The sequence below is a fragment of the Ralstonia soli genome (assembly GCF_023955655.1).
Taxonomy (GTDB): domain Bacteria; phylum Pseudomonadota; class Gammaproteobacteria; order Burkholderiales; family Burkholderiaceae; genus Ralstonia; species Ralstonia soli.
The window spans coordinates 343,628-398,754 of sequence record NZ_JAMXHT010000002.1; the positions used below are offsets into that span (position 1 = coordinate 343,628).

The 55,127-nt window shown below is 64.3% G+C and carries 59 protein-coding genes (1 of these 59 cut by a window edge); 27 read left to right on the plus strand and 32 right to left on the minus strand.

Translation table 11 applies throughout. The features are described 5' to 3' along the window. The 4 genes in view from NG900_RS05340 to NG900_RS05355 are tightly spaced (at most 34 nt apart) and all read right to left on the minus strand, a layout consistent with a single transcriptional unit that may run on beyond the window. On the minus strand, positions 1–831 hold the 5' portion of the coding sequence (locus NG900_RS05340) for an amidase (protein WP_252677567.1). The gene continues 324 nt to the left of window position 1, outside the view; the window shows 831 of its 1,155 coding nt (coding positions 1–831); it begins with the start codon at positions 829–831; the stop codon falls past the left edge of the window. Continuing rightward, entirely contained in the window at positions 828–1,349 is a 522-nt protein-coding gene (locus tag NG900_RS05345; protein WP_252677569.1) for a nuclear transport factor 2 family protein, read from the minus strand. The genes NG900_RS05340 and NG900_RS05345 overlap by 4 nt, the downstream gene beginning before the upstream one ends. Positions 1,350–1,353: 4 nt before the next feature. Beyond that, positions 1,354–1,722, minus strand: a complete 369-nt coding sequence (locus NG900_RS05350) for a hypothetical protein (protein WP_252677577.1) — start codon at positions 1,720–1,722, stop codon at positions 1,354–1,356. A gap of 34 nt (positions 1,723–1,756) precedes the next feature. Next, positions 1,757–2,947 carry an acyl-CoA dehydrogenase family protein gene (locus NG900_RS05355; protein WP_252677579.1) on the minus strand — a complete coding sequence of 397 codons (1,191 nt, stop codon included), beginning with the start codon at positions 2,945–2,947 and terminating at the stop codon, positions 1,757–1,759. Between the two features lie 251 nt (positions 2,948–3,198). Between NG900_RS05355 and NG900_RS05360 the strand changes: the two genes are divergently transcribed. Then, positions 3,199–4,701, plus strand: a complete 1,503-nt coding sequence (locus NG900_RS05360) for a sensor histidine kinase (RefSeq protein ID WP_252677581.1) — start codon at positions 3,199–3,201, stop codon at positions 4,699–4,701. A 63-nt stretch (positions 4,702–4,764) separates the two neighbouring features. On the opposite strand, the gene NG900_RS05365 is transcribed toward NG900_RS05360, so the two are convergent. Then, positions 4,765–5,400 carry a response regulator transcription factor gene (locus NG900_RS05365; protein ID WP_252677583.1) on the minus strand — a complete coding sequence of 212 codons (636 nt, stop codon included), beginning with the start codon at positions 5,398–5,400 and terminating at the stop codon, positions 4,765–4,767. Between the two features lie 242 nt (positions 5,401–5,642). Here NG900_RS05365 and hpaC point away from each other — a divergent pair, with 242 nt between their 5' ends. Further along, the gene (gene hpaC, locus NG900_RS05370) at positions 5,643–6,140 is read left to right on the plus strand and encodes a 4-hydroxyphenylacetate 3-monooxygenase, reductase component (RefSeq protein ID WP_252677585.1); all 498 of its coding nucleotides are present in this window, start codon (positions 5,643–5,645) and stop codon (positions 6,138–6,140) included. A gap of 109 nt (positions 6,141–6,249) precedes the next feature. Here hpaC and NG900_RS05375 read toward each other — a convergent pair whose 3' ends face one another. Further along, positions 6,250–7,371: a sensor histidine kinase gene (locus NG900_RS05375; protein WP_252677586.1), complete on the minus strand. Its 1,122-nt coding sequence runs from the start codon at positions 7,369–7,371 to the stop codon at positions 6,250–6,252. Between the two features lie 112 nt (positions 7,372–7,483). Next, positions 7,484–8,053: a YdeI/OmpD-associated family protein gene (locus tag NG900_RS05380; RefSeq protein WP_252677588.1), complete on the minus strand. Its 570-nt coding sequence runs from the start codon at positions 8,051–8,053 to the stop codon at positions 7,484–7,486. Positions 8,054–8,360: 307 nt separating this feature from the next. Between NG900_RS05380 and NG900_RS05385 the strand changes: the two genes are divergently transcribed. From NG900_RS05385 to NG900_RS05405, 5 genes are all read left to right on the plus strand, one after another. Continuing rightward, positions 8,361–8,552: a tautomerase family protein gene (locus NG900_RS05385; protein ID WP_252677590.1), complete on the plus strand. Its 192-nt coding sequence runs from the start codon at positions 8,361–8,363 to the stop codon at positions 8,550–8,552. Between the two features lie 108 nt (positions 8,553–8,660). Next, a complete protein-coding gene (locus tag NG900_RS05390; protein WP_252677592.1) occupies positions 8,661–10,046 on the plus strand; it encodes an MFS transporter in 1,386 nt (461 codons plus the stop codon). 97 nt (positions 10,047–10,143) lie between these two features. Next, positions 10,144–11,058, plus strand: coding sequence for a dioxygenase family protein (locus tag NG900_RS05395; protein WP_252677599.1), 915 nt, complete (start codon positions 10,144–10,146; stop codon positions 11,056–11,058). Positions 11,059–11,187: 129 nt separating this feature from the next. Further along, positions 11,188–12,048, plus strand: coding sequence for a LuxR family transcriptional regulator (locus NG900_RS05400; protein ID WP_252677601.1), 861 nt, complete (start codon positions 11,188–11,190; stop codon positions 12,046–12,048). A gap of 211 nt (positions 12,049–12,259) precedes the next feature. Continuing rightward, positions 12,260–13,285 (plus strand): helix-turn-helix domain-containing protein, encoded by a 1,026-nt coding sequence (locus NG900_RS05405; RefSeq protein ID WP_252677602.1) that lies wholly within the window; start codon positions 12,260–12,262, stop codon positions 13,283–13,285. Between the two features lie 51 nt (positions 13,286–13,336). Here the strand turns inward: NG900_RS05405 and NG900_RS05410 are convergent, their stop codons facing one another. The 13 genes from NG900_RS05410 to NG900_RS05475 all read right to left on the minus strand — a co-directional run bounded on the left by NG900_RS05410 (position 13,337) and on the right by NG900_RS05475 (position 25,661). After that, on the minus strand, positions 13,337–14,797 hold the full coding sequence (locus NG900_RS05410; RefSeq protein WP_252678437.1) for an amidase: 1,461 nt from the start codon (positions 14,795–14,797) through the stop codon (positions 13,337–13,339). A 178-nt stretch (positions 14,798–14,975) separates the two neighbouring features. Beyond that, complete coding sequence (locus tag NG900_RS05415) at positions 14,976–15,407, minus strand: c-type cytochrome (RefSeq protein WP_252677603.1); 432 nt, start codon at positions 15,405–15,407, stop codon at positions 14,976–14,978. Between the two features lie 38 nt (positions 15,408–15,445). Further along, on the minus strand, positions 15,446–15,910 hold the full coding sequence (locus tag NG900_RS05420; protein WP_252677604.1) for a c-type cytochrome: 465 nt from the start codon (positions 15,908–15,910) through the stop codon (positions 15,446–15,448). Further along, complete coding sequence (locus tag NG900_RS05425; protein ID WP_252677606.1) at positions 15,910–16,458, minus strand: methylamine dehydrogenase light chain; 549 nt, start codon at positions 16,456–16,458, stop codon at positions 15,910–15,912. Before NG900_RS05425 ends, NG900_RS05420 begins: the two co-directional genes overlap by 1 nt. Then, positions 16,455–17,063: a methylamine dehydrogenase accessory protein MauD gene (gene mauD / locus NG900_RS05430; protein WP_315862363.1), complete on the minus strand. Its 609-nt coding sequence runs from the start codon at positions 17,061–17,063 to the stop codon at positions 16,455–16,457. The genes NG900_RS05425 and mauD overlap by 4 nt, the downstream gene beginning before the upstream one ends. Next, on the minus strand, positions 17,060–17,617 hold the full coding sequence (locus NG900_RS05435) for a MauE/DoxX family redox-associated membrane protein (RefSeq protein WP_252677608.1): 558 nt from the start codon (positions 17,615–17,617) through the stop codon (positions 17,060–17,062). The genes mauD and NG900_RS05435 overlap by 4 nt, the downstream gene beginning before the upstream one ends. Beyond that, the gene (locus tag NG900_RS05440) at positions 17,617–18,798 is read right to left on the minus strand and encodes an amine dehydrogenase large subunit (protein WP_252677609.1); all 1,182 of its coding nucleotides are present in this window, start codon (positions 18,796–18,798) and stop codon (positions 17,617–17,619) included. The genes NG900_RS05435 and NG900_RS05440 overlap by 1 nt, the downstream gene beginning before the upstream one ends. A gap of 546 nt (positions 18,799–19,344) precedes the next feature. Next, on the minus strand, positions 19,345–20,667 hold the full coding sequence (gene tcuC, locus NG900_RS05450; RefSeq protein ID WP_252677612.1) for an MFS transporter: 1,323 nt from the start codon (positions 20,665–20,667) through the stop codon (positions 19,345–19,347). A gap of 58 nt (positions 20,668–20,725) precedes the next feature. After that, positions 20,726–21,937: a tricarballylate utilization 4Fe-4S protein TcuB gene (gene tcuB / locus NG900_RS05455; RefSeq protein ID WP_289813671.1), complete on the minus strand. Its 1,212-nt coding sequence runs from the start codon at positions 21,935–21,937 to the stop codon at positions 20,726–20,728. Position 21,938: 1 nt separating this feature from the next. Next, positions 21,939–23,348 (minus strand): FAD-dependent tricarballylate dehydrogenase TcuA, encoded by a 1,410-nt coding sequence (gene tcuA / locus NG900_RS05460; RefSeq protein ID WP_252677614.1) that lies wholly within the window; start codon positions 23,346–23,348, stop codon positions 21,939–21,941. A gap of 60 nt (positions 23,349–23,408) precedes the next feature. After that, positions 23,409–24,362, minus strand: coding sequence for a LysR family transcriptional regulator (locus NG900_RS05465; RefSeq protein WP_252677616.1), 954 nt, complete (start codon positions 24,360–24,362; stop codon positions 23,409–23,411). 162 nt (positions 24,363–24,524) lie between these two features. Further along, positions 24,525–25,109, minus strand: a complete 585-nt coding sequence (locus NG900_RS05470) for a PAS domain S-box protein (protein WP_252677618.1) — start codon at positions 25,107–25,109, stop codon at positions 24,525–24,527. 213 nt (positions 25,110–25,322) lie between these two features. Beyond that, a complete protein-coding gene (locus NG900_RS05475; RefSeq protein WP_252677620.1) occupies positions 25,323–25,661 on the minus strand; it encodes a hypothetical protein in 339 nt (112 codons plus the stop codon). A 262-nt stretch (positions 25,662–25,923) separates the two neighbouring features. On the opposite strand from NG900_RS05475, the gene NG900_RS05480 reads away from it, so the two are divergent. Continuing rightward, positions 25,924–26,241 (plus strand): hypothetical protein, encoded by a 318-nt coding sequence (locus NG900_RS05480; RefSeq protein ID WP_252677622.1) that lies wholly within the window; start codon positions 25,924–25,926, stop codon positions 26,239–26,241. Between the two features lie 121 nt (positions 26,242–26,362). Here the strand turns inward: NG900_RS05480 and aroE are convergent, their stop codons facing one another. The 5 genes from aroE to NG900_RS05505 are packed head-to-tail and all read right to left on the minus strand — an operon-like array spanning position 26,363 to position 30,234. Next, entirely contained in the window at positions 26,363–27,196 is an 834-nt protein-coding gene (gene aroE / locus NG900_RS05485) for a shikimate dehydrogenase (protein WP_252678450.1), read from the minus strand. An 8-nt stretch (positions 27,197–27,204) separates the two neighbouring features. Further along, on the minus strand, positions 27,205–28,416 hold the full coding sequence (locus NG900_RS05490) for a CaiB/BaiF CoA transferase family protein (RefSeq protein ID WP_252677624.1): 1,212 nt from the start codon (positions 28,414–28,416) through the stop codon (positions 27,205–27,207). Further along, positions 28,416–28,874, minus strand: a complete 459-nt coding sequence (locus NG900_RS05495; protein WP_252677626.1) for a MaoC family dehydratase — start codon at positions 28,872–28,874, stop codon at positions 28,416–28,418. Before NG900_RS05495 ends, NG900_RS05490 begins: the two co-directional genes overlap by 1 nt. 2 nt (positions 28,875–28,876) lie before the next feature. Next, positions 28,877–29,269: a VOC family protein gene (locus NG900_RS05500; protein WP_252677633.1), complete on the minus strand. Its 393-nt coding sequence runs from the start codon at positions 29,267–29,269 to the stop codon at positions 28,877–28,879. Further along, a complete protein-coding gene (locus NG900_RS05505; protein WP_252677635.1) occupies positions 29,266–30,234 on the minus strand; it encodes a ketopantoate reductase family protein in 969 nt (322 codons plus the stop codon). Before NG900_RS05505 ends, NG900_RS05500 begins: the two co-directional genes overlap by 4 nt. Before the next feature lie 81 nt (positions 30,235–30,315). Between NG900_RS05505 and NG900_RS05510 the strand changes: the two genes are divergently transcribed. The 5 genes from NG900_RS05510 to NG900_RS05530 all read left to right on the plus strand — a co-directional run bounded on the left by NG900_RS05510 (position 30,316) and on the right by NG900_RS05530 (position 35,121). Further along, positions 30,316–31,236: a LysR family transcriptional regulator gene (locus NG900_RS05510; RefSeq protein WP_252678458.1), complete on the plus strand. Its 921-nt coding sequence runs from the start codon at positions 30,316–30,318 to the stop codon at positions 31,234–31,236. A gap of 150 nt (positions 31,237–31,386) precedes the next feature. After that, positions 31,387–32,979 carry an MFS transporter gene (locus NG900_RS05515; protein ID WP_252677637.1) on the plus strand — a complete coding sequence of 531 codons (1,593 nt, stop codon included), beginning with the start codon at positions 31,387–31,389 and terminating at the stop codon, positions 32,977–32,979. Positions 32,980–33,050: 71 nt separating this feature from the next. Next, positions 33,051–33,548, plus strand: coding sequence for a MarR family winged helix-turn-helix transcriptional regulator (locus NG900_RS05520; protein WP_252677640.1), 498 nt, complete (start codon positions 33,051–33,053; stop codon positions 33,546–33,548). 27 nt (positions 33,549–33,575) lie between these two features. After that, complete coding sequence (locus tag NG900_RS05525; RefSeq protein ID WP_252677642.1) at positions 33,576–34,547, plus strand: magnesium and cobalt transport protein CorA; 972 nt, start codon at positions 33,576–33,578, stop codon at positions 34,545–34,547. Positions 34,548–34,557: 10 nt separating this feature from the next. After that, a complete protein-coding gene (locus tag NG900_RS05530; RefSeq protein ID WP_252677644.1) occupies positions 34,558–35,121 on the plus strand; it encodes a DNA-3-methyladenine glycosylase I in 564 nt (187 codons plus the stop codon). Positions 35,122–35,124: 3 nt separating this feature from the next. On the opposite strand, the gene NG900_RS05535 is transcribed toward NG900_RS05530, so the two are convergent. The 6 genes from NG900_RS05535 to NG900_RS05560 all read right to left on the minus strand — a co-directional run bounded on the left by NG900_RS05535 (position 35,125) and on the right by NG900_RS05560 (position 41,091). Beyond that, the gene (locus NG900_RS05535; protein ID WP_252677652.1) at positions 35,125–35,454 is read right to left on the minus strand and encodes a c-type cytochrome; all 330 of its coding nucleotides are present in this window, start codon (positions 35,452–35,454) and stop codon (positions 35,125–35,127) included. A 70-nt stretch (positions 35,455–35,524) separates the two neighbouring features. Then, a complete protein-coding gene (locus NG900_RS05540; RefSeq protein ID WP_252677654.1) occupies positions 35,525–37,348 on the minus strand; it encodes an LVIVD repeat-containing protein in 1,824 nt (607 codons plus the stop codon). A 27-nt stretch (positions 37,349–37,375) separates the two neighbouring features. Then, positions 37,376–38,416 carry a porin gene (locus NG900_RS05545; RefSeq protein WP_252677656.1) on the minus strand — a complete coding sequence of 347 codons (1,041 nt, stop codon included), beginning with the start codon at positions 38,414–38,416 and terminating at the stop codon, positions 37,376–37,378. Between the two features lie 232 nt (positions 38,417–38,648). Next, entirely contained in the window at positions 38,649–39,668 is a 1,020-nt protein-coding gene (locus NG900_RS05550; RefSeq protein ID WP_252677658.1) for a porin, read from the minus strand. A 71-nt stretch (positions 39,669–39,739) separates the two neighbouring features. Then, positions 39,740–40,684 (minus strand): 2-hydroxyacid dehydrogenase, encoded by a 945-nt coding sequence (locus NG900_RS05555; protein WP_252677659.1) that lies wholly within the window; start codon positions 40,682–40,684, stop codon positions 39,740–39,742. After that, complete coding sequence (locus tag NG900_RS05560; protein ID WP_252677661.1) at positions 40,681–41,091, minus strand: VOC family protein; 411 nt, start codon at positions 41,089–41,091, stop codon at positions 40,681–40,683. The genes NG900_RS05555 and NG900_RS05560 overlap by 4 nt, the downstream gene beginning before the upstream one ends. Before the next feature lie 209 nt (positions 41,092–41,300). Here NG900_RS05560 and NG900_RS05565 point away from each other — a divergent pair, with 209 nt between their 5' ends. Both NG900_RS05565 and NG900_RS05570 read left to right on the plus strand, forming a co-directional pair. Then, a complete protein-coding gene (locus NG900_RS05565; RefSeq protein ID WP_252677663.1) occupies positions 41,301–42,248 on the plus strand; it encodes an alpha/beta hydrolase in 948 nt (315 codons plus the stop codon). 49 nt (positions 42,249–42,297) lie between these two features. Continuing rightward, positions 42,298–43,221, plus strand: coding sequence for a dihydrodipicolinate synthase family protein (locus NG900_RS05570; protein WP_252677665.1), 924 nt, complete (start codon positions 42,298–42,300; stop codon positions 43,219–43,221). A gap of 26 nt (positions 43,222–43,247) precedes the next feature. On the opposite strand, the gene NG900_RS05575 is transcribed toward NG900_RS05570, so the two are convergent. Next, a complete protein-coding gene (locus NG900_RS05575; protein WP_252677667.1) occupies positions 43,248–43,910 on the minus strand; it encodes a GntR family transcriptional regulator in 663 nt (220 codons plus the stop codon). A 248-nt stretch (positions 43,911–44,158) separates the two neighbouring features. On the opposite strand from NG900_RS05575, the gene NG900_RS05580 reads away from it, so the two are divergent. The 12 genes from NG900_RS05580 (at position 44,159) to NG900_RS05635 (ending at position 55,100) form a co-directional block, all read left to right on the plus strand. Next, positions 44,159–45,079 (plus strand): fumarylacetoacetate hydrolase family protein, encoded by a 921-nt coding sequence (locus NG900_RS05580; protein ID WP_252677669.1) that lies wholly within the window; start codon positions 44,159–44,161, stop codon positions 45,077–45,079. A gap of 54 nt (positions 45,080–45,133) precedes the next feature. Next, the gene (locus NG900_RS05585; protein WP_252677671.1) at positions 45,134–46,135 is read left to right on the plus strand and encodes an ABC transporter substrate-binding protein; all 1,002 of its coding nucleotides are present in this window, start codon (positions 45,134–45,136) and stop codon (positions 46,133–46,135) included. 78 nt (positions 46,136–46,213) lie between these two features. After that, positions 46,214–46,804 (plus strand): VOC family protein, encoded by a 591-nt coding sequence (locus NG900_RS05590; RefSeq protein ID WP_252677673.1) that lies wholly within the window; start codon positions 46,214–46,216, stop codon positions 46,802–46,804. Beyond that, on the plus strand, positions 46,801–47,544 hold the full coding sequence (locus tag NG900_RS05595) for an ABC transporter permease (protein ID WP_252677675.1): 744 nt from the start codon (positions 46,801–46,803) through the stop codon (positions 47,542–47,544). The genes NG900_RS05590 and NG900_RS05595 overlap by 4 nt, the downstream gene beginning before the upstream one ends. Then, positions 47,544–48,395: an ABC transporter ATP-binding protein gene (locus NG900_RS05600; protein WP_252677676.1), complete on the plus strand. Its 852-nt coding sequence runs from the start codon at positions 47,544–47,546 to the stop codon at positions 48,393–48,395. The genes NG900_RS05595 and NG900_RS05600 overlap by 1 nt, the downstream gene beginning before the upstream one ends. Positions 48,396–48,467: 72 nt before the next feature. Next, positions 48,468–49,445: a LysR substrate-binding domain-containing protein gene (locus NG900_RS05605; protein WP_252677678.1), complete on the plus strand. Its 978-nt coding sequence runs from the start codon at positions 48,468–48,470 to the stop codon at positions 49,443–49,445. A gap of 127 nt (positions 49,446–49,572) precedes the next feature. Continuing rightward, positions 49,573–51,063, plus strand: coding sequence for a 2-hydroxymuconic semialdehyde dehydrogenase (locus NG900_RS05610; RefSeq protein ID WP_252677680.1), 1,491 nt, complete (start codon positions 49,573–49,575; stop codon positions 51,061–51,063). After that, complete coding sequence (gene mhpD, locus NG900_RS05615) at positions 51,060–51,881, plus strand: 2-keto-4-pentenoate hydratase (RefSeq protein ID WP_252677682.1); 822 nt, start codon at positions 51,060–51,062, stop codon at positions 51,879–51,881. The genes NG900_RS05610 and mhpD overlap by 4 nt, the downstream gene beginning before the upstream one ends. Then, on the plus strand, positions 51,878–52,819 hold the full coding sequence (locus NG900_RS05620; RefSeq protein WP_252677684.1) for an acetaldehyde dehydrogenase (acetylating): 942 nt from the start codon (positions 51,878–51,880) through the stop codon (positions 52,817–52,819). Before mhpD ends, NG900_RS05620 begins: the two co-directional genes overlap by 4 nt. Before the next feature lie 13 nt (positions 52,820–52,832). Next, positions 52,833–53,888, plus strand: a complete 1,056-nt coding sequence (gene dmpG / locus NG900_RS05625) for a 4-hydroxy-2-oxovalerate aldolase (protein WP_252677693.1) — start codon at positions 52,833–52,835, stop codon at positions 53,886–53,888. After that, positions 53,885–54,649, plus strand: coding sequence for a 2-keto-4-pentenoate hydratase (locus NG900_RS05630; RefSeq protein WP_252677701.1), 765 nt, complete (start codon positions 53,885–53,887; stop codon positions 54,647–54,649). Before dmpG ends, NG900_RS05630 begins: the two co-directional genes overlap by 4 nt. A gap of 19 nt (positions 54,650–54,668) precedes the next feature. Next, positions 54,669–55,100 (plus strand): RidA family protein, encoded by a 432-nt coding sequence (locus NG900_RS05635; RefSeq protein WP_252677703.1) that lies wholly within the window; start codon positions 54,669–54,671, stop codon positions 55,098–55,100. Positions 55,101–55,127 lie beyond the last annotated feature (27 nt).

A 55,127-nucleotide genomic window follows, 5' to 3' on the forward strand; every position in this document is an offset into this window, starting at 1 on the left:
CACCTCGGCGCGTGCCAGTTCGTCCGGGCTGACGCCGCGCGCGGCCAGCAGGCGCTGTTGCACGTCGGGCTGCAATGCGCCGGTGTCGGTGAGGTGGCCGAAGGCGGCCCACGTCTCGACGTTGATCACGCGCATGCCAGCCTGATACGCCGCGGCCATGCCTTCGAGCCGCACCGGCTGAATCGCAAGACCGGATTGGCCGACTGCAGCCTCCACGGCTTGCAGCAGGCTCGCCTCGCATTCGACGTTGGTGAGCAGGCCGATGCGGAAGGGCTGGTTGGCGTTGCGTGCACGCTGCAAATCGAAGCCCGGCGCAATGACCGACATGGCGGCGACGATGCCGTCAACGGACCGTGCAAACGGGCCCACGCAGTCGAGTGAAGACTGTGCTGGATGCACGCCGCGTCGGCTCACGCGTCCGAAGGTGGGCTTCAGACCAGCCACGCCGCAGCACGCCGCCGGCATGCGGATGGAGCCGCCGGTATCGGTGCCGAGCGCAATGCCGACTTCGCCAGCGGCCACCGCCGCAGCCGAGCCGCTCGACGATCCGCCGGGAATCCTGTCAGGTGCCTGGGCGTTGACGGCCGTGCCGGCAAATTCGTTGATGCCCGAGATGCCGAACGCGAGCTCGTGCATCGTCGTCTTGCCGATGATCGACCAGCCCGCGTCGACGAGGCGGGAGATCACCTCCGCATGTTCTGCGGCCGGTGGTGCATCCGCCAGTGCGCGGCTGCCCGCGACGGTCGGGTAGCCCGCAATGTCGATCGAGTCTTTGATAGCGATGGCGGGGCCGGCGCCCCCCAACTCCAGGCGGGAGACAAAGTTCGTCATTGGGTCACCTCTTGTGCGGCGCTCTGCGGCAGGCACGACAGCCGCTCTGTGCGGAAGTGCTGGATGCAACAGATGCCGTCACGTTGAACAAACTCCACCGCCAGTCGCGCGCTGATCAGTTCCGACAGCCCGTCGCGATAGACCGAGACCTGTTGCATGATCCAGTGGCCGCGCACGATGCCGGCCTCGGCCTGCAGTGATTCGCTTGTCAGAAAATGCACGTTGCGCACGAAATGCGGCGACGGCGGGAGGTAGCTGCGTACGAATGCGCCGATTGCCGCTGGGCCCACGTGCCGCCCGAAGGTGGCCACATATTCGGCACCGGCGCCTTCCCAGACGGCGTCGTCGGCAAACAGCGCTTCCAACTCACCCTCGCGCGCGTCGGTCGGCGCCGGCACGTCGCACAACGACATGTAGCGCGACAGCACGCGGCGGGCAGCGTCCTGTGCTTCGAGGCAGTCCACGCGCTGAGCCAACGCCTCAATGGCGCGGTTGTCGGCAGTTTGCGAGGAGGTCATCGCCTCAGACCGCCTCTGCCGGGATTTCGAGCGCACGGCCCACGCGGGCTTCCACCTTGGCGTAGCGCCACAGGCTGTATTCGCCCACCGGCGTGGTGCGGAACAGGTTGCACGCGGCGACCACCGTGTCGTGGTCAGGCACGTCGGCCATGATGTAGACCGTCCACGGTGACGTGGTGGACGGGCCGACCATCAGGCGGTCGTCGTCGATCGTGCCCAGGACGTTGACGCCCGGCAGTTGCGACAGCGAACGCATCATGGTGCTGAATCCCTTCCACACCTCGATGCCCTTGCCCGTGGGCAGGTCAAAGAAGTTCTGAGTGATGCCGATGCAGAAGAGGACGCGCAGCGGGCTCGTGTTCGATTGCGACATGGTGGCTCCCGAGGGATGGATGGAACAGGTGGAATCAGATGTAGCCGGGCATCGGCGGCACGCCCAGGAAGACGGAGCCGGCGCCGTCGTACATGCCTTCGCCCAGGAAGGCGTGCTGCGTGACCACCATGGCGTCGCGCAGGTAGCGTTGCAGTGGGTGGCCGTCGTAAATGGCGGCCGTGCCGGCCAGCAGGTAGGCGGTCTGCACGGCTTCCGCGCCCGCACGTGCTGCCTGCACGGCGGACAGGCGCAGCAGGCTGGTCTGTTCCGGCGAGACGGCGTCGCCCTTGAGGATCGAATCCCACGCCGCGTCGGTCGCGTCGTAGAAGAACGCGCGTGCGGAGCGCAGCGTGGCTTCGGCCTTGGCCACCGCAATGCGCAGGTAGGCGCGATCGGCCATCTTGGGGGCACCCGTGATGCCGCTGCGGCCGCCCGCCATGACCGAGACCTCATCCAGCGCGGCACGGGCCACGCCCAGATTCACCACCGCCAGCACCTGTGCTGCATAGGCAATCGACGGATACCGATAGAGCGGCTCGTCAATGGAGGGCGTGCCGCCGCGGACAAACGTCCACTCGTCGGCGACGAAGGCATCTTTGATGCGCAAGTCATGGCTGCCGGTGCCGCGCAGCCCGATGACTTCCCAGTTCTCGACGATCTCGACCGCTTCGGGTCGGAGCACGGCGGTGAGCGGCTTGCCGCCGTTGCCGGTGCCGATGCCCACGCCGAGCACGTCGGCGCCCTTGCAGCCGCTAGCGAACTTCCACGTGCCGCTGATGCGCCAGCCGCCGTCGGCCTTCTGGGCCGGCTGGATCGGGAACAGGCCGCCGGCAAAAGCGATATCGGGGCCGTCCGCATAGAGGCGGGCCAGTGTGTCGCGGGGCAGTGCGGCGAGGTACACGGCGGCGCTGCCGAAGCTCGCCACCCAGCCCGCCGAGCCATCCGCTTCAGAAATGGTCTCGATCAGGCGCAGGAAGTCGGACGGCGAGCGTGCATCTCCGCCAAAGCAGCGCGGGGTGGCCGCGCGATAGACCCCAATCTGCTTGAGCCGCGCCACCATGTCTTTCGGCACGTGCCGCTTCGCGTCGAACTCTTCGCGGCGCGCGCGGATTTCTGCCAGCACCTGATTGAACACGTCTGCGGATGTATGGGAATCAGCGCAAGCAGCCGCGGTAGCGCTGGGGTGGTTGTCTAGGCGGCTTTCCGACACGGCGGAATGCAACATGGCTGTCTCCAAATGGGTGGCTTGGCCCGGATCAGCAAGCTGGCGCTGATCTGCGCAAATCGTTGAAGCCAGTCTATGGAGGCCCCCGACGCCCAACAATTGGAGCGGGGTGCGCTCTTTCGTGGGGTTTCCCGGGGCGGGGTAAAGGAATTCCCTATACGGATCGGACCACCGCAGCGGTACGCTGCAGACTTGAACTAGCCGCGCTCGCATGCGCACATGCCTGGGTGGCGGGACCCGACGAGAATCCCATGTACCGGTTTGGACAAGACGACTTCTTTCGCATGGTCGAGGCGTTGACCTTGCGCGTGATCCTTCACGACGCCGAGACCAAGTCCATCGTGTGGGCGAACCGCGCGGCGCGTGACACGCTTGGCTTCACGCTGGAGGAATTCCCGGCGCTGAAGGCGCCCGACATGACCAGCAGCGCGGAGAAATACCGGCGCGAGGTCGGGCTGCAATGGCTGGACGAGGCTGCGCGCACCGGCCAGAGCGTGATCGAGTGGTGCTATCGCGCCAAGAACGGCAACGAGATCCTGTCGGAAGCGATCGCCACCCGTGTCGCGCTGGAGAACCGCGACGTGCTGATGGTGCAGTTCCGGGACATCGCCGCAGAAGAAGCGCTCAAGCGCGAACTGCGGCGCTCTGAAAGCCGGCTGCGCGAATTCATGCAGGATCTGGCAGAAGGCGTGCTGGTGGTGGATGCAGCCGGCTGCGTGGTCTACGTGAGCGAATCCGCTTGCCGCATTCTGGAGCGGCCCCAGGCCGACGTGCTGGGCGCATCGTTCGATGTGTTCTGCGAAACTCCGATCACGCCCATCCTGCGGGAGAACGTGGCGGCGGATCCAGCCCACCGCGGCGCATTCTCCATGCGCTACCGGGTGCGCACGGCCGCCGGCGCCCTGCGCTGGCACCAGGCCACCTCGCGGTATGTGGAGATCGAAGACGACCTCAGCGGTTACCTGCTGCTGTTTCGCGACATCACCCTGCAGGTGGAAACCGAGTCGCTCGAACGCGAGCGGGAGCGCGAAATTGAATACCTCGCGCGCTACAACGCAATGGGCGAAATGGCGATGACGATTGCGCACGAGCTCAGCCAGCCACTGGCCGCCACGCGCAACTTCATCGAGGGCGCCGCCATGCGGCTGGCGAAGAACCATGCCGACCCGGAGCCCATCCGTTATGGCCTGGAGAGCGCAGCCCGGCAGATCGAGCACGCGTCGGTCATCATCAAGAGCATGCGGGAGTACGTCGTCAAGCTGGAGCAGGCCGAGGTCGAGACCGACCTGAACGCCATCGTGGGCGACAGCGTCTACTTCATCTCGCTCAAGTGTGCTGAGGCCAACGTGCGCCTGGAACTTGCGTTGAGCGACGATCCGTTGCCGATCAGTTGCGAGAAGGTGTTGATCGGGCAGGTGATTCTCAACATCGCGTTCAACGGCATCGAAGAGATGGCGGCGTTGCCGGACGAGCGCCGCGTGCTGAGGATCGAGACGTGGCAGTCCGGCGGCAAGGCCATGCTGGCCGTGCACGACCTTGGCCGTGGCCTGCAACAAGGGACGGACAACCAGCGCATCTTTGGTGGCTTCTTTTCCGGCAAGCCGGGCGGCAACGGCATCGGGCTGGCGCTGTGCAAGAGCATCGTCTCACGGCACCGTGGCGACATCTGGGCGCAGAATCGCGTGCCGATCGGCACGTCATTCGTGTTCAACCTGCCGCTGCTGTCCGCCGGCGATGCGGAGGTGTCTCGCTAGCGCGTGCCGCCGCGTTCTGAAGCGGCGCTCAACTCAACGCAACTCCCCGCGGCTCCCCGCGGCTCAAGTCCAGTTGCCGGTTGGGGCCTTCTGCCAGACTTCCATGACTTCGCGCACCAGCGTGGCGGTGCTGACGACCCCGAGCTTCTCGCGGATCTTCGTGCGGTGAACGTCGACGGTCTTCACGCTGATGTGCAGTTCGTCGGCAATGACCTTGCTGGCCTTGCCGTCGAGCACCCGGCACAGGATCTCGCGTTCGCGCTCGGTCAGCCTGTTGAGCTTCGCGCGGATCTTCTTGCGCTGCTCCTCGCTGTCATGCAGCTGGATGGCCTGCTGCAGCGCGCCCTGAATGCGCTCCAGCATCTGCTGCGGGTTGTACGGCTTTTCGACAAAGTCGATGGCGCCGTTCTGCAGCGCCTTGACCGACATGGGGATGTCGCCGTGCGCCGATACGAAGATGATCGGCAGCGTCGCCCCCTGGTTGTTCAGCATCTGCTGGAGCTGAAAGCCGCCGGTCTCGGGCATGCGCACGTCCAGCACGAGACAGGCGGGCCGGTTCGGGTCGTAGGCGGCGAGAAACTCCTTGGCGCTGGCATAGCTCTCTGCCTGCACCGATACCGTTTCGAGCAGCCATACGAGCGATGCGCGGAGTTCGTTGTCGTCGTCGACGATATAGACGGTGGCGGAGGGGGCGTTCATGTCTCGGGGGATCTTGTAGGCGTGGCTCGAAGGGGCCGTGCCGCGCGTGACGCAGCGTTGATCGGCTCCCCGGCTCTGTTGGAGGCAAGCGTACACCAACGATCAAGGCGCCCGCGATAAAGAAAACACGTATTTGCGCTGCCACTTCCCTGCTGATACGGAGAGTCGCCGTCAATAGCGGAACCTGGAGGGGTGGCCTACGCTTCGTCTCACCGAAGTCGAAACGTATTGAGGACGCCACCATGATCCCCGTGAGCCAGACTGAGTTCCGCCAGGCTATGGCACATCTGCCCGCAGGCGTGAACATCATCACCACCCAAGGCAGCGCCGGCCGATGCGGCATTACCGCAAGCGCCGTCTGTTCCGTGACGGACAGCCCGCCGACGATCCTGGTGTGCGTCAACCGTTCGAGCGCTTCGCACCCGATCTTCGAGCGCAACGGTCGCCTGTGCGTCAATGTGCTGAGCAGCGAACAGGAGGAGCTGGCCAAACATTTTGCCGGCATGACCCAGGTGCCGATGGAAGAGCGCTTTGGCTGGGATATCTGGGAAGACGCCGGCGCCGATCAGCCGGCCCTGCGCGACGCGATCGTCAAGCTCCAGGGCAGAATCTGCGACTTCAAGGAGGTGGGTTCGCACTCCGTGATCTTCGTGCAGCTCGATCGGATTGCCGTGCGGGAAGACGGCGGCAGCCTGGTGTACTTCAACCGGCACTTTCATGGTGTGCAGCGCGCCGGATGATCTGACGGGTTTCTTTGTCGGTTGCAGGGCTCCTTCGGGAGCCCTCTTTTTTTTTCTGTGCCTTGCCGACGGCCTGTGCGCGCTGTTCTACATTCTTCGTGACGACAGTTCAAGCAGAGACCGACCGAGGTATTTGCACCGTGAAGGTCGTCCCTCGCTCGGAGGATTGAACGGTGATCGTCCCATGATGCGCCTGTGCAATGCTTCGGCAGATATAAAGACCCAGCCCCATGCCGGCGGCGGCACCACTGCGGTCCGGTAGCGTTGCCCGCGTGAGCGGGTCGAACAGCGTTGGGAAGGCGGACTTCGGTATGGGGTTGCCTTCGTTGGACACCACGATCGTCATCTGCTCGTGGTCGGCCCGCGCTTCGACCACAATCGGCCCCGCGCCGTAGCGAACGGCGTTGGTCAAGAGATTGACCACCAATTGTCCGATTCGGCCTCCGTCCCATGTGCCACTGAGTTCGCCGACAAGTCGCAGATCAATCTGTGCGTCCGGATACGATGCGCGCACTTCTTCAATCGCCTCGCTGCACAGATGCCCCATGTCCTGGGGGGAAAAACTGGTGGGCAATGCATCATCCAGGCGAGTGCGCGTAAAGACGCGCAGATCGTCAATCATCCGTTTCATCTGCATCGCACTACGCTGCGTGGATTCCACCGCTCTTACGCTGCGTGAAGAGAGGCCCTCGTCGCGCAGGAGCAGCTCTTGTGACGCCAGGATCGCGCCCAGAGGGGATCTCAGGTCATGCGCGAGCACGCCGGCAAACAGGTCGCGAATGCGCTCCGTTCGATGTGCGTGTTGCCGCACCGACTCTGCGATCATCTGATCGACCGCCTCATTGAACCGGATCATCTCCTGGAATGCCGAAGCGTCAGAGTGCGGCGCCTGCTGCCATCGGTGCAGGACACTGGCACGCAGCGCGCGGTATTCCGCCACCACATCGTTGATTCCGAATCCCTGCGAGAGGCGGTCGTCTGCATGCTCATGGGCCGCTTCATTGAAGCCCGAATCCGACGCGGGGCGGTCGCCCCAGGATTTGGCGTGCTGCTGTGCAGATGTCTGGCTTTCACGCATGTCTGCGGCGATCCGAAGGAGAAGACCTCGGGCCGAATTGCGCAACTGCGGTTCGGAAAGATCAACGCGGTCAACGCTCACCTTGCGGGCATAGTCGGTCCAGTCGTCGATCAGCGCGGGCAGGTTTGCCTCGATAAAGTCGGATAGGTTCATGGGTTTCCTCGTGGTTGCGAAAGCCATGTTGAGATGCCGTCTTGCGTGTGGCGCGTCTCATTTATCCACGTTCAGTGGGAAGGGTCAATGCTGTGCCCCGTCAGCGCGAAAGCTATGGGTGGAGCCTTTCGCCATTGTTCAGCATGTCGATAAATTGAGCGATTTTCTTCGCCCGTGTTTCGGCCTTCTTCACGTTCTGGATCCTGAATAGGATGGCGTACCGGTTCTGGCTATTCAAGGACGCGAAGAATTGCTTGGCCTTCGGGTTGGCGTCGAGGGCCTGCTGCAGATCATCGGGCACCGTCGACGTGCTCGCCGATGCATAGGCAGCCTCCCAGCGCCCGTCACGCTTGGCTTGATCGATGGCGCGAAGCCCTGAGGGGCGCATCCTTCCGGCCGCGATCAATGCCTCGGCCTTTGCCTTGTTGATCTTGGACCAGATGCTTTTGGCCGTTCTGGGTGTGAATCGCTGCAGCCAGTAGTGCTCGTTTTCCGCCTGCTTCTGACCATCGATCCACCCGTAGCAAAGGGCGCTTTCAAGCGCCTGCGCATAAGACACCGTGGATTGTTCGGCAGATCGTTTGGCGATGCGGAGCCAAACGCCGGGCACATCCTCTGCGTTGGCTTCGAGCCAGGCTTCCCAGGCTTCCTGATCGGTGAGCGTGAGTGTTGGACTGTGCATCTGCCTGGGCCTGGTGTGAGGGGTCAGCGGCGCCGGCTGCCGGCTGCCGGAGTGGATGGTAGTGCGGAATCGACGCGTTCGCGAATGCGCTTTGGCAATCCCGGCCGTCGGAGCCGCACTGCCTTGCCTTCTCACCCGATCACCGTACGGGGGCAGTCGTTTCCATCGGTCGGCCTAAAGGTAATACCTAGAGGGCATGCCCGAACTCAGTAGGCGCGCGCAAATGCGACCCAATATCGCCAATCGCGCGCGCGGCATACGCTGCGATCACCGATGACACCCATCGCATTCAAACGGAGACAGCGCAATGCCGGTCATGCAGATCTACCTGATCGAGGGGCGTACGCCAGCGCAGAAGGAGGCCTTCATTGCCGAAGTCACGCAGGCCGCCGTCGACACCCTTGGCGTTGAAGCAGCATCGGTCCGGGTGATGTTCCTCGATGTGCCGAAAACCGACTACGCCATCGGGGGAAAGACTGCACTGGCGCTGGGGCGCTGACGCCCTCCATCACAACTCACACCACGGTCGCCCTTCCAGACGGAGGGGCAGGACAGAGGCAGAGGCCCGCAGCCGATCGTGGCCAACACCGCACCAAGGAGGCATTCCATGAGACAAGAGGGCGAAGCCGTATTCGACGCGGTCGCATCCACCCCCGCAGCATTGCCATCGGCCGGCGCAACGGCACGAGAGGCCGATGCCGCGCTCGATGAAGCCGTTGTCAGGAAGATCTATCGACGGCTGGTCGTGCTGCTGTTTGTGCTGTTCGTGTTTTCGTTCCTGGACCGCATCAACATCGGCTTTGCCGGATTGACCATGGGCAAGGACCTTGGGCTTTCCGCCACCGAGTTCGGGCTGGCCTCCACGGTGTTCTACGGCGTGTACATCCTGTTCGGCGTGCCGAGCAACATCATGCTCGGCAAGCTGGGGGCGCGTCGTTGGATTGCGGCCATCATGATTGCCTGGGGGTTTGCCTCCACCGCCACGATGTTTGCGCGAGACGCCAACAGTCTCTACGTCTTGCGCGCCCTGGTCGGCATCACGGAGGCGGGCTTTCTGCCCGGCGTGCTGCTGTACATGACCTTCTGGTTCCCGGCGGCTTACCGCGCGCGTGCCAACGCCCTGTTCATGATTGCGATGCCGGTGACTTCGGCGTTGGGCGCGATCGTCTCGGGCTACATCCTCAAGCTCAACGGCTTGCACGGCCTGCATGGCTGGCAGTGGCTGTTCATGCTGGAAGGGCTGCCTTCGGTGCTGCTGGGCGTGGTGGTCTGGGGTTATCTGGATGACACGCCTGACAAGGCGACGTGGCTGACGCAGGCCGAACGTGGCCGCCTGGCCGCCATGTTGGCGCGGGACGCGGCGCAATCCAAACAAGGTGCCAACGCACCGGCCGAAACCTCGCTGATGCAAGCGCTGTTCTCGCTGCCCATGCTGCAATTGGCGCTTGCGTATTTCCTGCTGGTCAACACGCTGGGGATGATCAGCACCTGGGTCCCCCAGATCGTGAAGAGCTTCAACGAGGGCAGCAGCAACCTGGCCATCGGCGTGCTGACCTCCGTGCCGCACGTCTGCACGATCGTCGCGATGCTGGTCTGGGGCCTGCGCTCTGACAAGCACCAGGAGCGGCGCTGGCACGTGGCGCTGCCCATGGTGTTTGCCGCTGCCGGCTGGGCGCTCACTGCGTTACCCGTGGGGCCGCTCGCCAAGCTGGCTGGCCTGTGTGCCGCTTCCGCCGGCGCCTATGCGGCGATGACCGTCTTCTGGACCTTGCCCGATCTCGCGCTGCCCGCACGGCACCGTGCAGTCGGCATCGCCATCGTCAATGCCGCCGGTATTGTCGGCGCCGCGCTCAACGCGGTGGCGATCGGGTATCTGCATGACCTGACCCATAGTTTCACCTCCGGGCTGCTCTATGCCGCAGCGGTACTGGTGGTGGGTGCGCTCGTGGTGTTGGCGTTCCCAAGGGAGCCCAGCGCCGCACACACGCGGTAGACAACCGACCTCATTGGAATCCGCATGGCTGCGCCGCGGCCAGGCATCACAAAGCGTTTGCGGCCCTAAGCTGGGCATCTATTAAGGAGACATCAAATTGGCTGACATGAACACAAAACAGTTGCTGGACCTGGTGAACTCACGCCAGGTGGCGCAGGGTGATGAGCGCGTGCGAGCGATTACCGCGCGCATCGTCGGCGACCTGTTCCGCACCATCGAAGAATTCAAGGTGAAGCCCGATGAATTCTGGGCCGCAGCCAAATGGCTCGCGCGCCTGGGGCAGGCGGACATGGTCGGGCTGATCACCGCTGGCCTCGGCTTCGACCGCCTGCTCGACATTCTGGAAGACGAGGCCGACGCCGCAGCAGGCCGCGCAGTGGGCACGCCGCGCGCCATTGAAGGGCCGCTGTATGTGGCAGGTGCGCCGCTGCATCAGCGTGAAGTGCGGCTGGACGAGGGCAACGAAGGCAAGGGCGAAGTGCTCGTCATGGAAGGCCGCGTGCTCGACCTGAACGGGCAGCCGGTGCCGAACGCGCTGGTGGATGTCTGGCATTGCAACGAGCTGGGCCGCTACTCGCATTTTGACCCCGATCAACCGGCTTACAACCTGCGCCGCCGCATTCAGGCCGACGCGGAAGGCAACTACCGCTTCCGCAGCTTCCTGCCGCCGGGTTACGCCATTCCGCCAAACAGCCCCGTGTCGGAACTGTTCGCGCTGCTGGGCCGCCACGGCAACCGTCCCGCGCACATCCACTTCCTGGTTTCGGGGCAGGACAAGCGCGCGCTGACCACGCAGATCAACATTCCGGGCGACACGTTCCTGGATGACGACTTCGCATTCGCCACGCGCGACGGCCTGGTCGTCACGCTCGAGAAAGTCCAGGACGCTGCCGGCTACGCGTCGCTGGGTGTGAATGGGCCGTTCACGCGGGTGCGCTTCGACTTCCGCATGCAAGCGGCCGAATGCGAAGACGAGATCGTGCCGGCAAGCCGTTACGAAAAGGCCGCCTGAACGTTGCCGGCTGGAGCGCGGTACGGGTACGAGGTCGCAAACGAGGCCCCACCGCACCGCGCGGCGGGCCGGTCGAGCGGCCCACATGTCCCCATGTCAACCGACGCTGCGTAAGGGAGGAGGGCGCCGATGCAGAGTGAAGGCTTGTTGCAAGCGCAAAAGGCATTGCGCTGCCGGTTGCTCGATGATCGCAACACGCTGCCGTGGCAACCGGTGCGCGATCTTGCCGCGCATCTGCTTTTGCACCTGGATGACCCGGAGCAGTGCTGGCGGCTGACGGTCGAATGGCTGCGCGATCTGCTCGATGCGGATCGCGTTGACGGGGGGTATGCGTTGCCCACGCAGGCCATGTATGCCCCGCTGGCCGAGGCAACACGCCCGGGGCGCGCAGTGCCGTCACTCGTTGGCGAGCCGATGAACGTGCAAGACGCGAGCGTGGCTGGTGTCTGGGCCGCGCGCGGTCCGGTCGTCTTCGATGATGTTGCCGAGCAGGGACACATCGGCACGCAGATGCGCACGCATTTGCTGAGCATCGGCACCCGCTCGAAGCTTTCGATTGCGCTCTGGGATGCCGGCCATCCGGTCGGCCTGCTCTGTGCCGATTGGCTTGAGCCCGCGCAAATCCGCACGGACGCGCGTATCGAACCGCTGACCTTGCTGACCGAGGCCGTGCTTGGCCCGGTCCTGGCGGTCGCACAACAGATTGCCGCCACCGTCCACACCGGGGACGATACGATCGCACCGCGAGATACGGCACTGGCCGTGCTGACGCCCGCTGAATTGCGCATCGCGCGCATGGTTGCAAAGGGCATGACCTACAAGGAAATCGCACGCGAGCTGAATCGATCGTTCTCCACGGTCGACCACCAGTTGCGCAGCGTGCGCGAGAAGCTCGGCGTGTCGTCAACCGCGCGGCTGGTGCGATGTCTGTCTGAAATGATGACGGTGGCGCCAGGGAAGGCGGATCGCCAGTTGCATGCGGTGGCCTGAGCAAACATGCGCGCCCGGATTGGGTATCGGAAACGCCAGAAAAAGTGAGGTGAAATCGACATCGCCACGCCAACGTTTCGCTGTTTACGGCTCTGGGGCGAAGTGTGACACTACGCACCGGAGGGACCGCGGTTGCGCGGGTTTGAGGGCGCTCACGCTGCATGTCGGGGCCATCAAGCCTGGTCTCATGAGCGACCGCAACGAGTGACAGATGATCGCGACTGAATCTGAAATGTTCGCCGGCGCCGCGGCCGCGCCGCAGCCGTTGGCACACGCGCTGCGGCATTACGAAGCGATCGATATCGACGCCTATACGGCAGGCCTGCCGCGTGCCTGGGATTTGCAGTACGACCAGCTTTCGTGTGGCCGTTTTCACGGCGTCTTTACCGAGGCGGTTCTGCCGCAGATGCACCTGTTTCGCGAGGTCACAAACCAGACCTTGCGGCAACGCGGCGCCATCGGCCCCGGCTATATCGCCCTGGGGGTTCCGACCACCGCGCGGGACGACGGCTATTTCGGTGGCCAGCGCGTGAGGCTGGACACGATGCTGGTCGGCTACGGAAAAATCGACTTTTGCAGCCCAGCCCAGTCCGACCTGATGGGCGTGACGGTGGATGCGCAATTGCTGCAGGATTTGTGGCAGCGCATTCATGCCGATCGGCAGGTGCCTTGGTCGGCTGCGCCGGCGGGGCTGGCGATTCCCGATGGCGTTATGCATGCGTTGCGCGATCGCTTGTGGCGCGCGCTGCAAATGTCGCAAGTCAATCCTGCGCTGGTCCATGACGCATCATCGGCGCGGCTGTTTCAGGATGCGTTGCTGTGCGAGTTGCTGGAAACCATGTCTGTCGGCATGCCGTTGACCGACATCAAGTCGGCCGCGGCCAGAAGGAAGATCGTGCAGAAGGCGTGCGACCTCGTGCTGTCCAACCCGGAGGCGCCGATCTCGATTTTGGACCTGTGCAGCCAGGTGGGGGCGAGCCGCCGCAAGCTCCAATACTGTTTTCAGGATGCGCTTGGCATGGGCCCGCAGCGGTATCTGCGTGCGGCACGCCTGAATGCGGTGCGCCGCGAGCTGCGTCATGCACAGGAAAGCGGGCTCGGTGTCAAAGACATTGCCGCGCGATGGGGCTTCTGGCACTTCAGCAACTTCGCCGCCGACTACAAACGCCAGTTTGGCGAACTGCCGTCCGACACACTCAAGCGCGCCACTGGTGAGTCGAGCGACCGCCAGCATTGATTGGTACGCAGTGCCCGCCGTGAAAACTCGGGGCGGGCACTCCATGCTTCGTCAACCCAGCAGCGGGCTGCGCACCTTGGCGTAACCGCTGGCCTGCTCATACGCATAGCCGATCTGCAACACCGAAAGATCGGCTTGCGCGGGGCCCATCACCTGCAGGCCCATCGGCAACCCGGTGGGGCCGAAGCCTGCCGGCACGTTCAACACGGGCAGACCCGAGAGAGAGCCACCGATGACGACCTCCATCCAGCGGTGGTACGTGTCCATTGGCTTGCCGTTGATCTCCTTCGGCCAGTGCAGCTTGGCGTCAAACGGAAACACCTGGGCCGAGGGCAGCACGAGGTAGTCGTACTGTTGAAACAGCGTATTCAGCGCCTGGTACCAGGCCGATCGGTTGATCGATGCCTGGTAGACCTCTGCGGCGGTCAACTTCAAGCCATTCTCGATTTCCCAGATGGCTTCGGGCTTCATCATGGCGCGCTTCTTCGGGTCGGCGTAGAGGCCGCCTGCGACACCGGCGACCAGGAAGGCACGCATGGTCAGCCAGGTCTGCCACAGCTTCTCCATCGGGTAGTCGGGCTGGACGGCCTCGACGGTGCAGCCGATGGCTTCGAAGTGCTTGAGCGCCCGCGTGCTCAGCTCCATCACGCCGGGCTCCATCGGCAGATAGCCGTTGTAGTTACCCAGCCAGCCGATCCGCGCGCCTTTGAAGGCGCGCTTGAGTGGCCGTGTGAAGATGGCTGGATCCTGCTGGATCGACAGCGGCACGCGTGAATCGGCGCCGGCCTGCACCGACAGCAGCATCGCCAGATCGGTTACGTTGCGCGCCAGCGGGCCTTCATAGCCAAGCTGCTGGTAGAACACTTCGTTGGTGGGGCCGTAAGGCACGCGGCCAAACGAGGGGCGGAAACCGAAGATGTTGTTCCAGCCCGCCGGATTGCGCAGCGAGCCCATCATGTCGCTGCCGTCGGCCACCGGCAGCATGCGCAGGGCCAGCGCCACCGAGGCGCCGCCGCTGCTGCCGCCGGCCGATTTGGTCGGGTCGAACGCATTGCCCGTCGTGCCGAACACGGTGTTGTAGGTATGTGAGCCGAGGCCGAATTCCGGCGTGTTGCTCTTGCCGATGAGGATGGCGCCGGCCTTGCGCGCGCGTTCGACCACGATCGCGTCGGCTTTGGGAACGTAATCCTTGAAGATGGGCGAGCCCTGCGTTGTAACGATGCCCTTGGTGCTTGCCAGATCCTTGGGCGCCTGCGGGAATCCGTGCATCCAGCCCATGCGCTGGCCGCGCGCGAGCTGGGCATCGCGCTCATCGGCCTGCTTGAGCAGGTCGTCGCGGTTCTGCAGCGATACCAGCGCGTTGACCTTGGGGTTCATGCGGTCGATCTGCGCCAGGTAGGCCTGCATTACTTCGCGGCACGACACGGCTTTCGAGCCGATGGCCACTGCGAGTTGCGTCGCTTCCATCTCGACGATGTCGCGCCCCGACGCGGCATAGCAGCCAAGCGGCATCGAGAGCGCGGCAGCGCCGGCCAATGTCGTCTTCATGAACGTGCGGCGGTCCGGCGCAAAGTCGTTATTCGAGGGCATGGCCTCTGTCTCCTGTGTGGGTCTGTTTTTATTGAGTCCGCGCGTGACGCGTCCTTTCCGGTCCATTGCGGATGTGGGACTTGCTGATGTGGGGAGCCGATCAGGGCAGCTGGTCAGGCGGTACGCCCTTGGCGCGCAGCTTGTCGACCAACTCGCGACGGACTGCGGGGACGTCGCTCGGGCGTGTTGCGCGCAGCCGTGCCACTTCCTCGGCCGTGTAGGGCGGGGTGTTGGGCGGCGTGCTGGATTTCGCCATGCCGTGCAGGATCCAGTTCATGAGCGCTGCGACTTCGCCATCGTTGAGCGGTGTGTTCATGACACCGGGCACCTGCACGATGAAGTTGCGGCCGCCGGGCACTTCCAGAAAGCGGCCGACCTTGTCCTTCATCGGCGGGATGTCCTTGCTCGGCATGCCGGCACCATCCGGCAGATGGCATCCGGAGCAGTACTGCAGATAGTTGCGCTGCGGCGATGCCATGCCCGGCTGCGCCGCTGCCGCCAGCGCGCTGGCAAGCAGCGACGCGGCCATCATGGCGCGGAGGGCGCGGAGGGCCGCTCGGTGGTGCATCTTCACAGCCCACTTTGTTCGCGAAGGCTGCGCAGCTCCTTGTGCGTCGGATGCTGTGCGCGGGCCTGTGCAAAATCCTGCGCAGAGAAGGACACGTCCTTCAACCCGTTCAGGTCTTGCGCGAGGTAGGTGGCGACGGCCGCCAGCGTGGCGTCATCGAGCTGCGCCTGCGCCGGCATCGCGCCGTTGAAGCTTTGGCCTTGCGATTTGATATGGCCGCTCAGGCCATTGAGCAGGACCAGCTGGACATAGCGCTTGCCGACATCGCCCGCCAGCGGCTTGGCCAGCGTGCCGGCCAGCGCGGGCGCCAGGCCGGGCATGCCCGCGCCGCCCGCCTGGTGGCAAGCCACGCAGACGTTGGTGAACGTGGTGGCGCCGGTGCCGGTTGCACTCGATTGGGCAAACGCTGCCATCGAGGTGGCTGCCAGCACAGGCAGCGCGAGGTTCAAGAGATTCGATCGTTTCATCAGTCCTTCTCCGCCACGCCGACGATGATCGACGTCGTGCAGTGGTACACCGAGCTGTCGTTGCTCATACACCAGTTGACGTCGTTGTGCACGCCCATGCGGTAGCCCGGGCGATCGCCGTGGTTGGTGTTGCAGAAGCAGCGGCCGCAGGTGGTCCGGCCGCAGCAGTCGTTGTAGCTGACCAGGTAGTCGCGGCCGTCTGCCGGGTTGTGGCAGGTACCGACCCACGCCACCTTCGACGGGCTGGTACCTGGCGGGCAGGACGTGGCGCTGCCGCCGCAGCACGAGCAGAGGAAACCGTCCACCGCGCAGTAACGCCAGTAGTCGCAGTCCGTCTCGGTGGCAGGGTCTTTGTGCTTGCCGCCGCCGCCGTGACCTTCAGCGCGTGCCTGCGACGAGCGGTCGAACGGCAGCACCGGCAGCGCCAGCGCCGTCCCCAGTAGCACCCGCCCGACTCCGATCAGCGCACTGCGGCGGGACACCTGCTGCGCAATCGTGCGGGTCCGGCGTTCCGCAAAGTGATCAAAGAGATCCAGCCAGGACTTCATGCTCGCTCCTTCGCAAATTGCGGTTGGTCGAGGTATTCCTGCACCGAGGCTACGTTGAGGTCGCGCGCGGTGAACAGGCTTTCGAGCTGCTCACGTGAATTGACCAGGCCCTTGGAGCGGATCTTTCCCGATTCGTCGATCAGCACGGCATATGGCAGCTTGCTGATGCGAAAGCGCATGCCCAGTTCGGCCGACAGCACGTACGGGAACGCGGTGAGTTCTGCTCGGCGCTGGAATGCCTCGTGCTCGGGCTGGTTGCCATCCGACGCCAGCACCACGTTCAGCCAGCTCGATTCCACCGTGCGGATCGATTTCAGGATCGGCAGTAGCTTCTTGCAGACCGGGCACGTGGGCGAGAGGAAGAACAGCAGCTGGCTCTTCGCGCCGGCCGCACCGATGTCGACCGGTTGGCCGTTGAGCGACGGCAGTTGGAACACCGGAGACGCTTCGCCCACCTTGGGGCCGCTATCCATGGTCAGGGCGCCCATGGGCGCGATGCGCTCATAGAGGATCCCGATCTGGCGCGACAGCGCGATGACGGCGACAAGCAGGGTCAGCACGGCAACCCACAGCATGACGTTGGAGATAAGAAGAGCTTGAGTCACGGCAGGGTCCTCAGTTCGATAAGTCGGGGGTGGTTGCTGAGCAGTTGGTTGGCCGACAGATACAGGCCGAGCAGGAAATGGGTAGCGAAGCCGATGGCGACGTAATCGAGCCAGACAATCTCGCGCGCTTGCATGGGAAGGGCAGCCGCCACGGCCAGCAGCGCTAGCACCGTGTTACGGGCGATGAGGCCGCCGCTCAACGGCGTGTGACTTGCGCCGCCGCAGCCGCAGTCGATCTGCCGGCGGCCGCGCGCCAGGTTGATCGCAATGGCTGCGGTGACGAGCGCGAGCAGCGCGACGGCCAGGACGGCGCCGACCGAGCGGGTGGCCACCGGCAGGAGCAGCACACCGGCCAGCACTTCGCCCATCGGCAATGCACGTGCCGTGAAGCCGACCAGCGATTGCGGCAGCAACGCATAGTTGGCCAGCGCATCGCGAAAGACTTCCTGCTCGCGCAGCTTGCTCACGCCGCCCAGGATGAGCAGCGCACCGAGCGTTGCCGCCGCGGTGTGTCCCAGCACGGGATCAAGCAACAGAGGGGTGAGTGGGTTCATCAATGCAGCTCCACATGCACGGGCGTCTCGCCCAGGTTGTCGAGGCGGTTGAGCGGCTTTTGCAGCCCGCGCTCGTTCGCAATGTCGAACGACAGCAGTGCGTTGTGCTCGCCATCCAGCACGAACAGGCGTGGTTGGTTGCCGCGTGAAACGCTCATCGCAATCGACCCGTAACCCGGCGTGCGCGCAATGCGCTGGTGCGTTGCCAGGTCATACACCCAGATCTGCTTGGCAGGCGTCTTGTGGCTGCCTTCGCTGGCGTGGTCATGCATGCCCACATAGAGCCGCTTGCCGTCGGGCCGGATCGTGAAGAGCTGGTAGCCGCCCGGTTGCCAGCCATTCTTCTTGTCGGCTGCCGGAACGAGCGGCCATGGTGCGTCGAACTTCGGCCCCTGGTCGGTCAGCTCCATGCCGTACGCCTGACCATGATAGGAAACGAAATACAGATGGTTCCCGACCGGCTCGAAGTGCATGAAGATCGGGTCCTTGTCCGGGTCAAAGAACGCGGCGCTTGCGGTGCGCTTAGCCTGTGCGCCCTTGTCGTCCAGTTCGAACGTGGCCAGCGTGCCGTCACCGCAAACGGCCGAGAAGCGGCGCGGTTGCTGCGGCCACGGAATCACGCCCCAGCAGCCCGGTGTGGCAATTTCCGCCGCCACACGCTTTTGCTGCAGGTCGACCACCGTGACGGACGTGGCCGGCGTGGCGTTCTGCACGAGCAGGAAGCGGCCGTCGGGCGTGGGGGTCAGCAGGCCGCGAATCTGCAGTGCCTCAACATGCTTTGGCGGGATCTCGATTTCGTACTTGAAGGTCAGGTCGTCGCTGCCGTAGGCCTCGATCACATCCGTGCGCGTGCCGCGCTGCAGGCGGCTGTAGTAGGTGCTGGCGACGAAGATTTCGTGCTTGTCGGCCGACAGCGCGCTCTGCCCGGCAAAGCCCATCCCCAGCATGCCGAGGTAGCGCATGGTGTTGCCGTCGATCACGTGCAGGCGGCCGTCGACCAGGTGCCCCATGGTCGGGTCGGAAACGTAGACGCGGTTGGCGTCGGGCGCCGGGAGCTTGGTGACGGTGAGCTGGTCCACCGGCAACTCGGGTGGCGCCGACATGGCCGCGGTTGCCGCGAACGCTGCAACGCAGCCAGCCAGTACGGTGCGACAGGATCGCGACCACGGGCGAAAGGTCATGGGTTCACTCCAGATCACAACATTCAGTTTGCTGACGAACAGCTTAGGTACGCCCCTCGTGCGAGCGGTATCCAAATTCGGTAATTCAGAAACGGGCTCAGGGGGTGGGATTTCCGGATTGACATCTCCGGCGATATACCCCTCGATTTCTCTACGACGGACGCATCGCGGCAGACATGCGCGACATTGTCGGCATGCCCATCCGCAAGTTCCATCGCGAGGATTCGCAATAGGGTTTTCCCTGGCGCCGGGGTGGCGGGGGATGCGCTGCGCGCCAGCCGGGCTGCGCAGGTTTGTTGATGTGCTATTTGCCGGCTAGCGAGCGCCGTCGCTCCGAACGCGAGAAGCGCGGCTGGCCGGGGTGGTCGGCCACGCATGGGGCAACTTCCCGGCGCATGGTGGCCGTGGATCGCCCCGAACCTGTGCGCGGCGTGGTTCTGGTGGCAGCTTCCGCCGGCAAGGTGCCGCCGGGCTCGACCGAGAGGCCGACCAGGTTTTGTGATGTGGGGGCACGTACCTCGCCGGGAGCATCGGCGGGGTCGTGCGCTACGGGGTCGGCGAAGCGACGGGGGCAGCATCCCGCTGCTTTTGCCGATACAACCCGAGGGTCGCGCACAGCCCGCAGAGTGCGGCGAAGCTGAGCCAATAGCCGGGCGCCGCCTTGTCGTGGGTCACTTCGATCAGGTAGGTCGACAGCGCTGGCGTGAACCCGCCGAATACGGCCGTCGCCAGGCTGAACGCCAGCGAAAAACCCGCCACACGCACCTCGACCGGCATGACCTCGGTCAGCGCTGCGACCATGGCGCCGTTGTACATGCCAAAGAAGAACGAGAACCAGAGGAGCACGGTCAGCATGCGGCCAAAGCTCGGTGCATCTGCAAGCCAGGACAGCGCTGGATACGACGTGCAGATGGCCAGAACGGTAATCGCCATCAGGATGGGCTTGCGGCCGGTGCGGTCTGAAATGGCCCCGCCGATTGGCAACCAGATGAAGTTCGACAGTGCGACGAGCAGTGTCACCATCAGGCTGTCGCTTGTCGACAGCTTCAGCACGGCCTTGCCAAAGGTCGGCGTGTAGACGGTGATGAGGTAGAACGTCGTGGTGGTCATCGCTGTGAGCAGCATGCCGCCGATGACGACCTTCCAGTTCTGCACCAGCATCGCGAACACTTCGGCCGATCGAGGGTGATGGCGCCGTGCTTCAAAGGCCGCCGTTTCTTTCAACGAACGGCGCAGCACGAACAGGAACGGAACGATGGCACAGCCCAGGAAGAACGGGATGCGCCATCCCCACACAGCCAACTGCTCTGCGGCCATCCACTGGTTGAGCGCATAGCCCAGCGCAGCCGCCACGATGATGGCCACTTGCTGGCTGCCCGATTGCCAGCTCGTATAGAAGCCCTTGTTCCCGGGCGTCGCGATCTCCGCCAGATACACGGAAACACCGCCCAGCTCGGCGCCAGCGGAGAAGCCCTGCAACAACCGGCCGATCAGTACCAGCACCGACGCAGCGATGCCGATGGAGGCATAACTGGGCACGCAGGCGATCAGGATCGTCCCGCTTGCCATGATCGCCAGCGTGACGATCAGACCGGTTCGACGCCCGACCTTGTCGATGTACGCACCCAGAAAGATTGCGCCGAGCGGACGCATCAGGAACCCGGCGCCAAACACGGCGAAGGTCAGCATCAGCGAGGCAAATTCGTCCGCCAAGGGAAAGAAGATCTTGGAGATTGCGGTGGCGTAAAAGCCGAAAAGAAAGAAGTCGAACTGCTCGAGAAAGTTGCCGCTCGTTACGCGTAGCACGGCGGCGGCTTTTGATCCGCGCGAGCTGGTGTGCTCCACGGCGAGTTGACGGGTGGGGGTCACTGCGATGTCTCCTGTTGTATGGCGCAGCGGCGAGATGCGCCGCCTCGCTGCTGATGCGTTAATCCGCGCCGAGCGCGATGTTGTTTCGTTGCCGTCTTTCAATCGAGGACTTCAATAGCGCCGCGGAGCGGTACACGCCATGTGCGAACTTTCCATACGGCAGCGTCGCGAACAGTGCGATGACGATGCCCAGATGGACCGCCAGCAGCATCGGCATTGCCGATGTGCTGCGCCAGGCCAGAAGTGCCAGGCCTGACGCACTGGTCATCAGGAGCAGCGCAATGAACGCTCTGTCCATCGGGCGTTGCGCCGCATCGCCTTGCTCGGGGTGACGGCGCAGGTTGAGCCAAAGCAGGCCCGCTGGCCCGACGATCAGGCCGATACCACCCGCGGTGCCGAGCAGCACCGGCAAGCTGAGCAGCGGGTAGGGCGCGTGCAGCCCGAGCAGGTAGTGATACAGCGTGGCAACCGCCGTTGCGGCAAAGCACAGCAGGAAGCCATAGAAGGTCAGATGATGGAAGCGCCGCCGCGCCAGGGTGAACGCATCGTCAGACTCGTTGCAGCCGTCGCCGTGTCCGCCATCCAGATACTTCAACGTCAAGGCGTTTTTCGCGGCTTCGGCCAGTGCGGGTGCGCTGGTTGCCGCGCGGCCGTCCGATACGTTCCGCCAGAACCGCGTCACGCCGATGCCCAGTGCCGTGGCAGCGAAGAGGAAGACCACGCCAAAGATTGCGGCCAGCAGGTTATGTGGAAAGACCGCATAGAAGTTGCCTCCCACGTGATCTCCCACGTTGTGCAACAGCCCGCCGGACATCGCCGCGCCAAGCAACAGGAACATCGCCAGGCCGAAGGCGAGGGCCACGGATACCGTCACCCCGTTACGCTGATACAGGCCCCCCAGCGATGCAGGCCATGCGTACTCTGTGTAGGTCTCCAGGCGCACCTTCGCCATTGCCTTGGGGACGTTGACGGCAAACTCGTGCGGAGGCGCGTACTGGCATGCGTGGTAACACGCACCGCAGTTGTGGCAGAGGTTGGCAAGGTAGTTGACGTCGGCCTTGCCGAATGCAAGGCGCCGTGTCATCGCAGGGAAAACGGCGCAGAACCCTTCGCAGTAGCGACATGCGTTGCAGATCTGCATCTGCCGTGCCACTTCGGTTTCGTTTGCCGTCATCGCCAGGATTGGAATCACGCGCGACGCTGAGAGTTGCGTCTCGCGTGCTGAAGACGCGGCATCGTGTGAAGGGAGGCCCGTCCGTGCGGCGGGCATGTCAGGCTTGTGCACTTTCAACTCCGGATGTTTGCAACGCGTAACGCGCGGCCTGGGTGCCGGCGATGCGCCCGAATGCCGTGCCGATCGACATGCCGACCCCTGCCGTATAGCCTTTTCCAAGCACGTTGCCCGCCATCATTTCGCCAGCGACGAACAGGTTGCCGCTCGGTTCGCCCCCGAAGTGGACCCGTGCCTGATCATCGGTCTTCAGACCCAGATAGGTGAACGTGATGCCCGGTCTCAGGGCGTAGCCGTAGAACGGGGGCACGTCAATTGGCTGCGCCCAGTGCGTCTTGGGCGGGACAACGCCCTCGGTATGGCAGTCATCGAGTGCTGTGTGATCGAAGCTGCCAACGCGGCATGCTTCGTTGTAGCGGCGCAGCGTCTCCATGAACTGCGCCTCAGGAAGATCGAGCTTGCGGGCCAGTTCGGCCAGCGTCGCAGCCTTTTCGCCAGGAAAGACCGGCGGCATGAAGCGGCCAATTGCCTTCGAATCGATGATCGAATAGCCGATCTGCCCAGGTTGTTGCGCCACGAGTCGGCCCCAGATGGCATAGCGCTTGGGCCAGAAATCCTCGCCTTCGTCGTAGAAGCGCTCGGCGTTCCGGTTGACGACGACGCCTAGCGAGACGCAATCGATGCGTGTGCAGATACCGCCGTCATAGAGAGGGGCCCGCGCATCGATGGCGACGCAGTGTGATTGCGAAGGATCGCCGATGGCGTCTGCACCCGCGTCGATCATGGATTTGAGCAGCACACCGCGATTGAAGCGCGTGCCGCGGATCAGGAAATTGTCGGCAGGCCATTCGCCACGCTCGTTCTGGCCCCATGCCTCGCGCAGCCATTCGCGATTCGATTCGAAGCCTCCGGCGGCGAGCACGCACGCACGCGCCTCGAAACGCTGCGTGCCGCTGCGCGCAGCAACGAACCGATCGCCATCCAGTTCGATGGAATCGACGGGCGTTTCATAGCGAATGCGCACCCCAAGTTTTTCTGCGCTGCGGTAGTAGGCGTTGACCAGCGCTTTGCCGCCGCCCATGAAGAAGGCGTTGGTGCGGGCAACATGCAGCGCACCCGACAGCGGCGGCTGGAAGCGCACGCCGTGCTTCTGCATCCAGGGGCGGCAAGTCGACGACGCACGAATCGTCAGGCGGGCAAGATGCTCGTTGGTCTGCCCACCCGTGACTTTCAACAAGTCCTGCCAGTATTCTTCTTCGGGATATGCATCGACGAGCACGTCTTGCGGTGCGTCGTGCATACAGCGCAGATTGCGCGTGTGCTGTGAGTTGCCGCCACGCCATGCCCGCGGCGCGGATTCGAGCATCAGCACCGATGCTCCAGCCTCCCGCGCCATCAGTGCTGCGCACAGTGCAGCGTTCCCGCCCCCGATGACCAGTACGTCAACCATACATGCCTCCTTGCGGAAGCACTGTATGGCGCGTCCTCGTCAGCCGCCATCAGCGCGGCGTCAACGGGTCTTCAGGTTTCGTGAAGACCCTTCGTCGCGCAGGTGTGCGCCCGGCCAGCGTCCTTCGCGAACAAGCTGCCGCGCGACATCCGCAAGCACCACGCGCGCCGCAAGCCCTGCAGGCGAAAGCTCTTCGTCCGACACGCTCGTGATCAGGTTCGGCCGTGCCGCAAAGGCTTCGGCAAGCGGCACGCTGGCGAGGGTCGCATTTTCGGCGCGCGCCAGCGCTGCGCCAGGCTGGATCGTCGCGCCCATGCCACTGCGCACGAAATCCATGAGCAGCGCCAGACCGTCGACTTCGGCGACGATGCGCGGTTCGTACCTGGCTCGCTTGAATGCCTCTGAGAGAAGCGAGCGCAAACCGTGCGGGCCGCTGGGCAGGATCAGGCCCAAGTCCCCCAGTTGCCCGAGCCGAACGTTCGCTTTGGCGGGCATGCCGGGCAGATCCTCCACTCCGATAACGAAGAGCCGCTCATCGAGAAGCGGCAGCACGCTCCATCTCTGTGAGGGCTGCTCCCGGAAGAGCACGGCAAGATCGATCTGCCGGGCGCTCAACATCGACTCCAGATAGCCGGACAGGCTTTCGACGATACGCAAACGAACATCGGGATAGCGCTCGCGCATGGACTGCATGAACGCAACGCCCAGCACGCTTGCGGTGCTGGGCGCCATGCCGATACTCACGTGACCTGAAAGCCGGGCCGCACGCGCGGCTTGCGCGGCGTCATCGACGTGACGCAATGCGAGCTGCGCCTGTCGCCAGAAAGCGAGACCTGCGTCGGTCGGTATCACGCCGCTGGACGTGCGTTGCAGCAGGCGCGTTGACAGTTCGCTTTCGAGGCGGCTGATCTGCTGGCTGAGCGCAGACGTCACGACACCCAGTTCAAGCGCCGCTTTGCCCATGCTTCCGTGCTCGACAACGGCCAGGAAATATCGAAGCTGTCTGAGTTCCATGGGGAGCAATGATCGCGAGAAGATCCGAATTCTCTCAGGTTCTGCGCATCGCGAGCGGCGTCATGGCGCGCATATGCCAGGGCCCCCTTTTTGCAGCGCTCTCTGACAAGCCGTCGAACGCGTCGCGCCAACCGGTTCGCTATCGAGCGCAGGCCGATGGCCTCAGCGGTTAAGCATCTCTTTGAGCCAAAGGCTCATCAGACCCGCGCGGCCACGCACACCGAATTTGCGATAGATGTTCGTGATGTAGGAGTGCGTCGTGGAAACGGCCAGGCCAAGCTGTTCTGCAATCTGTTTTTCTGCGGCTTCGGTCAGCAGCAGGTGCAAGACCTTGCATTCGTGAGGGGCCAGGCTTCCTTTGAGTTGCGCGAGCTGGCTGGGCCCCGCCTGTGTCCTCAACGCGGTGACGTTACGCGCCACGCCGATGCGCAACCGATGTTCCACATTCCACTGCGCCGACCAAGACAAGTGGACGTCGCTGCCAAGCTGATGCCGATAGCGATTCTCGAATCCCGTGCGCTTGCCGCCTGCCCGAACCCGCCCCGCTTCCCGCTGCGTTCTGTCGCGATCGTCTGGCGCTACGAGTTCGAGCATGAATTGGCCGACAAGCTCGGTGGGCTGATATCCAAGAATGTCTTTCCATACTGCATTGGCGTAGCGAATCCGCCCGGTCTCGTCGACCATGAAGACGGCGTCCGGAAGGCTATCGGCCAAAGCGATCGCACTCACATCATTGAGGACTTCCATGGTCTGCCGCTTTTGATTGCAATAAAAGAAACGATGGCCCGCTGCCGATACGCAATATTCAGAATGCTGCACTCAAAGGTGGTCGCAAACGGTTGCAGTGGACGTGATCGCAGCATTCCTGCCGACTTTTCCGCGCTCCGGATACGTTGACCTAAGCAGCCTTGGCCAAGAGGTGGCCAGCATGGGCGGCGTCGTCTGGCAGAGTCTTACCCTCTAATTAGCAGGGTGCCAGCCAGAATAGCGTCTGTTATCGTTCTCGACAATATGTGGTGTCGGCACCATGTCGAATAAGAATGCCCATCCCGCGCTCGGTTCCAAGAGATCGACGCAGGGAAGGCAACGGGGAAGTGCGCAAATCCGCAAGCCGTCGAAGGCCAGAGCTGACTCGTAGATTTGGGTGGGGGGTTTTCCCTCGTCCTTCTGCGAGGGGGCGGTAATTGCTTCGGTGCTGATACGCGGGCCATCATCAATAAGATGACGGGTGAAAGCCAAATAAAAATAAGCCGCACCATTTTTGAAGAACGGGGAAGTCTTCAGGCGCTGGATCGGCAAAAAGGGCGGGGCTCTCCGCAGGGCAAGAATTCTAGGCTTTTGCGGGACATTGCAGCCGCGATTTTCAGGTTGTTTTATTGGCAAAAAATAATCACCAATAAGCCTTTTTTGATTGAGTGATCGGCGTCATATGGATTTGGTCTGCAAAATCAGGGTGTACCAAGAAAATGGGCACTATTTTGCGGTCTGGGTTACGCCGGATACGATGCACTCAAGCACAGGGCGAAACATCGCTGAAGCCCTGGCGAATTTAAGTCGGTCCATGACCGATGACCGGCTCCCTCAATCGGTGGATGTCTCGATCCATCCGAAAGAGGACAGGAGGCGAAGCGAAATCGCAGAGCCCGCGTCCGCGCCTTGTGAATTTCCCCGCCATATACCGCTCGTCAGGCATCTTCTGCATGAGCGTTTCGGCAAGGTCACCTTGCGCGAACTCTCCGACAAGCTGGGCTTGGACGACGTCACCCCGCAGCTGCTGTCTTCCTCGATCGCGGGCAAGGGGGCGAAGCGCGTTCGTCTGACCATTGCCAAAGCGCTTGGAGCGGACCCCAATACGCTTTGGCCAACGACGCGGCATTGACAAGCGTGCGCCTCCGACACCATCACCGTGATCGTCCCGTACCGCTCCGGAGCACGCCTGGAACGTTGTGATTGGCGCCGCGCAGCACCGGTGGTATTCGTCGAGGCGTTCCGCTGCGTGCTCAGTCGAGCGGCACCGTCAATTGATCGATGACCGGGCGGGTGTCTGGGCGTAGCCCACGCCACCAGACGAAGGCTTCCGCGGCCTGTTCGACCAGCATGCCGACGCCGTCTGCGATGTTGCGCACACCTGCGTTGCGCGCGAGCCGCAGGAACGGTGTCAGCCGCTTGCCATATGCCAGTTCGTAGGCCAGCCCATCGGGTTGGAAGATGCTCGGTGGAACGGGCGGCAGATCGCCTGTGAGGCTGGCGGAGGTGGCATTGACCACCAGATCGAAGCGCCCCATCGCCTCTAGGTCGGCATACCCGCAAGCGACGACCGGGCCGCGCCCGGCAACCTGGGCTGCCAGTGCCTGCGCCTTTGCCACGTCGCGGTTCGCGATGACCAACTGCGCTGGCCCCGCCGCCAGGAACGGTAGCAGGGCGCCACGCGCCGCACCACCGGCACCCAGCAGCAGCACGCGCTTGCCGGCCATCGGCAGCCCCAGGTTGACCTCGATGTCACGCACCAGCCCAATGCCGTCGAAGTTTTCCGACAGGATGCGGCCGCCTTCAAACTTCAGTGCATTGGCAGCGCCGGCCAACGTGGCGCGCTCGCTGCGCTCGTCGGCCATTGCAAACGCCTTGAGTTTGAACGGCGCCGTGACGTTCATGCCCTTGCCGCCGTCGGCGGCGAACGCACGTACGACTTCGGCGAACGCTGTGTCCGGCTCGACAGGCCCTTCGATGGCCGTGTACTGCATGTCTTGTTGCGCCGCTTGCGCAAAAAGACCATGAATGAGCGGAGATTTGGTGTGTGAGATCGGGTTGCCGATCACCGCATAGTGGTCAGTCATCATGGGGCTCACTTCGAGTAAAGAACGCCATCGGCCTGCATCGCCTGGATCTCGTCGGAATCGAAACCCAGGGTGCGCGCGATTTCAACGTTGTGCTCGCCCAGGTCGGGAGCGACGTCGCGGATGGTCGTATCGCAATCGGAAAACTTGAACGGCAGGTTGGGCAGGCGCAACGTCCCATAGCGCGGATGCTGCTGCTCGACGACCATGCCGCGGGCATGAATCTGCGGATCGGCCAGCACCTCGTCGATGCGCTGTACCTTGGCGCACGGAACGTCGATGCCATCCAGCAGTTCCAGCACCAATGCCACGGGGCGTGCCGCTACCCAGGGTTCGACCACAGAGAGAATCTCCGCCCGGTGCGCGTTGCGCCCGACGCTGTCATGGAACCGCTTGTCAGCGCCGAAGCCTGCCGGACCGCCATGCGCTTCGACCAGTGCAGCGAAGCGCTTCCATGCATCATCGACCTGCGCGGCAATCACGAGATCGGCATCAGCCGCACGGAACACGCCATAGAGTGTCGAGGTGGGCATGTCATGCCCGGTCTGCTCGGGCAGCACGCCCTGCAGGGTGTAGCACTGCACCGCGTATTCGTGCATCGACACCAGCGTGTCGTACAGCGCCATGTCGATGTGCTGCCCGCGCTGGCTCTTTACGCGCCCCAGCAGCGCGGCGTTGATGGCGGCCACGGCGTGGATGCCCGTGTACATGTCACCGAGCGAGATGCGCAGCAGCGGTGGCCGCTCGCCCGGCGTGCCGACCATTTGCATGATGCCGCTCTTGGCTTCGGCAATCAGCCCGAAACCGGCCCGATGTGCGTCCGGTCCGGTATGTCCATAGGCCGAGATGGAGCAATAGACCAGGCCCGGATTGCGCGCCGACAGCTCGGCGTAGCCCAGCCCCAGCTTGTCCAGTGCGCCTGGCCGGTAGTTCTCGATGAACACATCCGCTGAGTCGCACAGCCGTTGCATGAACGCCTTGCCGCGAGGGTCTTTCATATTGACGCTCACGCCGCGCTTGCCCATGTTCAGCTGCAGGAAATAGCCGCTTTGCTGGTCGTCGAGCACGGTGGCGTGCTGGCGGCCGGCATCGCCGGTGCCGGGGCGCTCAACTTTGATCACTTCGGCGCCGAGCGCCGCCAGGCATCGGCCGACATAGGGGCCGGCGAGGAAGTGGCTGTAGTCGACAACGCGAATACCTTCGAGTGGGCGGGCCTGCATCAGAACGCTCCCGGCCGGCGCGGCACCATCAGGCGGTGCTCACCGCGTTGCACGACCTGGCCATCTTGATTGATCAGCTCCGAGGGCAGCACGACGATGCCCCAGCCCGGACGGCTCTTGCTCGCCCGCATCTCCCCGACCCGGAACTTCACGTGCAAGACGTCGTTGACCTTGATCGGCAGCAGGAAATCCCACGTCCAGCCGAGCGACATGCCGGGCAGGAAGCGGTAGTCGCTCTGCGTCTTCAGGCCGTCCGCAATCGACAAGCCGAACAAGCCATGCGCGACGATGCAGCCGAAGTGGCTCGCATTGGCGTAGGCCTCGTCCACATGCACGGGCGTGTGGTCGCCGGTGAGGTCGGCGTAAGCGAGGATGCGTTCTTTCGTGACGGTGTAGCTCGGGCTCACGCACGTGTCGCCCTCTTGGGCGTCGTCCCAGTATTTTTCAACGATCGTCATATCTATGCCTGCGCACGGGGGTTGATTGCCAATGCCTGCGCCACGCACGACGCAGGCTTGGCCTGAATGAGTTCGACCGCCAGGCCGTCTGGCAAGCGCAACCAGTTGCGGCCCTGCGGCATTTCGGTCACGCCAAAGCCGTGCGCGAGAGCCAGCGCGGCTTCCAGGTCTTCGCACATCACGCCCAAGTGGGCGAGTCGGCCTTCGGGGCCTTCGTACTCGGGGGCATGGATGAACTGCAGGCCACCGAGCGTCCAGTATTGCCGGGGCGCTTCACGCGTGCCGTCGATCTCGCGCAGGGTCATGCCGAGCACCTCTTCGAAAAAGCGAATGTGCCAGTGGATGTCCTTCACCCAGATGGCGACGTGTTCCACATAGGCCTTGGGCGTGCTCATGCGGTTGTCTCCGTGTGTTGTCGTTGTTGGTCAGCCAGTTGGTCCGCCATCGCGCGCTCGATCCCCTTGATGCAAGCGACCAGCGTGGCATTGACGGGAGTCGGCACACCGTACCGCTGCCCGCAACGCACAACCGAACCGTTGATGAAATCGATCTCGGTGATCGTCCCTTTCTCCAGGCTTTGCAGCATCGAGGTCTTGAATGCGGCCGGCAGGCCTTCGGCGGCGAGCGTCCATGCCTGTTCGGGGTCCGTCATCGACAGCTTCACGCCTGCGGCCTGTGCCGCTGCAATCGCCTCGGCCACGGCCGCAAGCGAGGTCGCCTTGAGCAGCGGTTCGTCGTAGAGCTGGCCGTAGGTCAGGCGGGTGATGCCAGTGAGCGCACCAGTGGCCACGTTGACGAGGAGCTTGTCCCACATCGTGCCGACGATGTTGTCGGTGACCGTGGTCGCCAGCCCAGCGGCATTGAAGGCTTCCGCAACGGCCTGCACGCGGGGCGTCAGACGGCCATCCAGTTCGCCGATGTAGGTGGCTTTGCCAACCACGCCCGATTGAATATGCGCGGGGCCCCGCATCACCCCGCCAACATAGGTCTTGCCTGCCAGCACGCGTTCACGGCCCACGATGTCGCCGAGGATCTCTTCGTGCCCCAGGCCGTTCTGCAGCGACAGCACCAGCGTATCGGGGCCGACCAGATCCACGGCACCGCGCATGGCGGCATCGGTCTCGAATGATTTGACCAGCACGATCACCAGCTCTGCGACCCCCACCTCTGCAGCGCGCGTCGCCGCCCGTACCTGAATGTGTCGTGTGCCTTGTGCATCGTCCACCCGCAGGCCTTCGCTTCGCATGGCATTGATGCGAGCCGGCGAGCGGCCAATCAGCCAGGTCTCGTGGCCGGCTTCAGTGAGGGTGGCCCCAATGGCGCAGCCCAGTGCGCCGGCACCCAGAATCGCAATCTTCAATGGCGTCTCCTTTACGTGTGGTTGCACGATAGGAGACCACCCTTATACTGGCAATACAATGATCACAATATCGTTATTGCTATGGACAATAATGCTGGGGCGCTTGCCGACCTGCCTGATCTGAAGCTGCTACAACTGTTCGACCTGCTGTACGACGTTCGCAACGTCAGCCGTGTTGCCGAGCAGCTTGGGCAGAGCCAGCCAACGGTCAGCATCTGGCTCGGGCAACTACGGGACTACATACGGGATCCCCTGTTCATTCGCACGCCCGGCGGCATGGCACCCACGCCGCAGGCGGACGCGCTGATCGGGCCGTGCCGGGAGATCCTCGAATCGCTCAGGCGTTTTGCTGCCTGGGAGATTGCGTTCGACCCCGCGACGGCACAGCGGCGGTTTCGTATCTGCATGACCGATGCGAGCCATATCACGCTGCTGCCGCGTCTTCTGGCGCATGTTCGCGCGCAGGCGCCCGGTGTCCGCTTGGAGGCCGCCAGAATTGACGGCAATACGGAACGCACGCTGGAATCCGGCGAAGCCGACCTCGCGATTGGCTACGTGCCCTGGCTGAGCGGCAGCATCTATCAGCAGCAGTTGTACGAGCAGGATTGGGTCTGCCTGGCCAATCGCCACCATCCGAGAATCCGCACCCGGTTTGGCGCGAAGCAATACAGCGCGGAAGGGCACGTCGCGGTCACGGCGGGTACCGGGGCGCAACTGCTCCAACAGGCGCTGACGCGCGAGCGCATCGAGCGTCAGATCGTGCTGGAGCTGCCGGGCTTCCTGGGGCTGGGCGCGATTATCCAAACGACCGACCTGATCACCACGCTGCCCCGCCACATCGGCGAAACGCTCGCCAAGGCCAATGACCTGGCCGTGCGCGCGTGCCCATTCCCCGTGGAAGGCTTTGCCGTGCGGCAGCACTGGCATGCCAGGTATCACCATGAAGCAGGCAACCGTTGGCTGCGCGGCGTGGTCAGTCAACTTTTTGGCGCGGCGCGCTAGTTGAAGGCTCGGTTTGGTATGCAGATGGTTGGTTTCCGGCGAGTGCGCGTGCGGCCGGTCACGAGGTCAGCGCGGCCCCGCCGATTCGGCTACAATTATTAGTTGACTCATCAATCGTTGATGTATCATTTGTATTGTCTCCCCTCCGCCATGGCCGTCCACACTGCGCTCCCGCACTCCCATACCCAGGTCTTGCCGTTCAAGGAATCGCTGCTGGCGATGATCGGTATTTGCTTTGTCGTGGTTCTGGTGGCATTCGACCAGACCGTAGTCGGTACTGCACTGCCGACGGTGGTGGCCGAGCTTAAGGGCTTCGAGCTGTATGCGTGGGTGGCGACGTCGTATCTGCTGACCTCGGTGGTGACGGTGCCGATCTTCGGGCGCCTGGGTGATTTCTATGGGCGCAAGCCGTTCGTGATTGCATCCATCGTGGTGTTCACGCTGGCGTCGGTCATGTGCGGCATGGCGGGCAGTATGGGGTTCCTGGTGTGGTCGCGGGCGCTGCAGGGTATCGGTGGCGGTATGTTGGTCGGCACCGCGTATGCCTGTATTCCCGACCTGTTTCCCGATGCACGTGTACGTTTGCGCTGGCAGGTCATGCTGAGTGCCTCGTTCGGGATCGCCAACGCCATCGGCCCGACGCTGGGCGGCTGGATGACGCAGGCGTTCGGCTGGCGCTCGGTGTTCTACGTGAATATTCCGTTTGGTGTGTTGGGGCTGTGGTTTGCGTGGCGTTTCCTGCCGCATTTGCGCCAGAACCTGCACACGGGGCGGATCCGGCTGGACTGGCAGGGCGCAGTGCTGATTACGGTGGCGCTGGGTGCGCTACAGCTGTTCGTTGAGTGGCTGCCGCGTCACGGCATGTCGCTGGCGATGGTGGGTTGGCTGGTGCTGTCTGGTGCGGCGTTCGTTGCACTGTGGTGGTGGGAGCAACGCGCTGAACAGCCGCTGCTGCCGTTCGACATGCTGCGCAATCCGTCATTGGCGGCGCTGTTCATGCTGGCGCTGCTGTCGGGGTTTTCGATGTTTGCGGTGCTGTTCTATGCGCCGCTGCTGTTCCAGGGCGGGTTCGGCATGTCGCCGCAGGAGGCGGGGCTGGTCATCACGCCGCTCGTTGTGTGCATCACGCTGGGCAGCATCATCAACGGGCGCATCGTCACGCGCATTCCGAAGCCCAACGCCATGCTGTATGCCGGGTTTGCGCTGCTGACGGTGGCGGTGGCCGGCATGGCGATGTCGTCCAAGGGTATGCCGCATGCGGTGCTGACGCTGCTGATGCTGCTGGCGGGTCTCGGCCTCGGCTTCGTGCTGCCCAACCTGACCGTGTTTGCCCAGCAGACGGCCGGGCGTGCGCACCTGGGCATTGCCACGGCGCTGCTGCAATCGCTGCGCATGGTGGGCGGCATGGTGGGCACGGCGCTGGTTGGCACACTGGTGAGCGAGCGCTATGCCTCCGGCGTGGCCAATGCGCTCAGCGCCGACAACGCCAAGCAATGGCTGCACCAGCTTGCCGATCCCGAAATTCTCATCGATCATGACGCGCAGGCCGCCGTGCTCGCGCAGATGCATGCGGCGGGCCACGATGGCGTGGCGCTGCTCGAAGCCGCGCGGCATGTGCTGGTGAGTGCCATCCATATCGGCCTGATCGTGGCGACGGTGGTGGCGCTGATCGGCCTGTGGCGGGTGCGCCGGGTGCCGCCGGTGGTGCTGCACCATGTTGAGCCTGTGCAACATGCCGAGTAGGCGCCGGATAGGCACCAACAAGCCGGAGCAGTTAGGATGCGCGGTTTCCCAGCAATCTCAGCCCGTGATCGATGACCTCTGAACGCGAACGCTTCGCCGTCATGCACCAGTTTGGCCGCACCTACCGTGCCTTCATGGCCGCCTTCGAGGCGCATGTCGGCCAGCCGGTGCCGCGCTGGCGCATCCTGCTCGCGCTGCACGACAACACCGGCGGTGGCATCGCCCAGAAGCAGCTGGCCGAGCGCGTGCGGATGGACCCCGGCGCGCTGACGCGCCAGCTCAAGGTGCTCGAGCAGCTCGGCTGGATCGAACGCACCACCGACGCGCGCGACAACCGCCTGACCAACGTGTCGCTCTCCGACGCCGGCCTGGCGGTCGTGCTCGAATGCATGCCGCGCCGCGTCGCGTTCATCAACGCCACGCTCGATGGGCTGCCCGACGATCTCGTCCACGCGCTGTCCGAAGCGCTCGCGCAGATCGAGGCACGCCTGGCCGAAGTGCCGGCGCCGGCAACCACTGCATCCGCCTCGCCTGACATCAAAAGCGCCGATCAGCCCGAAGACCGCTAACGCGCTGACTGTGCCCGGAGACACGCCATGCCCATGGTGATCAACAGCGCGCTGTACCGTAACGGCAAGCGCGAACGTGACCTTTCTGTCGAGGCCATCAGCGATGTGCTGCACACGCCGGGCTCGTTTGTCTGGCTCGGCCTGCACGAGCCGGACGACGCCATGCTCAAGCAGGTGCAGGAAGAATTCCACCTGCACGACCTCGCCATCGAAGACGCACGCAACGCGCATCAGCGCCCCAAGCTGGAGACCTACGGCGACACGCTATTCATCGTGCTGAACACCGCGCAGATGGAAGACGGCAACGTTGTTTTTGGCGAGACGCATCTGTTCATCGGCAAGGATTTTCTCGTCTCGGTGCGGCACGGGCCGTCGGCCTCGTATTCGCCGGTGCGCGAGCGCTGCGAGCGCACGCCGCAATTGCTGGCCAAGGGCGCCCCGTTTGCGCTGTACGCGGTGATGGACTTCGTGGTCGACAACTACCAGCCTGTGCTCCATCGCATGCAGGAGGAGTTCGAGCAGATCGAGAGCCAGATCTTTGGCGACACGTTCGACCGCGCGGCCATCGAGCGGCTCTATACGCTCAAGCGCCAGCTCTTGCGGCTGCGCAATGCCGCGCTGCCGGTGGAAGACATTGCCGGCCAGCTCGTGCGCCTGCACGAAGACGTGGTGCCCAAGGAGCTGCGCGCGTACTTCCGTGACATTGCCGACCATGCGCATCGCGTAGTGGGCGCGCTCGACGTGATCCGAGAAATGCTGACCACGGCCATCTCCGTGAACGTCGCGCTGGTGTCGGTCACGCAGAACGACATCGTCAAACGTCTGGCAGGGTGGGGCGCCATTCTGGCGATCCCGACCGTGGTGTTCAGCAACTACGGCATGAACTTCAAGGGCATGCCGGAGCTGGAGCACCCGGCGGGGTATCCGATCGTGCTCGCGTGCACGGCCACCGCGTGCGTTTGGCTCTACCGCAAGCTGCGCAAGTCAGGCTGGATATAGGAGATACGAGATGACGAAGGCGCGCTGCTGCTGGGCGGGTGAAGACCCGCAGATGATTGCGTACCACGACACCGAATGGGGCGTGCCCTCGCACGATGATCGCCGCCTCTACGAGATGCTGATTCTCGAAGGGGCGCAGGCCGGCCTGTCGTGGCAGACCATCCTGCGCAAGCGGGCACGCTATCAGGAAGTGTTCGAGGGGTTTGATGCGGCACGCGTGGCGCGCTTCACGCCCGCGCGTATTGAGAAGCTGCTCGCCGACCCCGGCATCGTGCGCAACCGCGCCAAGGTGGAAGGCGCCGTCATCAACGCACGCAAGGTGCTGGAGCTGCAGGAAGAAGTGGGTTCGCTCGATGCGTTCCTGTGGGCGTTCGTCGATGGCAAGACCATCGTCAACCGTTGGAACAGCTACCGCGACGCGCCCGCCGCCACCGACGCCTCCAAGGCGATGAGCAAGGCGCTGGTCAAGCGCGGTTTCAAGTTTGTCGGCCCCACCATCTGCTACGCCTTCATGCAGGCCACCGGCATGGTTGATGACCACGAGGCCGGGTGCTTTCGCGCCGGCAAGTCATAGCGCTTACTTGGCAGCAACCGGCTTGAGCTGCATCACCCAATGCGCGAACTGGTCTGCCTCTTCGGGCGTGATCGCGTTCGGCGGCATGGTGCCGGCGCCCCATTTGCCGCTGCTGCCTTCGAGCATGCTCTTCTTCAGTTTCGCAATCGCGTCCGGATCGGTTTTGTAACGCTCGGCAATCGCGCGGAACGGCGGTCCGACTTTGGTCGTGTCCATCGCGTGGCACGCGCGGCAGGTGTCTTCGCTGGAAGAAGAGGCGGCGTGCCCGGGCACAACCAGCATGCCGGACAACGCCGCAAACATGGAGAGCACTGCCGATTTCATCAACGTCATGGAATTCCGTTCTTGTGCAGGCGCCCGCTGCAAGCCTGCGCAGGCGGGCGCCGGATTGGCTACAGGCTGATCAGCGATGCGGCCAGGGTTTGGCAGGTGCGCCCATCACAGGCTCGCCCAGCAGCGGCGTCGACAGGGCGTAGGCGCCGTCTTCGGTAAAGGCCCAGATGATGTTGCGGTCGTACTCGGTGTAGATCGCGAACACGCCCTTGCCCAGCGTATACGACGGCAATTGCGTCTCGTCAGCCAGCGCAGGGATGAAGTAGCCCGCGATGGACGGGTGCGCAGGGTCCTTCACGTCATAGATCTGCACGCCCGCGTTGTAGAACGAATACGGCACCACGCCCTGTTTCCAGCCGCCCGGCTGGCCGATGGCGTTGGCACGTTTCGGGCCGTAGTTGCCGCCGCGCTGGCAGAAGCTGGTGAACGGCGCGCCTGGCGGGATCTCCGGCTCCGGCAGCTTGGTCGCGATCTTCAGGTGCTTCGGGTCGCGCGCGTCGACCACGAAGATGTCCTTGTACGGCTCGTAGCAATCGCGGTTCATCGGATAGCCGTTGGTGAACACGTAGCCGGTGCGCGCGTATTGGCTCACGTCGGCGTTGTCGTATTCGGTACCGGCAAAGCTCGGTGGCGTGTTCACGTTGCTGAGCAGCTTCGGCTTGGCCGGGTCCGACAGGTCGAACGAATACAGCCCTAGGCCGCCCATCGCGCCGAAGCCGATCTTGCCGCCGGCTTCCAGCGGCTTGGGCAGGAAGATCGGATTGCGCGAGCCCATCCACGACGTGCGGTTGCCGGCGCGCGGGTTCATCAAGTAGGCCTGCTCATGTTCGGCATTGCCCAGGATCTGGCCCGGCACGGCAATCTGCGAGACGAACTTCGGGTCGGCCGGGTCGGACATGTCCCACACCTGGTAGCCCGGTGAATACAGATAGTTCGGGTACTCGGTCAGCGCATAGCTGTCGTCTGGTGCGGAAGACAGGATCATGTACTTGCCACCGTAGTACTCGGGCGCATCCAGCGAACCCGAGCCCTGCTGCTGGCCGATCGGTGCATCGGGGTGCTGGTAGTCGGTCGTGCGGGTGGCGAGCAGCTTCCACTGGTCGGGCAGCGGGCCGTCCATCTCGAACACCTTGAAGCCCTTGAGCGAGTTGTAGTTGCGCTGGGCGGCCACCTTGTCTGGCTGATCGATCTTCTCGGTCATCAGGCCATAGCGCCCGATCTCGAACGAGGCCACCAGCACCGGCTTGCCGAGCTTCTTGCTCCACGCAATCGTGGCGCCGCCCAGGTAGTCCTGCACGGTGTTCGGGTTGTACTTCTCGCTCGAACCCTTCGGGCCCCACACGCCGCCCTTGGAGAACACGACCTTGCCGTTGGCCGGGTCGGTCACATCCATGATGCGCAGGTAGTCGCGGTCGTGGATGTAGAGGTAACGCTTGCCCTGGAAGTCGACGATGTTGTTCCACGCGTGGAAGGGGGAGCCGACGCCCGGATAGAACGCCAGCACTTTCACGTTCTTGGCGTAGCTCTTTTTGTCCCAGGTGGTCATTTCACCGGGGAAGCGCTTGCCTTCGTGCACTTCCGGCGAGGCCTTCGGCCAGATGAACTTGCCGGTGGCCGGGTCCATGCCGTAGTCGACGCCGGCTTTGAGCGGCGCCGGTTTGCGGTCGGGCGTCAGGCGCAGCCAGCCGGCCAGGTACGGGTCTTTGACGTTGGGGGTGCCGGGCGTGCCAGACGGGGCGGCTGCGGGCGCCTGGCTGGCAGTCGCCTCGCCATGTGCGGCAGGGGCCGGCGGCTCGGACGCCGTCACCAGCGACGAGGCCGTGGCAAGGATGAACGCGAGCGTCGCACCCTGGGTCAGGGCGGTTTGCAGACGCTGATGTCGCGATCGAAGCATGGGGTTCCTCCTGAAAATGAAGACGGATCAGAATGCGTGTCGGATACCGACCTGGAAGCCGGTCGGGCTCTGGCCGGCGTTCGGGTAGGCCTGCCACGTCACCGGGTAGGGGACGGACACGTTGTTCTTGAGCTTGATGTGCGCGACCGTCGCGTACAGGTCGGTCCGCTTGGACAGCCCGTAGATGTAGCCGGCCACGAAGCCCACGGCGTTGGAGACCTTCACGTTGTTGTCGTCGTGGCGGTACACGGCGCTGGCGTAGACGCGGCTGCGGCCGTCGATGTTCCAGCGTGCACCGAGCTGCGCATCCCAGCCGCGCGAGTTGAACGCAACGTACGGCGGGTAGGCGTAGTAGCCGTTGTAGGTGTGGAAGATGGCCGTGGGCTCGAAGCCGCCGATCTTGTAGACGGCCGAAAAGTAGTTGTCGCGCGACGAGTTGATGCGCCCGCTGTTGAAGATGTCGCGCGTGTATTGCAGTTCGCTCACCGCGCCCAGGAAGATCGGGCCGTTGCGGTATTCCAGGCTCGTGCTCAGGAAGCGCCCGGCGCGCGTGGTGTCTTCCAGACCGGTGGCATACATGACGCGGCCGGTGAAGTTGTAGAAGGTGGGCGTCTTGTACTGGATGGCGTTGTCCACGCGGTACGACGCGTAGAAGAACTCCATGTTGTTGACCATGCTGAAGTCCGCCGCCCAGCTCGGGTCGGCATAGCCGGCAATCCAGTACGACGGCGTGAACTGGCGGCCCAGCGTGATCTCCCCATACTTGTCACTCTTCAGACCCACGAAGGATTGGCGGAACTGCGTCGCTTGCTTGCCGTCGTCTGCCGTGAACATCGGCTCGATCGTGAACACGGCGCGGTTGCCGTCGCCCAGGTCTTCCACGCCACTGATGTTGAAGCGCGAGTTGTTCAGCCCGCCGCTGGACAGGCGCGTGGTCGTGCCGTTGCCGGACGAGATCAGGTGCGAGATGTTCAGGTCGACGTAGCCCGACAGCCGGACACGCGAGTCAGCCTGCGCCGTGGCGCACACGCACAGCAGGGCGCCGGCGGCGATGAGGTTCCTTTTCATTGGGTCTCCGAGTTCTTGTGTTTTTACTGCAGGGAGGGCGGCGCGTGCAGCGGCAGATCGTGCTGTCCGCCTTGTGCTGGCGTGGCCGGCTCTAAGGCCCTACCTGTCTGCGTTTGTGTATACACAGACTGGAAAAAATTATACGTAGAGATTCATTTGAATTTAGAGCTTTATTTTTTTATACAAAACGGCGATTTGGTTATAGCGGGTTCACCCGGATAGCCAGCGCGCGTCAGAACAGATGCCGGATGCCCACGGCATACGTCATTGCCGTGGAAGAACCGCTTTGCCGGTCGTAGAGCGCCACGGCATAGACGTCCGTGCGCTTGGAGAACGCGTAGTCGAGCCCCGCCGCAGCCGTATTGCGCGTGCTGGAGACGCCGTGCGGCGCAGTACGGCGCGTGTTGGCCCATTCGCCCAAGAGCGACAGCTGCGCGGTCAGGGGCACGGACGCACCCACCTCATAGGTGTGCGAGCCGATATCGGTGGCGTTGGTGCGCGTGCCCTGGACGGCGCCATACAGCTTCAGCCAGGCAAAGTCGTAGGTGGCGCCGGCCAGGTAGGCGTCCTGGCTGGGCGCGGGTGTCCCCGCGACGATCCGGTTGCGTTGCACGGTTGCGACGGCAGTGAACGGCCCCGCCGTGTAATGCAGCGATGCGGCAGCGTTGTACATGCCCGACATGCCGGGTTTGCCGCCCAGCGCATACACGGCCGTCGCTTTCAGGCCGTTGAGGCTGGGTGTGCTGTACTGGATGCCGTCGTTCCACACCGTGTCGCCTGCGGTGGCGCCGCCGTATGACGCGACAAACGTCTGCATCACCAGCGGCGAGAACAGGATCGACGCCTGGAACGGGTTCAGCGTCTGCTCGCCCAGATACATCAGGTTGGTATGCCGCCCGAACGTCAGCTTGCCGAAATTGCCCTCCAGGCCGACATAGCTGTTGCGGCCCCAGAACGGGTCGGCCGAGGTGCGGCCGGTACCGCCGGTGTCGGGCTGGAAGAAGCTTTCCAGCACGGCGATGGCACGGGTGCCGCCGCCCAGGTCTTCGGTGGTCTTGATGCCCCAGTAGGGCGCGGTCAGGCCAGGAGCCTGCTGCATCAGCGTGGCGGGTGGGCCGCCACTGCGCTTGGAGCTCGCCATGTCGAGTCCAACCAGGCCGTACAGCGTGACAGAGGTTTGCGCCGGGGCGCAGTGCGACACGGACAGGCTGGCCACGCAAAGGGCCAGCGCAGGCAACGAGCGAGCGTGCATGAAGATCCCCCAGGGTTTGGGAGTGGGCGGGAAGGCGCAGCCGGCTTTCGCGCTGGCCGCGCCGGCGGCTTTCAGGCGCTGGGTATTGCGAGCTCCACGCGGGCGCGCGCGAAGTGCTGAGACAGGCTGGCGAGCAGCGCATCCCGTTGCGCCAGCCACGACGCGGGCGAACGGCCGGCCATGTGCGGCGTGATCAGGACGTCCCGGTGGCCGAAGAGCGCGGCGGGCACCTCCGGCTCGTTCTCGATGACGTCGAGCCCTACGCCGGCAATCTCCCCGGCATCCAAGGCATCGAGCAGCGCGCGGGTATCCAGCACCGAACCGCGCGACACGTTCACGACGTAGCCCGATTTGCCGAGCGCCTGCAGCACGGGGCGATCGACCAGATGCCGCGTCTCGGGGCCGCCGTTGCAGGCGATGACGAGGAAGTCGCTCACAGCGGCCAGTGCCGTTGCGCTGGCGTAGTACTGGCCCGGCGCATCGCGCTGCGGGCGGCGACCGTGATAGCCGATCGTCATTGCAAAGCCTTGCGCGCGGGCGGCAATCAGCCTGCCGATGCGGCCCATGCCGACAATGCCGAGCGTGGCGCCGGTCAGCGTGGGTCGGGCCTGGCGCGACTGCTGCCACCGGCCCTGCTGCACGGCGGCGGTGAGCGGCGCATAGCCTCGCGCCAAGGCCAGCAGCATGCCGAACGCATGGTCGGCCACCGTGTCGGCATTGGTGCCCGGCGCATGCGTGACGACGATGCCGCGCTGCGCTGCTGTTTTCATGTCGACGTTTTCATACCCGGCACCAAACGCGCAGACGATCTCCAATGCTGGCAACTGCGTCATCTGCGCATCGGACAAGCCCGTCGAACCATTGGTGACGACGGCCCGGATTGTGGCGGCGTCCGGCACATCGCGCGGCATGCCGTCGGGGTAGTGGTGCAGCGTGTACTGCTTGCGCAATGCCGCGAGCGTCGATTCCGGCAACGCGATCAGGGCGAGCACCGCGGGCGGCGCCAGCTTGCTCATGACTGTGCGGGCGCCACGTCTTTCACCGCGCCTTTCCAGCCGTTCTCGGTGATGTCGAAGACGGTGCCGTCGGGCATGCGGTACTTCACCTCGTAGAACACGTTCGGGTCTTTCTCGTGGCGCCCGGTCAGGTAGGTGCCGCCTGCGGCCACGACACGCGCGGCCGTCTCTTCCACGCTGTCGACCCACATGCCGAAGTGGATCACGCCGCGCACGTCTTTCAGGCCGGCGTAGCCCGGTACGGTCTCGTCCTTGAAGTTGAGCAGCGCGACGTTCATCGTGCCGTCCGTCATGTAGATGCCGCGCATGGCGTTGCCGGCGCGGCGCATGCCGAAGGCTTTCTCAAAGAATTGGGCGGCGGCTTCCGGGTCTTCAACGGAAAGCGCGATATGGCGAAGTTTGTCCATATGGGTGTCCTCAATGCGGGGTCGGCGTGCGACGGGATGGAAGGTGTCGCGACTGTGCCGCAAGTTCGGCGGCTCATTCATTGGGTATACTACTTACACATCGTGTATACACAAAACAGAATTTATATACCAGAATAAGCCTCAATCGCCGTTCGAGAGAAATCCCCAGCCGGTGGACTTCGCTTCGGATGTCACGCAGGAGGCCTTGGATGCACGCTTTGCAGGAACCGCTCGGCAATCTTTCCGCCGAGCTCAGGCAGCGCTTTGCGCAGATCGGCGCGGTATGGGGGCGTGATATCAACGCGCACCGCGATCTGGTGATCGCGGCCTATACGCCGCTGGTGGCGGCGGCGGCCAATGACGTGGCGGACGCCTGTGAAGTGCAGCGTGACCAGCCCTACGGGCCGGACGAGCGCCAGCGACTGGACGTCTTCGTTCACACCGCAACGCGCGAGGCGGGCCAGGCTGATGTGGTGGTGTTCGTGCACGGCGGCGCGTTTTTGCGCGGCAGCAAGAGCTTCAACGGGCTGATCTACGACAACGTGTCGCGCTGGTTTGCGCGGCAGGGGTGCGTGGCGATCAACGTGGAATACCGGCTGGCACCGCAGGCGCCGTATCCCGCCGGGGCGGAGGATGTTGCGGCCGCGCTCGACTGGGTGCGCACGCATGCCGCTGGGCTGGGTGGCAATCCGCAGCGGATCTTCCTGGTCGGGCACTCGGCGGGTGGAGCGCATGTCGCCACGTACCTCGCCGATCCGGTATTGGCTGCGCGGCGCAGCGTGCCGGTGGCAGGTGCGGTGCTGATCAGCGCCCGCGTGGTTGCCGACGTGCTGCCCGACAACCCCAACGCAGCCGGCGTGCGTGCGTATTTCGGGGATGACGCTGCCTTGTATGAAGAGCGCTCACCGCTCGCCCATGCAGAGCGCATCGACGTGCCGCTGATGGTGGTCGTGGCCGAACACGAAAACCCGTATCTCGACGCTTATGGCGCGGCCTTCTTCGAGCGCGTAGCCCAGGCACGCCAGCGCACGGGCCGCCCTGCGCGGGCGCCGCGCTTCGTGCAGATGCTCCGGCACAACCACACCTCGGTGGTCGCGCATTTCGATTCCGGCGAGACGCTGCTCGGCGACGCGATGCTCGATTTCTTCCGCGCCTGAGGGCTTGCCGTTCCGTTCATCCAACAGGAAAAGAAAACAGGAGATCCGCATGTCCGCATTTGGCAAGCCGCGCGTGTTCGTGCCCGTCGTCACGCCGTTCCGTCCTGATCTGAGCGTCGATACGCCGCGTTTTGTCGCGTTCTGCCGCTGGGTGGTCGAGCAGGGCGCGGGGCTGGCCGTGTTCGGTACCAACAGCGAGGCCAACTCGCTGAGCCTGGCCGAACGCCGCGCGGTGCTCGATGCGGTGCTCGACGCCGACATCGACCCCGCGCAACTGCTGCCGGGCACCGGCGCCTGCGCCATCACCGAGGCGATTGAACTGACGCGCCATGCGGCGGCAGCCCATTGCGCGGGCGTGCTCATGCTGCCGCCGTTCTACTACCAGGGCGTGAGCGACGACGGCCTGTTTGCGTATTACTCCGAGGTCATCCAGGCTGTGGGGTCGGACACGCTGCGGGTGCTGCTGTATCACATCCCGCAGTTCACAGGCGTGCCGATCTCGCATGCGCTGATCGAGCGCCTGATCGCCGCTTACCCGAACACCGTGGTCGGCATCAAGGACAGTTCAGGCGATTGGGCGAATACCGAGGCCATGCTCAAGCGCTTTCCTGGCTTTGCCGTGTTTCCTGCATCCGAAGCGTTGCTCGGCAAGGCACTGCCGCTGGGCGCGGCGGGCTGCATTTCAGCCACGGCCAACCTGCAGCCGCATGCGATTGCCCGCCTGCTGGCGGCGACCACGGCCGAAGACCGTGCCGTGTGGGAAAACAAGGTGACGGCGTTGCGCACGATCGTGCAGGCGCTGCCGATGATTCCAGCGCTCAAGGCCGTGGTGGCGCATCACATGCTGCACGCCGGCTGGGCCCGCGTGCGCCCGCCGCTGACGGCGTTCAGTGCAGAACAGGCAAGTGCGCTGCTGGCGCAGCTCGATGCGTTGGGGTTCTCGATGCCGCCGGCAGAGCAGGTGACGGCATGAGCGTGATGTGCCGGTCGGAGGTGGCCTCAGGCGCTGGCGCGATTGCCGTGCTGCTGCTTCTTCAGGCGGCCCAGCACGACGATCGACAGCCGCGCGGTGTGGTCGCGCATCGCGTTGTAGGCGCGTTCCGGATCGGCGGCCAGGATGGCGGAGACGATCTCGCGGTGCTCGTCGGTAGCGGCTTCGAAGCGCGACGGCGTTGCCGGCTGCGCGGCGCGGAAGCCCGCCAGGCGCTGGCGCTGCACCGCAATGATCGACGCCAGCGACTTGCTCTGCGCGCCCTTGCAGATCAGCTCGTGGAACTCGCGGTTGAGCTCGAAGTAGAGGGCTTCGTCACCGCGCGCGATGGCCTCGTTCATATCGCTCTGGAGCACCTCGAGCTGCTTCTTCTCGACCACGCTCATGCGTTGCGCGCTCAGGCGGCAGCAGAGCGCTTCAAGCTCGCACATGGCTTCGAGCATGTCGGCCAGTTCTTCGATGCTGAACTGTGCGACCACCACGCCCTTGCGCGGCGTGAGCTCGACCAGCCCGCGGACGGCCAGCTCGCGCAGGGCCTCGCGGATGGGCGTGCGCGACGCATTGAAACGCTCGGCCAGCGCCGCTTCTTCGAGCTTCTGACCGGGTTCAAGCGTGCCGTCGATGATCTCGTCGCACAGCAGTCGATAGATTTTGGAAGAGAGCGTCGTCATCGTGGCAAGGGTGGGGTTGAGCGCAACGGCGTCTGCAGAGATGTGCGTCGCATTATGCGCCAGCCGCCCCCAAGGGCAACCCGATGCGATGCGTTGCGCGCGCAGTCTTTGGCATCAGCGGCTTGCCTGGGCGAGCCCATGGTCTGCCGGTTTTTCTGGAATGGGAGTATACGCTAGTTACATGTTGAATACATAGATTGATATATGTATACAAAACAAATTCACTCATCACGACAGTGGGGACACAAGTGATCAGGTTCGGGATTGCAAGCTATGAATTGAATGGCCGCGTTGCTGCCGGATTGAGCGTTGGCGACGCGCTTTACGATGCGCAGACCGCGTTGAAAGCGGCGACAGGACACGCCGCGCCGATAGACGTCGACGGCTTGGTCCGAGGCTGGGACCAGAACGGCGCGGCCACCGTGCAGCAATTCGAGGAGGCGGCACGCGCCATTGCCGAGGGCACCATCGACGCCAAGCCGCTCACCGGCTACCGGCTGCGCGTGCCGTTCACGCCGCGCCGCATCTTTGCCGCGGCTTCCAACTATTACGAGCACGCCCGCGAGATGGGCACCGAGCTGGCGCCGCGCGAGGAAAGCACGCCCTACATGTTCATGAAGGCCGAAACCAGCGTGGTGCCGACATTGGCTGAAGTGCGCATTCCGCCGCAGGCCGAACGTGTGGATTGGGAGGTGGAACTGGCCGTGGTGATCGGCAAGCCGGGTCGGCATATTGCCCTTGAAGATGCGCTGGATTACGTGGCCGGCTACACGGTGCTGAACGACGTGAGCGCGCGCGATCTCAACCGCCGGACGGACTATCCGTTCAAACACGACTGGTTTCGCGGCAAGAGTTTCGATACCTTCGGGCCCCTGGGGCCGTGGCTGGTGCCCCGTGCGTGCATTGCCGAACCGCAGAACCTGCGCATGCGGCTGACCGTCAACGGCGAGACCATGCAGGACGGCAACACGTCGGAGATGATCTTCAGCGTGGCCGAGCAGATTCACTATCTGTCGTCGATCCTGACGCTGCAGCCGGGCGACGTGATTGCGACGGGCACGCCGACGGGGGTCGGCATGGGCCGCGGCATCTACCTGAAGCCGGGCGACGTGATGGTGGCGTCCATTGACGGCATCGGTTCGATCGAGAATCCGCTGGTGCAGGGGTAATGCCCATCACGCACGCAGTGCGGTCCGGCCAGACCACATCTTGACGGAGGAGACATGCTGGAGCGGGTAAGTGCCCTGGTCCGCGGGCTGGTGCTTGCGGCGGGGCTTGGGGTTGGGTCGATGCCAGTCGCGCATGCGGCCGACGCCGTGCGCGTCAACCTGGCATGGCTGCCCCAGGGCAGCACGGGCGGCATTCTGCTCGCCCAGGCCAAGGGCTACTACAAGGAAGCCGGCCTGGACGTGACCGTCATGCGCGGCTACGGCGGCCAACGCACGGTCAACGAGGTCGACGCCGGGCTCTTCGAGTTCGGCTACGGCGACCCCGTGAGCGTGACGCTGAACCGCGCCCACGGCGGCCGCACGGTGATGGTGGGCGCAATCAACACGCGCTGGCCGGGTGCCATGTGTTACGTGGAGCGGCCTGGCTTCAAGGTGACTTCTCTGAAGGACCTGGCCGGCATGACGCTGGGCGGCGGCGGTGCATCGGCGGTGCAGAACATCGTGCCGGCCTGGCTCAAGCAGAACGGCATGGCGCCCGACGCGATCAAGCTGGTGCGACTGGACCCGGCGGTGATCAACACCGCGCTGCTGCAAAAGCGCATCGACCTGTCGGAATGCTGGGAGGGCGCGAGCCTGCCCGTGCAGCAGGCGTTCGCACAGCGGGCGGGCCAGAAGCTGGGCAAGGTGTACTACCGCGATTTCGGCCTGGACATGATGGGCAGCGGCATTGTCACGACCGACCGCTACATCGCGCAGCATCCGGATGTAGTCAAGCGTTTTGTCGAGGCCACGTACCGCGGCTACGCCTTCATGCGTGATCAGCCCAAGGCCGCGGCGGACGCGATCGTCGCGCAGCAGCCGCTGCTCGATCGCGCCATCCTGCAAGAGCAGATTGCGGAAACCAACAAACTGATCTCCGACGAACCGGCCAAGCACAAGATCGGCTGGCTGCGGCCTGAACGCATCAACGCGACGGTCGATTTCCTGTCGCGCGCGTTTGATCTGGGTGGCAAGGTGAAGGCCGCCGACCTGTACACCAACCGCTTCGTCGAATGATTGCTGAGTAGGCGTGGAACAAATTCGGGGCTGCGGCCCAACCCGCCCGCCATGCACGGGCACATTGGAGTGAGACACATGAACAGCTTGCGTCCCAAGCGGCTTGGACACATGGTTTTGATGGTGCGGGACATCCAGCGCTCGGCCAAGTTCTATACCGAAGTCCTGGGCCTGAAGGTCTCGGACTGGATCGGCGACCAGATGGTCTTCCTGCGCGCCGGCACCGACCACCACGACCTGGCGCTGTCCCAGCTGCCGAAAGATTCGCCCGACTTCAACGACCTGCCGCGCTACTCGCGTCCGGGGCTGGAGCACTTCTCCTACCTGATCGACAGCGTTGAAGAGATGGAGCGCTCGGTCAAGGTGTTGCAGGAGCACGGCGTGGAGATTGTGCGCGGCATCGGCCGTCACGGCCCGGGCGACAACTACTTCCTCGTCTTCAAGGACCCGGACGGCAACAACGTCGAGGTCTACTGCAACATGGAGCAGATTGGCGAGCGTGACCCCCGCGAGGCCCAGGTGTGGGAGCGCAGTATCGAATCGTTCGACCAGTACCGCTTCGAGCGCTTTGTCGTGCCGCCGCCGCCGCATCTTGTTGCGCAAAAGTCGGGCGCATCGGCACCCAAGGCGGAGCCAGCCGACAAAGAGCATCCTGGAGACAAGTCATGAAGCGCGTGCTCGAAACCGCCGCGTTCTGGATCGTCGTCGGGCTGGTGTGGGAGTTTGGCGTGCGCTGGAGCGGTGCGCCGGAGTATGTATGGCCATCGCTGTCGTCCGTGCTGGCTGCGGGGTGGGAGATGCGCGCACAACTGCTGAGCGATACCGCCACCACGGCGGGTGAAGTTTTTGCAGGCTTCATGCTCGCGCTGGTGAGCGGTCTTGCGCTGGGGTTGCTGGCCAGTGCATCGGCCATCGCGCGGCGCACGCTGTTCCCGCTCGTGACGGCTCTGCAGAGCATGCCCAAGATCGCGCTGGCACCGTTGCTGATCGTCTGGTTTGGCTACGGGTTTGCCTCCAAGCTGGCGGCGGCGGTGTTGTTTGCGTTCTTCCCGATTGTGGTGGCCACCATGGGCGGGCTGGCTGGTGTGCCGCAGAACCTGGACGAGCATTTCCGCGCGCTCGGCGCATCGGCTTCGCGCACGTTCTGGCACCTGCGTCTGCCCGCCGCCATGCCCGCCTTGATGGACGGCCTGAAGATCGCCATGCCGCTCGCGGTGATCGGCGCGATCGTGGGCGAGTTCATCGGCTCGGAGTCGGGGCTTGGGCATCTGATCGTGTTCGCAACGTCGAATGCGCAAACGCCGCTGTGCTTTGCGGCCATCCTGATGGTGACGGCGCTGGCCATGGTGTTCTACGCCGTGGTCGATTGGGTCTCGCGTGCTGTCTGGTGGAGAGGAGTCACGGTCTGATGGCAATCGTCAATCTGTCGCGCGCTGTGCCGCGCGAAACCGCAGTGCTTGCTGCCGCCAATCCGGCCCCGCAGGATACGGAAGCTCGCGTGATGATCGATGTCGACAACGTCGGCAAGCGGTTTGCTGCGCGCGGTGGCGCTGCTGCATTCAATGCGCTGGAAGACGTATCGATGCAGGTGCGGCAGCGCGAGTTCGTCTCCATCCTGGGGCCGAGCGGCTGCGGCAAGAGCACGCTGCTGCGCATGGTGTCGGGGCTTGTGGCGTGCGACGCGGGCGAGATCCGCGTCGACGGCCGGTCGATCAACGCGCCCGTCCCCGAGATCGGCGTGGTGTTCCAGACCAGCAACATGCTGCCCTGGCTTACCGTGGGCGACAACATCCGCCTGGGCGCCAAGCTGCGCAATCTGCCGAGCGTGAAGACCGAGGCGCGCCTGCCGGGCCTGCTCGATACGCTAGGCCTCACGCAGTTTGTCGACCGCTATCCGCACGAGCTGTCGGGAGGCATGCGTCAGCGCGCGGCCATCGGCCAGATCCTGCTGCTGGAGCCGCGTGTGATGCTGATGGACGAGCCGTTCGGTGCGTTGGATGCGCTCACGCGCGACAAGCTCAACGTCGAGCTGCTGCGCATCTGGCAGCAGAGCACGTTGACCGTGCTGCTGGTCACGCACAGCATTCACGAGGCGGTGTTCCTGTCGGACCGCGTGCTGGTGATGTCGCCACGGCCCGGCCGGGTGCAGCACGACGTGAAGATCGACCTGCCGCGTCCCCGCCAGCCGGACGAGATCAAGCGCGACCCGCGCTACGGCGAGTACGTGTCGGAACTGTCCCGCATGATGGGGGTGTTCTGACTGGATTGCGGGTTCTGATCGGGGCGGGCCGCTGCTACGATCCGGCATCGCCCGCCCTGAATGCAAACTGACATGCAAGCCAATCCGCTCAGCGAGATCTCCCTGATCCGCCGGCTGAAACTGAATCAACTGATGATCTTCGAGCGCGTGCTGGAAACGCGCTCGGTGGTGCGCGCCGCCAACGAGATGCGGCTGACGCAGCCCGCGGTGACCAAGGTCATCCACGAACTGGAGTCATGCTTTGACGGCGCGCTGTTCTCGCGCTCCAACCGTGGGGTGGTGCCGACGGAACTGGGGCTGATGCTGGGCCGGCGCGTAAAGTCGTTGATGGCCGAGCTGCGTTACATGACCGACGAGCTGAACGACTTCCGGCTCGGCACCAGCGGGCATGTGATCGTCGGCACGTTGATCTCGGCATCGGCGCGGTTGTTGCCGCGCGCCATCGCCATGCTCAAGGCGCGCACGCCCAATGTGTTGGTCACCGTGCGTGAAGGCACGACCGCACACCTGTTTCCAGCGCTGGCGACGGGCGATCTGGATATCGTCGTCGGCCGCCTGCCTGAACGGGAGTTGCCGATTGCGAGCGCGTTTCCGCTGACGCACGAAGCGTTGTTCGATGAGTCGCTGTGCGCGGTGGTGGGCAAGGGCTATGGCGCCTTGCCCGAGCGAGTGGCGCATCTGTCGGAGCTGGCGGGCTCGCCGTGGATTCTGCCGACGCCGGATTCCCCCGCGCGCTTGGCGGCTGAGCACCTGTTCCGCTCCGCTGGCTTGCCGTTGCCGACCGACATCGTGGAATCGCTTTCGCTGCTGACCAACATCGGTTTGCTGCTGGAAACGCCCCGCATTGCGTTGATGCCGCGCGTGGCGGCCCGGCAGTTTGCCGATGCGGGCCTGCTGCGCATTCTCGACCTGCCGGAGACGGCTGCGTTCGGCACCGTGGGGTTCTCGCTGCGCTCGCACAAGGAGCAGAGCGCAGCGTGCCGCGCCTTTATCGAATGCTTGCAGGAAGCCGCGCAGGCGGCCGCGCCCGAATCCGGCGCACTGGCCTGAAACCCAGGCGGGACAAGGCTTGCGCTGGTATTCCGGTTTGGGATACTCAGCGCCGAATGTTTCATTGTTCTTCTCTGCCGCGGGTCCCTAGACTCCTGCCAAACCTTCAACGAGCGCAGGAGACGTTGTGAATCAGGAACCGGCTGACGCCGCACGCACGCCGCGGCTTTTACGGCACTACATCAACGGCGGGTTCGTGGCGAGCGCCACGACGTTTGCCGATGTCAGCCCAGTCGACGGCACGCTAGTCGCCCAGGTATGCGAGGCCGACGCGGCCACCGTGGACCAGGCCGTTCGCGCCGCGCGTGCCGCGCAACTGGCTGGCTGGCGTGACACCACCCCCGCCCAACGCGCCGACTGGCTGCACCGCATTGCCGACGGCATCCAGGCGAGGTTCGACGAATTCGTCACCGCCGAAGTCGCCGATACCGGCCGCCCGCTCACGCAGGCCCGCACGCTGGACGTGGCACGCGGCATCGCCAACTTCCGCACGTTTGCCGACCTGATCCGCACGGCCAACAGTGAATTCTTCGAAACCCACACGCCGGACGGCAGCGCGTACATCAACTACGTGCGACGCAAGCCGCTGGGCGTGATCGGCATCATCTCGCCGTGGAACCTGCCGCTGCTGCTCTTCTCGTGGAAGGTGGCACCGGCGCTGGCCATGGGCAACTGCGTGGTGGCCAAGCCGTCGGAAGAAACCCCGGGCTCCGCCACGTTGCTGGCCGAGGTGATGCACGACGTGGGCTTGCCGCCTGGCGTGTTCAACCTGATCCACGGCCACGGGCCGAACGCAGCGGGGGAGTTCCTCACCCGCCATCCGGACATCAGCGCCATCACCTTCACGGGCGAATCGCGCACCGGCAGCACGATCATGAAGACCGTGGCCGATGGCGTGAAGGAAATCTCGTTCGAGCTGGGCGGCAAGAACGCTGCCGTGGTGTTTGCCGATGCGGATTTCGATGCCGCTGTGGATGGTGTCGTCAAATCCAGCTTCACCAACGCCGGGCAGGTATGCCTGTGCAGCGAGCGCGTGTATGTCGAGCGCCCGATCTTCGATCGCTTCGTTGCCGCGTTGAAGGCGCGCACGGAGAAGCTGTGCATCGGTGCGCCGGACGATCCCGCCACGACCATGGGCCCGCTCATCTCGCGCGGCCATCGCGAGAAGGTGCTGTCGTACTTCCGCTTGGCGGTGGAAGAGGGCGCGACGGTCGTCACTGGCGGCGGGGTGCCGCAGTTTGGCGACGCGCGCGATGACGGTGCCTTTGTGCTGCCGACCATCTGGACCGGGCTGCCCGACACCGCACGCTGCGTAACCGAAGAGATCTTCGGCCCTGTGTGCCACATCGCCCCGTTCGACACGGAGGAAGAGGTGATCCGCCGCGTCAACGACAGCGCCTACGGCCTGGCTGCCAGTATCTGGACGACCCAGCTCGCACGCGGCCACCGCGTTGCCAAGCAGATCGAAACGGGCATCGTGTGGGTCAACGCGTGGTTTGTGCGCGACCTGCGCACGCCGTTTGGCGGTGCCAAGCTCTCCGGCATTGGCCGGGAAGGCGGACGCCATTCGCTCGACTTCTATTCCGAGTTGACCAACGTCTGCGTGAGGGTCGCATGAGCGCCATCGATAGGAACGCGGCCATCGCCCTGGCCCACCAGCTGTGGCAGGCCGAGCAGGAGCGTACGCCGTGTGCGCCGGTGCGCGACGCCATTGCCGCACTCGGTGGTGATCCGCTGGAAGCCGCATACGCCGTGCAGCGCGTCAACACCGAGCGCAAGCTGGCCAGCGGCCGTCGCCTGGTCGGCCGCAAGATCGGCCTGACCTCGAAAGCGGTACAGGCGCAACTCGGTGTGGACCAGCCTGACTTCGGCATGTTGTTCGACGATATGGCGATTGCCGATGGTGAAGAGATCGCCCTGTCGCGCACGCTGCAGCCGAAGGTGGAGGCCGAAATCGCGCTCGTGCTGGAGCACGACCTGCCGCACGAGCGCCACACCATTGCTGACCTGATCCGCGCCACCGGCTATGCACTGCCCGCCATCGAGATCGTCGGCAGCCGCATCGCCAACTGGGACATCCGCCTGACCGATACCGTGGCCGACAACGCTTCCAGCGGCCTGTTTGTGCTCGGCAACCGACCGGTCAAGCTCGACGCGTTTGACGCCATCCAATGCGGCATGGTGATGGAGCGCCGCGGTGACCAGGTGAGCGTGGGTGCCGGCGCGGCGTGCCTGGGCAACCCGCTGCATGCCGCCCTGTGGCTGGCCAACACCATGACGCGCGTTGGGGCGCCGCTCAAGGCGGGCGACATCGTGCTGACGGGCGCATTGGGGCCGATGGTCGCCGTTGCGCCGGGCGATGTCTTCACCGCGTATATCGAAGGCCTCGGCAGCGTGAGCGCTTGTTTCTCCACCCAACCGGATTCCGCGCAATGAACGGCAATCACAAGCAGGCCGTTGCCATCATCGGCTCCGGCAATATCGGCACTGATCTGATGATCAAGGTGCTGCGCAATGCCCAGCTTCTGGAGATGGGCGCGATGGTCGGCATCGATGCCAGCTCCGATGGACTGGCACGTGCGGCGCGCCTCGGCGTGCCGACGACCGCCCAAGGTATCGAGGGGTTGGTCGCCATGCCCAACTTTGGCGATATCCGCATCGCGTTCGATGCCACCTGGGCCGGCGCGCATGCGCACCATGCAGAAGTGTTGCGCAAGCACGGTGTGCAGGTGATCGACCTGACACCGGCGGCCATTGGCCCCTTTGTCGTACCGGTCGTGAATCTGTTCGAGCATCTGGACGCACCGAACGTGAACATGGTGACCTGTGGCGGCCAGGCAACGATCCCCATCGTGCATGCCGTCTCACGCGTGGCGCCTGTGCACTACGCGGAGATCGTCGCGTCCATCGCCAGCCGCTCCGCAGGGCCCGGCACGCGTGCCAACATCGACGAGTTCACGGAGACCACCTCCAAGGCCATCGAGACCGTGGGTGGCGCCGCGCGCGGCAAGGCGATCATCGTGCTGAACCCGGCCGAGCCGCCGCTGATGATGCGCGACACCGTCTATTGCCTGACCGATGAAGAGGCTGACACCACCGCCATTGCCGATTCGATTGAAGCCATGGTGGCCGCCGTCGCCAGCTACGTGCCGGGCTATCGCCTCAAGCAAGCCGTGCAGTTTGACCGCTACACGGCTGCCGGTCCGCTTGCGCTGCACGCGAACGACCGCCGCGCTGGGCTGAAGGTGAGCGTGTTCCTGGAGGTGGAGGGCGCCGCGCACTACCTGCCGTCTTACGCGGGCAATCTCGACATCATGACCTCGGCGGCGCTGGCGGCGGCCGAGCAGATCGCGGCAAGCCGCGTTGCAGCCTGACCGGAGATCGACCATGACCACCCATACCAAGAAGATCTACGTCTCCGACGTGACGCTGCGCGACGGCATGCACGCGATCCGTCATCAATACTCGCTGGATCAGGCCGTTGCCATTGCCAGTGCGCTGGACGATGCAGGCGTCGACAGCATTGAAGTTGCGCACGGCGACGGGCTGTCGGGTTCGAGCTTCAACTACGGCTTTGGCGCGCATACCGATCTGGAATGGATCGCCGCTGTTGCAGGCACCGTCAAACGTGCGCGTGTAGCGACGCTGCTGCTGCCCGGTATCGGCACCGTGCATGACTTGCGCGCCGCGTACGATGCCGGCGCCCGCGTGGTGCGTATCGCCACGCATTGCACCGAGGCGGACATCTCGAAGCAGCACATCGAGTACGCCCGCTCGCTCGGCATGGATACGGTCGGCTTTCTGATGATGTCGCACATGACCACGCCGCAGGCGCTGGGTGTGCAGGCCAAGCTGATGGAAAGCTACGGCGCGCAATGCGTCTATGTGGTGGATTCCGGCGGTGCGCTGAGCATGCGTGACGTGGCCGAGCGCTTTGATGCACTGAAGGGCGTGCTCGACCCTGCCACGCAGACGGGCATGCACGCCCACCACAACCTTGCGCTGGGTGTGGCCAACTCCATCGTCGCGCTTGAACACGGATGCGACCGTGTCGATGCCTCGCTGACGGGCATGGGTGCAGGTGCCGGCAACGCGCCGCTGGAGGTGTTCATTGCGGCTGTCGACCGCATGAAGCTCAACCATGGCTGCGACGTGAAGAAGCTGATCGACGCCGCCGAAGACATCGTGCGGCCGCTGCAGGAGCGCCCCGTGCGCGTGGATCGCGAAACGCTCGCGCTGGGCTACGCCGGGGTGTATTCCAGCTTCCTGCGTCATACCGAAGCGGCGGCGGCCAAGTATGGTCTGTCTGCGTTCGACATCATGGTCGAGCTGGGTCGTCGCCGCATGGTCGGAGGCCAGGAGGACATGATCGTCGACGTAGCGCTCGACATGCTGAAGGCCCGTGAGTCGACGCAGCAATCGCCGAGCACGGAGGCCGCATGATCGATCTCAATGCCATTGCCGCACGCGTGGATGATGCCGCGCGCTATGCCGAACCGATTGGCCAATTGACCGACGACGCAGGCTTCTCGCTGGAGGAAGCCTATGAAATTCAGCGTGCGTCCATCGAGCGCCGCATCCATCGCGGTGAAAGCATGGTTGGGGTCAAGCTGGGGTTCACCAGCCGGGCCAAGATGGTGCAGATGGGCGTCGACAGCCTGATCTGGGGCTGGCTGACTGACACGATGCTTGAAGAAGACGGCGGGCGCGTGCTGCTCGATCGCTTCATTCATCCGCGGGTCGAGCCCGAGGTGTGCTTTCTGACCAGCCGCGAGATCGACCGCCCGCTCACGCTGCTGGAAGCCGCGAGCTATCTGGATGCCGTGGCACCAGCCATGGAGATCATCGACTCGCGCTACCGCAACTTCAAGTTCACGCTCGAAGACGTGGTGGCCGACAACTGCTCGTCGGCAGGCCTTGTCATCGGGCCTTGGACACGCCGCTTCGACACGCTGCGCAATGCGGGCGTGCTGATGCGCATGGATGGGCGTGCCGTGCAGGTGGGCTCCACGGCGGCCATCCTGGGCGACCCGTTGCGCTCGGTCGTGCAGGCTTCACGGCTGATCTCGCAGAGCGGGCTGGTGCTGCCTGCGGGCTCGCTCGTCATGGCCGGCGCGGCGACCGCTGCCCAGGCGCTGCCACGCGGCGTGCATGTGCAGTGCGTCGTCAACGGACTCGGCGCCACCGAATTCACTACCTACTGAGACTGAACCTCGGATTGCTATGACCACTGAAACCAGCACCCAGGGCCGCGTCGTGGCCGGCAAAGCCAAGCCGCGCGGCCGCTTCCCGCACATCACGCGTGCGGGCGATTTCCTGTTCGTGTCGGGCACCAGCTCGCGCCGCCCGGACAACACCATTGCCGGCGCGTCGGCCGATGCGCTGGGCACGACCGAACTCGACATCCGCGAGCAGACCCGCGTGGTGATCGAGAACATCCGCGACATCCTGCGCAGCGAAGGCGCCGACCTGTCGAACCTGGTCGAGATCACATCGTTCCTGGTCAACATGAACGATTTCGCCGGCTACAACGCGGTGTATGCCGAGTACTTCGACGAGACCGGCCCCACACGTACGACAGTAGCGGTACACCAGTTGCCGCATCCGCACCTGGTGATCGAGATGAAGGCGATTGCCTACGCGCCGAAGCGATAACGAAAACAACGCTACGCATCAAGGAGC

Excerpts from the sequence above, each read along its gene's own strand:
- NG900_RS05345 (WP_252677569.1), bottom strand. The coding sequence starts at position 1,349 with ATGACCTCCTCGCAAACTGCCGACAACCGCGCCATTGAGGCGTTGGCT.
- NG900_RS05350 (WP_252677577.1), bottom strand. The coding sequence starts at position 1,722 with ATGTCGCAATCGAACACGAGCCCGCTGCGCGTCCTCTTCTGCATCGGC.
- NG900_RS05355 (WP_252677579.1), bottom strand. The coding sequence starts at position 2,947 with ATGTTGCATTCCGCCGTGTCGGAAAGCCGCCTAGACAACCACCCCAGC.
- NG900_RS05360 (WP_252677581.1), top strand. The coding sequence starts at position 3,199 with ATGTACCGGTTTGGACAAGACGACTTCTTTCGCATGGTCGAGGCGTTG.
- NG900_RS05365 (WP_252677583.1), bottom strand. The coding sequence starts at position 5,400 with ATGAACGCCCCCTCCGCCACCGTCTATATCGTCGACGACGACAACGAA.
- hpaC (WP_252677585.1), top strand. The coding sequence starts at position 5,643 with ATGATCCCCGTGAGCCAGACTGAGTTCCGCCAGGCTATGGCACATCTG.
- NG900_RS05375 (WP_252677586.1), bottom strand. The coding sequence starts at position 7,371 with ATGAACCTATCCGACTTTATCGAGGCAAACCTGCCCGCGCTGATCGAC.
- NG900_RS05380 (WP_252677588.1), bottom strand. The coding sequence starts at position 8,053 with ATGCACAGTCCAACACTCACGCTCACCGATCAGGAAGCCTGGGAAGCC.
- NG900_RS05385 (WP_252677590.1), top strand. The coding sequence starts at position 8,361 with ATGCCGGTCATGCAGATCTACCTGATCGAGGGGCGTACGCCAGCGCAG.
- NG900_RS05390 (WP_252677592.1), top strand. The coding sequence starts at position 8,661 with ATGAGACAAGAGGGCGAAGCCGTATTCGACGCGGTCGCATCCACCCCC.
- NG900_RS05400 (WP_252677601.1), top strand. The coding sequence starts at position 11,188 with ATGCAGAGTGAAGGCTTGTTGCAAGCGCAAAAGGCATTGCGCTGCCGG.
- NG900_RS05405 (WP_252677602.1), top strand. The coding sequence starts at position 12,260 with ATGATCGCGACTGAATCTGAAATGTTCGCCGGCGCCGCGGCCGCGCCG.
- NG900_RS05410 (WP_252678437.1), bottom strand. The coding sequence starts at position 14,797 with ATGCCGCTTGGCTGCTATGCCGCGTCGGGGCGCGACATCGTCGAGATG.
- NG900_RS05415 (WP_252677603.1), bottom strand. The coding sequence starts at position 15,407 with ATGATGGCCGCGTCGCTGCTTGCCAGCGCGCTGGCGGCAGCGGCGCAG.
- NG900_RS05420 (WP_252677604.1), bottom strand. The coding sequence starts at position 15,910 with ATGAAACGATCGAATCTCTTGAACCTCGCGCTGCCTGTGCTGGCAGCC.
- NG900_RS05425 (WP_252677606.1), bottom strand. The coding sequence starts at position 16,458 with ATGAAGTCCTGGCTGGATCTCTTTGATCACTTTGCGGAACGCCGGACC.
- NG900_RS05435 (WP_252677608.1), bottom strand. The coding sequence starts at position 17,617 with ATGAACCCACTCACCCCTCTGTTGCTTGATCCCGTGCTGGGACACACC.
- NG900_RS05440 (WP_252677609.1), bottom strand. The coding sequence starts at position 18,798 with ATGACCTTTCGCCCGTGGTCGCGATCCTGTCGCACCGTACTGGCTGGC.
- tcuB (WP_289813671.1), bottom strand. The coding sequence starts at position 21,937 with ATGCCCGCCGCACGGACGGGCCTCCCTTCACACGATGCCGCGTCTTCA.
- tcuA (WP_252677614.1), bottom strand. The coding sequence starts at position 23,348 with ATGGTTGACGTACTGGTCATCGGGGGCGGGAACGCTGCACTGTGCGCA.
- NG900_RS05465 (WP_252677616.1), bottom strand. The coding sequence starts at position 24,362 with ATGGAACTCAGACAGCTTCGATATTTCCTGGCCGTTGTCGAGCACGGA.
- NG900_RS05470 (WP_252677618.1), bottom strand. The coding sequence starts at position 25,109 with ATGGAAGTCCTCAATGATGTGAGTGCGATCGCTTTGGCCGATAGCCTT.
- NG900_RS05480 (WP_252677622.1), top strand. The coding sequence starts at position 25,924 with ATGACCGATGACCGGCTCCCTCAATCGGTGGATGTCTCGATCCATCCG.
- aroE (WP_252678450.1), bottom strand. The coding sequence starts at position 27,196 with ATGACTGACCACTATGCGGTGATCGGCAACCCGATCTCACACACCAAA.
- NG900_RS05490 (WP_252677624.1), bottom strand. The coding sequence starts at position 28,416 with ATGCAGGCCCGCCCACTCGAAGGTATTCGCGTTGTCGACTACAGCCAC.
- NG900_RS05495 (WP_252677626.1), bottom strand. The coding sequence starts at position 28,874 with ATGACGATCGTTGAAAAATACTGGGACGACGCCCAAGAGGGCGACACG.
- NG900_RS05500 (WP_252677633.1), bottom strand. The coding sequence starts at position 29,269 with ATGAGCACGCCCAAGGCCTATGTGGAACACGTCGCCATCTGGGTGAAG.
- NG900_RS05510 (WP_252678458.1), top strand. The coding sequence starts at position 30,316 with ATGGACAATAATGCTGGGGCGCTTGCCGACCTGCCTGATCTGAAGCTG.
- NG900_RS05515 (WP_252677637.1), top strand. The coding sequence starts at position 31,387 with ATGGCCGTCCACACTGCGCTCCCGCACTCCCATACCCAGGTCTTGCCG.
- NG900_RS05520 (WP_252677640.1), top strand. The coding sequence starts at position 33,051 with ATGACCTCTGAACGCGAACGCTTCGCCGTCATGCACCAGTTTGGCCGC.
- NG900_RS05525 (WP_252677642.1), top strand. The coding sequence starts at position 33,576 with ATGCCCATGGTGATCAACAGCGCGCTGTACCGTAACGGCAAGCGCGAA.
- NG900_RS05530 (WP_252677644.1), top strand. The coding sequence starts at position 34,558 with ATGACGAAGGCGCGCTGCTGCTGGGCGGGTGAAGACCCGCAGATGATT.
- NG900_RS05535 (WP_252677652.1), bottom strand. The coding sequence starts at position 35,454 with ATGACGTTGATGAAATCGGCAGTGCTCTCCATGTTTGCGGCGTTGTCC.
- NG900_RS05540 (WP_252677654.1), bottom strand. The coding sequence starts at position 37,348 with ATGCTTCGATCGCGACATCAGCGTCTGCAAACCGCCCTGACCCAGGGT.
- NG900_RS05545 (WP_252677656.1), bottom strand. The coding sequence starts at position 38,416 with ATGAAAAGGAACCTCATCGCCGCCGGCGCCCTGCTGTGCGTGTGCGCC.
- NG900_RS05550 (WP_252677658.1), bottom strand. The coding sequence starts at position 39,668 with ATGCACGCTCGCTCGTTGCCTGCGCTGGCCCTTTGCGTGGCCAGCCTG.
- NG900_RS05555 (WP_252677659.1), bottom strand. The coding sequence starts at position 40,684 with ATGAGCAAGCTGGCGCCGCCCGCGGTGCTCGCCCTGATCGCGTTGCCG.
- NG900_RS05560 (WP_252677661.1), bottom strand. The coding sequence starts at position 41,091 with ATGGACAAACTTCGCCATATCGCGCTTTCCGTTGAAGACCCGGAAGCC.
- NG900_RS05565 (WP_252677663.1), top strand. The coding sequence starts at position 41,301 with ATGCACGCTTTGCAGGAACCGCTCGGCAATCTTTCCGCCGAGCTCAGG.
- NG900_RS05570 (WP_252677665.1), top strand. The coding sequence starts at position 42,298 with ATGTCCGCATTTGGCAAGCCGCGCGTGTTCGTGCCCGTCGTCACGCCG.
- NG900_RS05575 (WP_252677667.1), bottom strand. The coding sequence starts at position 43,910 with ATGACGACGCTCTCTTCCAAAATCTATCGACTGCTGTGCGACGAGATC.
- NG900_RS05585 (WP_252677671.1), top strand. The coding sequence starts at position 45,134 with ATGCTGGAGCGGGTAAGTGCCCTGGTCCGCGGGCTGGTGCTTGCGGCG.
- NG900_RS05590 (WP_252677673.1), top strand. The coding sequence starts at position 46,214 with ATGAACAGCTTGCGTCCCAAGCGGCTTGGACACATGGTTTTGATGGTG.
- NG900_RS05595 (WP_252677675.1), top strand. The coding sequence starts at position 46,801 with ATGAAGCGCGTGCTCGAAACCGCCGCGTTCTGGATCGTCGTCGGGCTG.
- NG900_RS05600 (WP_252677676.1), top strand. The coding sequence starts at position 47,544 with ATGGCAATCGTCAATCTGTCGCGCGCTGTGCCGCGCGAAACCGCAGTG.
- NG900_RS05605 (WP_252677678.1), top strand. The coding sequence starts at position 48,468 with ATGCAAGCCAATCCGCTCAGCGAGATCTCCCTGATCCGCCGGCTGAAA.
- mhpD (WP_252677682.1), top strand. The coding sequence starts at position 51,060 with ATGAGCGCCATCGATAGGAACGCGGCCATCGCCCTGGCCCACCAGCTG.
- NG900_RS05620 (WP_252677684.1), top strand. The coding sequence starts at position 51,878 with ATGAACGGCAATCACAAGCAGGCCGTTGCCATCATCGGCTCCGGCAAT.
- dmpG (WP_252677693.1), top strand. The coding sequence starts at position 52,833 with ATGACCACCCATACCAAGAAGATCTACGTCTCCGACGTGACGCTGCGC.
- NG900_RS05630 (WP_252677701.1), top strand. The coding sequence starts at position 53,885 with ATGATCGATCTCAATGCCATTGCCGCACGCGTGGATGATGCCGCGCGC.
- NG900_RS05635 (WP_252677703.1), top strand. The coding sequence starts at position 54,669 with ATGACCACTGAAACCAGCACCCAGGGCCGCGTCGTGGCCGGCAAAGCC.